This is a genomic window from Sphingobacterium sp. 2149, from assembly GCF_031455655.1.
Classification (GTDB): Bacteria; Bacteroidota; Bacteroidia; order Sphingobacteriales; family Sphingobacteriaceae; genus Sphingobacterium.
In genome coordinates this window covers 230,687-288,357 of sequence record NZ_JAVDTD010000005.1, presented here as the reverse complement: position 1 = coordinate 288,357, position 57,671 = coordinate 230,687, and the positions used below count along the sequence as shown (strand labels likewise).

The following is a 57,671-nucleotide window of genomic DNA, read 5'->3' as shown; positions in this document are numbered from 1 at the left end:
TATCGGGTCTTTTACTGTTTGCTTTAGTTTACTTTGGTTCTATGTTGGCTATCGATCACCTCGACCAAGATCCGGCGGTGGTAAAGGAAGCGAAGCCTTATTTGCTTATCCTTAGCTTATCGATGCTTCCACTGATGGTGTTCAGTACATTCAAGCAATTTGCCGAGGGATTAGGATTTACCAAGCAAGCCATGAATGTAACTATTTGGGGAAATGTACTGAATATTATTTTGGCAATCATCTTTGTCAAAGGGATGTTTGGCATCAGTCCAATGGGAGTCAAAGGGGTTGGATATAGTACATTGATTGACCGTGTGCTCATGATGACTGTCATGATGACCTATGTGTTACGATCGCAGAAATTCAAAGGGTATATCCAATATTTTAAAGTGACCCTGATCGATTGGGATCGACTGCTTAAAATATTGCGGATTGGAGCGCCAGTAGCGATGCAATATGTTTTTGAAATTGGGGCCTTTGCCGGGGCATCCCTCTTAGCCGGTACAATAAGTGCTACGGCGCAAGCTTCCCATCAGGTAGCCATACAACTGGCCGCCATGACGTATATGATGGCAAGCGGGATTGCTGCTGCTGCCACGATCAAGGTGGGGAATAGCTATGGGAATAGAAATCTTTTCCGTCTTGAACGGTTTGCGATTACTTCATACCAGTTGGTATTGATCTTTATGTTGATTACGGCTTCCTTGTTTGCATTGCTGAACAATTTTCTGCCTTATATTTTTACATCAGATCATGCCGTCGTTATTATTGCTTCTCAACTGTTGATCATAGCGGGACTTTTCCAATTGTTTGATGGCACACAAGTGGTCGGTCTTGGGGTATTACGGGGCATGGGTGATGTCAATATTCCCACCATTATTACATTTGTTGCGTATTGGATTATTGGTTTGCCAAGCGGCTATCTAATGGGGATAGTATTTAACTGGGGCATCCAGGGAATATGGTATGGGCTGACATTAGGCTTATTGACTTCTTCTCTTTTACTCTATCTGCGATTTCAACGGGTAATAAAGAAGAAGAAAATGCAGTTTGAACAAAGTTTGTTGAAATAGAAAAGTATATACTCATCAAAAAAAGGCTCTGTCAGTAACAACTGACAGAGCCTTTTCTATTGATCGATTTTGGATGTTAGATTACCCTATTCGTATCCCAATTTTCCAAATAATCTGCAACGCGTTTTAAGAATGTACCTCCAAGTGCTCCATCAATTGCGCGATGGTCATAGGAGAGGGATAGATACATCATATGTCTAATGCCAATCATATCGCCATATTCCGTTTCTATGACTGCTGGTTTTTTTGTTATTGAACCTACTGCCAAGATTGCAGCTTGCGGCTGATTAATGATGGGCGTACCCATTATATTACCGAAAGCGCCGATATTGGTGAATGTAAATGTTCCATCTTGTGTGTCGTCTGGTTTTAACTTATTTGCTCTCGACCGTTGTGCAAGGTCGTTTACACTTTTACTCAATCCGACTAAGCTCAATTGATCCGCATTTTTGATTACTGGTACGATAAGATTTCCATTAGGCAATGCGGCGGCCATACCGATATTGATGTTTTTCTTCTTAATGATATTGTAGCCATCGATCGAGATATTGACCAATGGGAAATCTTTAAGTGCCTTGCTGATAGCCTCAATGAATAAAGGGGTAAACGTAATATTTTCTCCCTCGCGCTTTTTATAGGCATCTTTAACTTTATTGCGCCACAAAACCAAATTCGTTACATCTGCTTCAACAAATGAACATACATGGGGGGAGATCTGCGTGCTTTTGACCATATGGTCTGCAATCATTCTTCGCATGCGATCCATTTCAATGATTTCATCATTGCCATTTGCAACGGTATGAACATGGGATGGAGCTGTTACGATTATTTTGGGCGATTCCGCACGTGTTTCAGCCTGATCGGTCTGAAGAGATTTTTCAGATTTGGATGACGAATCCCTATGCGCTACATACGTTAAAATATCCTCCTTCGTCACTCTTCCTTCTGCTCCAGTACCCTGTATACGGTCAAGTTCATCTTGAGACAATCCTTCGTGACGAGCAATATTCTTTACTAAAGGTGAATAGAAACGAAGCGTGCTCTCGTACTGAGCAGAAGAAGTGTCAACACCGACATTGGGCAATTGTTCGACACCTGGTATGTTCAAATCTAAACGCTCTTCGGAGCTTGTCGTTGAAGGAATTGTAATTTCTTGCTGAGGAGGCGTAGGTTCTTCCTCTTCGCCTTCAATTTCTATAATTGCAACGACTTCACCCACTTGGACGGTCTGGTCTACGGTATAACGTTGCTCTTTTAGAACGCCTTTTACGGGAGAAGGTACCTCTGAATCAACTTTGTCAGTTGCGATTTCCAATAAAGTGTCATCTTCATCAATCCGGTCACCAGGTTGTTTTAACCATTTTGTGATTGTTGCCTCGGATACACTTTCTCCCATTTTTGGGAGTAAGAGTTTATATAAAGCCATATTTTTTAGCAATCTCGTTATAGAAAAACGAAGTTAATTAAATTGTGGTTTACTTTCAACAATTTAAAATATTATTCCTTAAATAGCGGTTTTTTTAAAACATTATTTTATCCTATTGTGCTTCTTGTTCTTTTTCTTTTAATAACAATTGCCATAATAATAAAAGGGCATTCATTCGTGTACGTTCGATGTTGATGAGCCTGTCATTGTCAAATTGAAACTTTTTGGTTATAATTTCTTTTTTTCCGGCGACAGCCACCCAGATCGTTCCAATAGGTTTTTCAGCTGTGCCCCCACCTGGACCGGCTATTCCAGTCGTTGAGATGGCATAGTCCGAAGAGAACGCTGCTTTTGAGCCCGAGGCCATTTCGACTGCGGTCTGTTCACTTACGGCACCATATTGAGCCAATGTTTCTTCATTGACGTTGAGCAGTTGGTGTTTTAATCTGTTGGAATAGGGAATCGTGCCGCCAAGAAATACAGCACTACTTCCCGCTACTGAAGTGATCGAAGCGGCGAGGCTACCACCAGTACAACTTTCAGCCGTAGTCAGGGTACTGCCCCGATGAGTAAGCTCTTTAATCAGATGGGACTCTATGCCCGTATCATAATCTGCTACGATATACTGCTGTAGACGATGGATAAGTTTCTTTTTGAAAAGAGCAACCTGAAGCATAATATCAGACTTGTTTCTACTTTTTCCGGATAGTCTTAACCGGATAAATGCCAATGTCGGTAGATAGGCCAATTTTATGCTAGGTGGCAGTTCGCTTTCGATATCTTTTATTTCTTCTGCTAAATAGGATTCACCGATACCTCCCACCAAGATCGTTTCATGACAGATAAATAGGTCTGGATCTTGTGTTGCTAATAAAGGGAGTACGTGTTTTTCCATCAGAAATTTCATCTCAAAGGGAACGCCGGGCATAAATATAAACCGCTTTTCGCCTTGGTTTACCAGCATGCCGGGCGCAGTACCATAGTCATTAAATAAGACTTCACAATTTGCGAGTACATCGGCCTGCTGCAGATTGATGTCAAGCATTTTTAACTTACGCGATTCAAAGATGTTCGTCACATGACGAAGTACATTTTCGTCGCGAACCAAGGTCGTTTCAAAATATTTTGCAGCTGTTTTTTTCGTAACGTCATCTTTGGTTGGACCTAGACCTCCGGTGATTAAAATCAAATCTGCCCGGGAAGAGGCTTCTTTCAGCGTTTTTGAAATAGCTTCTTCTGTATCAGGGATCGATGTCATTTGAACGATATCCACTTCGAATCGGAGCAGTTGTTTGGCAATCCAGCCCGAATTGGTATCAATGATCTGACCGATGAGAATCTCATCGCCTATGGTAATAATCTCTGCTTTCATCTTGTTATAATTATGTAACACGTCGCCATAATGGATCATATACATATGGGTATAATGTTTGATCTTCCTAATCTTTCAGCGTTCAGTTTTCTTCCGCCAAGGCTTAAAAATAAAAAATCAACATCGGACGATTCAGGATATAAACTTACATAAAATTGTGATTCGGTGGGACGATTAATATGCATTTGATATGGGGAGTCGTATGCTATCGCAAAGGTAAAAGGCAGGGAGTAAAATACGACCTTTATGATATCGAAATCGTCATAGCTAAGAAAGCGAGAAAGTTTTTTCTGGCGAATAGGATTAGATATTTTCAAAAAAAAAGCAGCTATTTTAAAAATAACTGCCTCCTGAACTTGCTCTTTTTGTGAGCTTAAGATCTTGTAAGATGGAGGCCTTAGCCCGTATCGTCACATTATAACTTCGGTATCGCCCAAATGGCATCCAGCCGAACGACATATCCCAGCAATGCAGATCTCGATAGATATTGAAAGAGGTCATGACCACTTCCTTTTGTTTAAAATCGTATCCCGATTGAAAAGTAACTTTCCATTTTGGCGTAACGCTGAAGTCACCATGTAAGTTTAAGGTACTTGTAAATTGGCTCTCCATTCTCCGCGTGCTCGAGTTGAATGATTTGGACGTATTGAAACTGAACGATGCCGCAAGGTTCCAAGGAATATTAAAATCTACGAATGCATTTGGATCTGAGCTGATTCGAGCTAAGGCCTGTGCCTGTTCGGGAGTCATACCTGCGCCGGACATTTCTTTTCTTAACGAATCGATGTTATTATTACGTGATTTTGCAGCTTTGGGATTCAGGCTATAGTCAAAGGAAAGACCGAAATTTGTCAGACGCGCCAGGCTACCATCCTTTATGGCATATCGATTGACGCGAACACCATTTTCATTCACTGAATAGGGGTCAAAAGTACCGTTGAAGTTGACATTCATCTTTTGGTCGAAAAAAGCGGTACGGCCAGAGAAGGTGATAGGGGACAATTTAAGCGAATCGGCAACGAAGTTGTAATTTCCACTGAAGGTTAGACCCTGGAGAATAGGGATTTTCTTAAACCCTCCATCTGTGGTATCCGATTTACTTTTGACTTTAGCTTCGATGTTATTGTCGATGGAAAAACCTATACCTGCTGATTTCCCTGCGGAAGGGGAGCCATACACACCCTGACTAAAAATGGAGTATACATTTCTATTTCCATATTGGTCGTTATACTGCTGATAGAATCCATATTTTGGATCGGAAAAGTCGGGCCTATAGTTCAGGTTGATCGACGGTGTAACCACGTGTCGGATGGCCTGAATTTTACCGATCTTAGGATACATACCATAGATCTTGGTCGAAAGTCCGGTGGATACGGAGTAATCGTAAGCACGATTGAATCCCTGTACGGTGTCAATACGTTGTGTATAACCGGCAGCTGTATTATCAAAGCGTTGTCTGGTGCTTTGCAAATACCAGCGCTCTGTATAATTGACACTGGTGTTAAACTGAAAATATTTAAACGCGTTTAGCGACAAACTGATCGGGATGTTGTGCTGGAAACCATTTTGGAATTTTTTGAAGCCCCCTGGTTTAAATAACAATGTATCAATAGTACTGACCGAGTTCTGTGCCTGGAAACTATAACCTACATTGATACGCTGATACCATTTTTGTTCACCGACACGGTCCTTGCTGTCAAATGGATTGAAAGAAGAGACGTTTAAGCTGATGTTCGGTAAACTCATTTGTATACTACGTGTAGCCATATCCTGATTATGGGTTAAGCTGGCTGTCAGGTTTACCTTACCGTCTGCAAATACTTTCCCGTAACTGATGGACGATCCCATTCGGTTACGCGCAAGATTTTCATAGGTATTTAGTGTACTTCCAGTTCCTGTATTTTGAAAGAAAGAACTGGTACCAAAGTTTACACTGGCGGAGAAAGACGTTCCGGGATTGGCTTCTTGGCGCTGGGTGTGGTTCCAGGTGACGTTAAAATCTTTATTGGAACCATAATCTCGGGTTCCTTCGGTGCCTGTTTTGGTATTGGCATAACGGATATTAAAACCACCATTAAATTTATAATTGACGGTATAGCGTGTATTGATGGAGGCTTCCCACGAACCTTTTGAGTACAATGAACCTCGAATTTCACTATCCCAATAATCATTGAAGGCCAAATACCAGCCTAAATCCCGCATGGAAAACCCTCTAGTGTAATCTTCTCCAAAAGAAGGAAAGAGAAAGCCAGAAGCTCTTTTATCCGGTTTTGGAAAGAATGCGAAGGGAAATGCCACTGGCATTGGTACGCCCATAACCACTAGATAAGCTGGTCCTGAAATAATTTGGTTTTTAGTGACAATACCCTTGGTAATATGGATACCAAAATGGGTATGTGGGTAGGGCAGATTACAAGTACTGTAAAGCCCCTTATAGATAGACATTTCGTCGTAAATGTTCTTTCTAACAATATTGGCCTGGATATATCCACCATCCACCTCGGTCATAATACCATAGGTATTTCCTTCCTGTTTCTCGTAATCATAATAGAGTGAATCCACAGTTTTAGGTGATTCGCCATTTCCCATAATCACGATAGGACGTCCTACATATTTGCCGGTTTTGTCATAAATTCCGGAAGCAAAAATCTTTTTCTTGTTTCGGTCAAGACGGATATAATCAGCAGAGAGTTCAAAATCCTGATATTTAACCTTTGCACCCCGATAAAGGTGACTGATGTTTTTTGCAACTTCAGATTTTTGCGAATCCACAGCAATAATGCTGACTTCTGCCTGTAGGCCACTTCCTTTTTTCTTGGTGGTATCCCGGACAGATTTTGTCGTATCGCCCGCTTTAGTCTTACTGGTATCTTGCAACTTATTGGTCGCCGAAATAGGATTCTTACCTTGAAGTCCGTTCTGTTTTAATGGAATACTACTTTGAGCATGACTAGCAGTGCTCACCGCAAGAATGATAAATAGTGTTAAAATGTTGATTAACGACTTCAAAATTAAAGACAAATGTTATTTTTGTGAAATAATGTTAAACTTCGAGAGACAAAATTAGTCAAAAAAGCAATAGAAAATATGTTAAATATCGTTATCTATTCAACAAATAATATTGACTCATTTTGATTCGTTTATAGTAGAGCAAATAATTATTCAATGAAATCAGATTTAAGAATTAGAAAATGGTGTAGCGTCATGTTAGCTACTTTGGGATTTTTTTTATTGAATTCTTTCAAATTAAACAATGGGCAGCCCGAGCCTCCGGACTACCAAATAAGGACAATCGTAATTGATGCTGGCCATGGTGGTAAGGATACTGGCGCACAAGGAAGACGATCTTTGGAAAAAAATGTCGCTTTAGATGTCGCTTTAAAATTAGGAAAGCAGATTCAGAAAGATATTCCAGGTATTAAGATCATCTACACGAGAACGACCGATGAATTTGTGGAGCTTTATAAACGTATACGTTTAGCGAATGCTAATAAAGCAGATTTATTTATATCAATTCACTGTAATTCCAGTGGTTCGAGTGCACATGGTACCGAAACATTGGTTTCTGGTTCGCATCGTTTAGGCCAACAGGATGCTGCTGTTCGTGAAAATGCATCCTTATTATTGGAATCCAATTATAAAGAGAACTATCAGGGATTTGATCCTAAAGATCCCGAAAGTGCGATCATCTTCTCGTTGATGAAAAATCGATTTCGTGAAAAAAGTATACGTCTTGCGCAAATGATAGAGGGCGAGTACGTGAAAGCTGGCCGATACAGTAGAGGTTTCTGGGAGAAAGGGTTAGCTGTACTTGCGGAAGCGGGTATGCCAGCGGTATTGACCGAGATTGGATTTATTAGTAATAGAGAAGAGGAGAGCTACTTATTGTCTGATGCGGGACAACAAGAGATTGTTGATAATCTGGTTTCTGCTATAAAAATCTATAAAAATTCCGTAGAACGCTAAACAGATTTGCTTTTGTGCTGTTTTAAACTTAAATTAATGATCATTACTAAATAGATTATTTGTGAAAATATCAAACGAGACAAAGGTCGGCATATTAGCAACGGTTGCAATAGTTTTATTATTTATTGGTTATAGCTTTCTAAAAGGGAATGATGTTTTTAGTAGCGATAACACCTATTACACGACCTACGAGACTGTTGATGGATTAACTCCATCCAAGCCTGTTTTAGTGAATGGGTATCAAATCGGACGTGTATCGAAGATGATTCTTCAACCTGATGGCAAAATTAAAACTGAGTTTAAAATTCACGCTGATTACGCCGTGCCGAAAAACACAATTGCTAGAATTTCAAGTACAGATTTGTTGGGGAGTAAAGCGATTGTCTTTGAAATGGGCAACAGTAAGGAATTGGCAAAGGACGGCGATTTTTTAGCTTCGGGTGTCCAACCGAATATTATGGATAAGGTTGAGCCTATTCAAAAGAGGATCGAAACCATTACCATTAAACTGGATTCAACACTGTCCGTTGTGAATAATGTTTTAGATAAGCAGTTTCAGGACGACTTTAAAAACAGTATTCATAGTATATCTACCTCATTGAAAAATGTGGAAGGAATCACAAAAGATGTAGAAGGTCTAGTTGGAAACGAAAAGGGAAGACTCAATCGCATCATGGCCAACATGGAGTCAATTACATCCAACTTTTCACAAAATGGAGAGAAGATCAATTCGATTATGTCCAATTTAAATAATATAACAGACAAAGCGGCCAGATTGGATTTTGAACACACCATGAACAAAGTAAATACCGCCGTTAATGATTTTCAGGAGATTACCGGGAAGATTAACAGCGGTAAGGGCTCTATCGGATTATTGCTTAATGATGAAGCTTTATATAATAATCTGAATAACGCTTCAAAAGAAATGGATTATTTGATGAAGGATGTTAAAGAGAATCCTGGAAAATATATCAAGCTTTCTATTTTTGGAAAAAAGGGAGAAAAGTAGCGTTTAGAAAATACAATAGTCTTATAGAAAAAGCCTGCATATTGCAGGCTTTTTGTTTTCAGGAGGTTGACTTTTGGGATGTTAATCCGGCGGCCGGCTCAATGCCCCAAATTTGCTCCTTGCATTGTGTGCTTGCTGATCCACACTTTCTTGTTAACAAGCTTTCACCACGTTCTCCATTAAGACCGTTTTAACTCCATTTTTACAGAGGGTTAACACTGGGTTAATAGCGGTAAACCCCTGTAGACCCCCTGTTAACCCCTAGCTAAGGTACAAGGTGACATTAATCCATGGTTAATAGGACTAGATACGGTCAATTAGGAATCGAAACAAAAACGCCACGCATGGCGTGGCATTTTTGGTAACAAAATCAGAAGTTGATTGACGATTTCACTTTCCTACCTATAGCGTTTCTTTCAGCCAGTTAAAAAATTCGTTTTGCCAGACCTGTGCATTTTGCCCGGACAGTACCCAGTGATTTTCATCAGGAAGGTAGACTAGACGGCTCTTAATCTTTTTGAGCTGAGCTAATTGGAATGCCGCCAGCCCCTGTCCGATTGGAACACGGTAATCTCTTCCACCTTGAAAGATTAAAATCGGGGTGTGCCAATTATTTGCTTTTTCAATCGGATTGAACGCTGTGTAGGATTTTTCATTTTTGCTATCCCAGTATCCCCCCCCTAATTCATGGTTAGCAAAAAATAGTTCTTCTGTGGTTCCATACCAACTTCTCATATCGAACAAACCATTGTGGGCAATGAAGGTCTTGAAACGGTTTTGGTGTACGCCCGCTAATTGGTAAACAGAATAGCCACCATAACTGGCTCCAATAGCCGCACGACGTGCGGTATCCACGTAAGATTCTTTGGAGATATCGTCTATGGCTGCTAAGTAATCCCGGATAGGCTGACCGCCCCAGTCTTGAGAAATAGCCTCATTCCATTTTACACCCCAACCAGGCATCCCTCTACGGTTTGGCGCGATCACAATATAACCTTGCGATGCAATTAACTGTAGGTTCCAGCGGAATGAATAAAATTGAGTAAGGGCAGACTGAGGGCCACCTTCACAGTAAAGTATAGTTGGATATTTTTTTGCGGGGTTAAAGTTTGGGGGATAGATGACCCATGAAAACAGATCTGCTCCATCGGATGCCTTGGTGGTACGTTTCTCAATTTTGTTTTCGCTAATATTTGCATACTTAGCATCATTGACTTTGGTGATCGGAGTTAAGGACTTGCTTTTCAGATCAAAACTAAAGATTTCGGTTGCGCGCGTGAATCTTGTGGAGCTGACGATCAATTGATCCGCTACCTGACCTACAATACCAGTGATATCAAAGTCGCCGGCTGAAATTTGATGGATCTTAGGTAAGCCTTTCGTTTTAATATTTGTAGGGACTTCAAGTTCAAATAATTGTACGGTGCCTTTCGTAGCAGCGGTGAAATAGATTTTTCGATTGTCGTTGCTCCAAATAAAGCTATTGACTGTACCATCCCAATGCGCCGTTAAGTTAAGACGGATCGAACTGTTTTTATCGAATAAGATGATGTCATTTTTGTCCGACTCATAACCGTCGGTCTTCATGCTGAGCCAAGTGAGGTTTTTACCATCCGGAGAGTAAGCTGGGGCTGTATCATACCCATTCATTCCTTCTGTCAGGTTGAAAGTCGTTCCGCTGGCAATATCATAGCGATAAATATCGGTATTGGTACTGACGGCATAGTCTGTTCCGAATTTCTTTTTACAGACATACAGCACGGCCTTGCTATCTGGAGACCAGGCAAAATCTTCGGCGCCACCAAATGGTGCTTGCGGGCTATAGAAGGGTTGGTCCTTCAACAGGTCTACCGGCTCACCAACTTTACCATCAACAAAACTCGCTACAAAAGGATGACTGAACTTGCCATCATTGAAGGTGTCCCAATGTCTATAGTCTAAGTTGTCATAGATATAAGCGTCTGATTTTGGTAATTCGGGATATTTGTCTGTGCTGTGGTATTTTTTTACAAGAACGGACTGGCTGAAGAGTATTTGTTTTCCGTCGGGTGAAAACTTAACATTTTCCAATTCCATGTCACCAGACGTCAATTGTACTGCTTCTCCTTTTGACAGATTTTTTTTCCAGAGTTGACCTTTGGACAAGTAGATAACATCGCCATTTTTTTCGATTTGAACCACAGACTCGCCACCTTTCTGATCGGTGAACTGATTAACGGCTCCATTTGTAAGTGAAACCGTATATAGATTTTTTTCACTTGAATTACTTTCCAGGTTATAATTGGAAACACCATACACCAGTGTTTTGCCGTCTGCTGAAAGTCCCTCTGCTGATACACGTCCAAGTTCCCAAAGTGTAGTTGGATTCATGGGTTGTTTGGAGGTTTGGGCGTTGCTTAAATTGCATGTTATCATTGCTAATGCAAGTATTGTAAGTTTTTTCATATTGTTATGCTGAAAAATATCTTTGCAAGTTACAGATTTTGCCAATAAAACTTAAGGAAAGCAAAAAATAGCCATTAATCTGTATGTTAATGGCTATAAAGGGAAATTTTTATTTTTTTAGGAATACTTCGATAAGTACCCAGTATATTTTAAAATGTTGTCTATTGATCTGCATGGTCATTGTCAAATTGATACCAATTTATTTTTGTCGAAACACGCATGAGAATGGCCAGAATAATAAAGATTCCAATAGTTCCGGCGATTAACGAATAATCTCTAAGCTGCATCAATACATAAATAAAGAGATAAAATATGCCTAATATCGAACTGAGAAGCGCTGCGGTCTTCGCATCCTTGGTAATAGCTTTGATAAAACTGCCAATAAGTAAGACTGTCGCCATTGTTGCTGTCACATAAGCCAAATTAAAGCCGATATGTTCTGATAAGGCCAACAGCAAGGTGTAGAAAAGCACCATGGCTGCACCGATTAGTATGTATTGAATGATATGAACTCTTTTTTTCTTGATTACTTCCGTAAATAGGAGTGAAGTAAAGGTAAGGATGATGATCAAAATACCGTATTTGGCAACTCTGGTTGTCTTTTGATAGTTGTTGATGTCGGGTAAAAAATGAATGGTAATCATATCTGTATTGTCCAATAAATTGTTTGCGGAAGTGCCCGGCGGCGTGGTAGTTTGTGGCGTTGTTGGTTCGTTGGTATCGTTGGCGTTTTCTATGTTGGCGTCAAAGCGATAGATGTTGTGAGCGTCACCGACCCATTGTTGTGGAAGTTTGCGGCTGAAAGATGGAATTTCCCAGGATGCGGAAAAATTTGAAGCTTCCGTATTTCGCTTGCTTGGTAGAAACGCACCTGTAAAACTTGGATTAGCCCAGTTTCCTTTTGCTTGGATATTTGTTTGGTCGCTAAGGGGCAAAAAGTTGAGGGACTTCGATCCTTTTAAATCCAGTTTGATCTTGAAATGATTATTATCGTCCTGAGGGGTTAATGGTACAGCACAAACCAAATTTTGATTAAAAAGATTGAGATTATTGAAATCTGGATCGAAAACTATATCCTGGCCATCCCAGTTCAATGTTGGGCGCTTTCCGAGTCCTTTAAAATCTTGGATGCCAAAAATAAGCTTGCTGCCTTTCCAGTCAATATTTTCGACTGGAATCTCCAGTTTTTCTGGGTTTAATTTGCCAAAATTTCCTTCCACGGTAATGTTGCTGCTGTAAACTACAGAAGTATAAATTCCTCTTGAAAGATGTTGGGGAGAAATAGCTGTAACGATATTGGAAATTTTAGGTAAGACAAATATCCATTTAGTCTCTTCTCTCAGGTTAGATTTTTCAGTTTTTTCGGCCGATAAAGGGACCGTTTCGCGATAGGGGATGGCAAGTACTGGACTGGACACTACTTGGTCTTTTCCCCAATTGAGGGCGATGCCTCCGGACACTTCCTGTTCCCTTGATTTTCTTTCTTCAATTAAATCACGAATTAATGCAAGAGGGATAAGCAAGATTAAAGAAAGAAATAAGATGACGAATAGTTTTAGTACAGTGGAATTGCTGATTTTCTCAAACAATGAAGAGGGCTCCATTGGAGATGAATTGTTGTTGTCCATGGTTTTAGCTGTTTAGGTTTATTTGAATGTTTTCGCTATACAGTGCGATTTGAAGTTCGGTGAGCTGTAACTGTAACATGTCCTTAAATTCTAAATGATGAAATCGCTGAAGTGTTCGGCCTTTTTGAAAGTTCTTTTTGTAACAACTGAAGTATTCTGGGAACAGTATTCCGCCAATGAGGACCATCCCAAAAAGGTATAAACTGATCTTTCCATTACCCAATAACAAATACTGCATCGCAATTTCGTCTTGGATTTCTGTTCCAGTTTCGGTCAGAATGTGAAAAACGTCATGGTTTTCTAATTTAGGCATCACTTCGAAGCCTTTACTTTCGTAAAAAAGGCCAAGCGAGTGACCAATGCTTCCGACAGGATAATTTAGAAATTCTTCCTTGCGAATTCCCCAAGCCTTTTTATTCCATTTAAAGACTGTCGCATAGATTTTGGAGGACCAGTCGTAGAGGTGCAACATGAGTTTTAATCGGATTTTTTTCATATTTCTTTTTTTTAAAAGTACTTTGTTTTTCAAAGTGCATGGATAAAAAAATTATTTGTATTGTTGTTTTATTAAATTTTCTAGTGCAGCAAGGTGATTTTCAAATGCTTTTAGTCCTTTAGCAGTTCTTTTATATCGGGTATTTGGCTTTCGTTCGACAAAGCTTTTCTCGACAACAATATATTCTTCTTTTTCCAACGTTTTCAGATTGGAGGCAAGGTTACCATCCGTTACCTCCAACAATTCTTTCAATGAATTGAAATCGTACTCCTCATTTGCCGCGAGAATACTCATTATCTGGAGTCGTACTCTGTTTTCAAATATTTTGTCATATAGAGAAAGATCTAATTTCACGATTCGTATTTTTTGTAAACGATAAAACCATAGATGATGTGTAACACACCAAATCCCAATCCCCACAAAAGTAATCCTTTATCCGGAAAAGCTAGCACGATCAGGCCTAGGCAGATTTCTATTATGCCTAGTGCTTTTACTTCGGCAAATGTATAAATACTCCCTGCGGTCAGTGCTAGTCCATAAAATATGAGTAGCATAGCGGCAACCAGCTGGTAGTATCCTTGGATAAAAAACAGCGCCGATACGAAGCCACCTGCAAGTAATGGAATTGAAACTGTAAATAAAAGTGATTTGCTTGTCATGTTCCAAATGGACTGTTTATTTTTTCTCGCCTTTCTACGCGCCATGACAAAACCAGTCACTAAGGATAAGAATAAAATGGTCAGCGCAATGATCAAAAGCACTTGGGATCTTTCCAAATTATTGCCCCCTAATAGCACGGCACTTTGAGGTTGATATATAATATAGTATCCTAATAGTGTTCCCACGAGCGCATAGCAACCCATAAGGACGCCCGATAATCCGCTAATTGAAACAAATTTGGACGATTTTTCCATTAATGATCTGATCTGCCCAAGCTCTTTATATAAATCTTTCTGTTCCATAAAAGTACTTTGATAATCAAAGTAAATGAATAATAATGAATTATGCAAGAGCCTAGGCGAGTATTGAAAAAAAATAAAAAAAAGAGTAAAAAATACTTGCAGGATATATGTTTGGTTTCTATCTTTGTGGCATCAAAAGAAATCCTAATGCGGAAGTGGCGTAATTGGTAGCCGCACCAGACTTAGGATCTGGCGCCGCAAGGCGTGGGGGTTCGAGTCCCTTCTTCCGCACTTGATGTCCTCCCGAACTTAAAACCTCGGGAGGATTTTTTTATGAATGCGATATAGCTAAAAAGAGTATGAATATTTCACACGAGAATGTAGATGCAATCAATGCGGTAGTCAACGTCGCATTAGCACCTGAAGATTATAATCCTCAAGTCGACAAAGAGATTAAAGCGCAAGCTAAAAAAGCAAAATTGCCAGGGTTCCGTCCAGGTCAAGTTCCTGTTGGACATATCAGACGTACTTATGGTAAGTCTATTTTATTTGATGAGGTCAATAAATTAGTGAATGAAAAAATCACCAATTACATTACTGAAAATAAATTAGAAGTTTTAGGTCAGCCACTTCCTTTGGAAGATGACGCGCAGTACAGCTGGGATTATAAAGACAATTTCAACTTTAAATATGAAATTGGTCTTGCTCCGGCGTTTGAATTGCCTTTCACTGCTGAGACTGAATTTACTTCTTACGAGATCAAAGCTGATGAAGAAACATTGGCAGATCGTATCAAGAACTTGCGTCGTAGCTATGGAAAAATGACTAATCCAGAAGTATCTGAAGAAGGTGATGTATTGTATGCAACATTGAAGCAAGATAAAGAGGATGGTTTAGAGAAAACAACTTCTATACGTACTGATATCGTAGAAGATGCTAAGGTCAAAAAATCATTGGTTGGTCTTAAGAAGGACGATGTTGTTAAGATTGACGTTAAAAAAGCATTTAAAACTGAAGATTTAGCACGGATATTAGGTATTACCGAAGAGGAAGCAACCGCTTTAGATGTAACTAAATTTGAATTGACTGTTAAGAATATCAACCGTTTAGAGGAAGCTGATCTTAATCAAGAATTTTTCGATAAGTTATTCACTGAAGGTGAAGTGACGGAAGAAGCTCAATTCACAGAAAAAGTGAGAGAAGAAGTTGAAAACTTATTCAAACAAAATTCTGATCAAAAGTTACGTAATGACATGTATACTTTTGGTATGGAAAAGGTTGATGTAGCTTTCCCTGAAGAGTTCTTAAAAAGATGGTTGAAAGCAACTAATCCAAGTATTTCTGAAGAAGAATTAAACGAAGGATTTGCCGATTTCTTAAACAACTTGAAATGGACGATCATTGAAAATCGTGTGGTTACAGAAAACGGTCTTGAAGTTAAATATGATGAAGTGATCAATTTAGCGAAGGAACGCATCTATGCGCAAATCAAGATGTATAACATCAATGAAGAGCCTTCTGATGAGCAGTTGAACCAATTTGCAATTCAATTATTGCAAGACCGCGAACAAGGTAATCGTTTGTTTGAAGAAGCTAAAGCTTTGAAGGTATTTGATCACTTGAAGGGTTTAGTTAAATTGAATTCGGAAGAAATCGAATACAAAGAATTCGAGAAATTATCCTAAGCGATTTTTAAATAAAAAGGAAGTCCCTTCAATCTACTGAAGGGACTTTTTTTATTTTCATCGCAGCGTGGCCGCAGCTTTTACACTATTTTTTTGTTGTTCAGATCTTCCACAAATCGCCTGAGTCGGCAGTTATATGGAGCTGAAATACAAAAGCGCTGCTGTTGAAATCGACATGAATTCATGGAATGGGGACAATGCCGTTGGAACGGGAGTTGGGCTATTAGGAGATGAAAAGGGTCCGATTGAGATGGACGAGGTCTGTCTTAGCTTAAAGAGGTATTCCGGAATTGAAAGAGGTTTTCTTGAGTTTGAAGAGACCGGTTGAACTACCCAAAGAATTAGACGGAAAGGGTTAATTGACCTTGCCTTTATTTGTTTCAGCAGGAGTTGTCGTAATCGTTTTCTTGCCAAATGGAAATAGCCGTTTTAAGAACTCGGAGAAGCTGTTGAATTCCTGTCGATACAGTAATCCGAAAGCGCTTATATACTCGCCATCGTTGGGGCTAAGAAGAAAATTTCGGGTGTTTAATCTGTTTGAGGCCCTGAGGACTAAACGGCCATCTTTTCTTAAATAAAACATCGCTTCAGCATCTGTAGAGACCCGATCTGAAAAAACATTTAAATCCGTAAGGGCCTGACTTCTGCGATCCGAGATCCCTCCGGTCAAGACAAGTCTGTCATTAAATAAGCGTAGCGAGGCGGAAGCATCATTTAAAGACTTAATATTAATATCAAAGAAATTGATGTTGAGCGATTGGGCTATAATGTTGTTGATTTGGTTGAATGCTATCTCAGTTCCCGCAGATAACAAAGTATTGTTCACTTCTTTACCGAAGTCAGTTTGTGTGCCAGGGGTAAAACTCCTTCGAACGATCAGACTAAGTGCTTGTTGATTGACATTGTTGGCATCTGAAAAATAACCTTGCAACTCATCCTTAACGCCGGGGTTCTGTGGGAAATTGATATCGAAGGTGATCTCAGGCTGACTTAATTGACCTTTTAAGATCATGTCGGCCTGTGCCAATACGCGTTCGGGATTTTCTTCACGTCCGGCTGCATTATAAAGCGGTGCTAAGCTCGTTCTTTGTTGATAGATGGCGTTGATATTGATATTGGCTTCTGTGGGATTTCCAGCCCATCGCACTGTTCCTCCTTCTTTAAGATCAAAGATCTTATTGATATAATCTTGGGCGGTAAAATTAAATTTTCCACTGTTGATGATAAAATCCCCAAACATTTCAAAATCGCCCAAAGAGGATATTCGCATATTAAGATTGCTATTTCCCCGTCCCGATAATTCGCCCATACTGGAGAATAAATTGATCTCTGCATTGGGGTTGATTAGGAGATCCATATTCATGGTTAGACCGTTGAAATCTCGTTTTTTTGTGTTTTTCTTGATTTTTGTGGAGTCTTTCTCGATAAAGTAAATAAAGTCGGTGTCTGATATGGTGCTCGCGTTGTTGAAAGGGATATTGATAACAGTATTTTCTTCGGATTTAGCACGGATGTTGATATTCATTGCTGAGGTAAGTCCCTTAAACTTGAAATTGCCCGAGGCGTAAGCCGTTCCGTAATATATGTCATTGTCCTTAATTGTGGTATTTAATACTAAAAAATTCTTGGCTTCTGCAGTAATATCTATATCAGGGTCACTTAATTTGTTGAGGTCGACAACTCCATCAATGGTCGCTACATTGTTTTTTGGATCATATACTTTTAATCCTTTTAGAAAGATTCGATTGTTGGTAAGCTCAATTTTATCAGAAAGCCGATAGGGGGTTTTTAGATAATTGATAACCATCGAAGCATTTTCCAATTTGCCGTCGCCTGTAATTTTGGGATTTAGAATGTCACCTTCAATCGTAAGATCTGCGTTCACTTTTCCCTGAATATTGGATACTAAGTTTCGTAAAAATGGCTGGAAAATAAATACATCTGTATTTGCGAGTTTGGCTTTAAGATTAAGCTTATTATTTTCATTTAAGTGATTATAAGAACCTTTTAGCTGAATCAATTTATTACCTTCTTCGATCTTGCTATCTAGTTTTACGTGTTGATTTTCGGGGTCGTAATTAGCACTAAGCGCCAGTGAACCGATGGGAATATTGTTATAGAGGATAGGAGAAGTCTTTATATTGGCTACAACAAAGGGGGATTTAAACACAGCGTTAACTTCAATATTTCCGTTCATATTTCCGGAGAGATTGATGCCGTAAGGCTTGGTTATACCATTTAAGGAGGTGAGGTTAAAGTCCTGAAATTTGAGATTGATCTGATCACTTTCTTCATTGGAAAGTATACCGTCAATGTGGACCTTTTGGTTATCATGACTTAGCGTTAGTTTTTCAAAGTACCATTTTCCTTTCGATATTTTAAGCTGTGCATCATTATTGACTAGCCAGCTCTCTCTATTGATCAAGATATTCGACGGATAGAAATTGATATAGGCAGGTTTGGCATGAGCAAAACGGATGACTCCATTCAGATCTAGACTGTTGCTTGCCTCTAGTTCCGACATTTTGATGTTGAATTGTAAACTATCGTTTGCCAGCGTGTTTGAAATATTGACGTTTTTAATATAGGTACTGTCAGTAAAGTTAATTCGATCAATGGAGGTTTGCAGTTCCATATTTTTCAAATTGGCATTTTGATCGATAATCAGGTGAGTGAGTCGGATACCATTGTACTTCAATTCAGGCGCGTAAAAATTAAAATTAGCCGTTTGTTTTTCACTTTCAAATTTGGCGTTCAATGTTGCACCACTGTCCAGCGCAATATCTTTTTTAAAGAACGTTGCGATAGGCTTGAAATAAGTAATATTAATATTGAGGTCAAAGTCTTGGCGGTTAAACATGTCCTTCTCAAAACCAATAGCCGGGGCATAGCGCATCGCTAAAGCTTTAAAATAAGGAACTATCGTATTGAGGTCTATTCTTCCTTTGAGATCAATATGTCCGATAGCCGACTGCAAGGTTAACGAGCGTTCATTTTCATCTCCTTCTGCTAGAAAATTGATGTTTCGTATAACAAATTGCCCTTTCGAAGAACTGAAGCTTACACTGTCTGATTTAAACTCACCGGTAATATTATTGATATTGTCCCCAATTAAGCTGGTATGGAATTTTGTGTTCGTAATGTTGATGGAATCTCCTTGAAAGAAGTTGATTTTTTTTAGATTAGCTTGCTGAATATCAGCATCTAGATGATAATTGGGTTTGGCGGACCAATCAATATCTGTTGTAAACTTTAATTTTAAATTTGGATCGGATATACTTCCGGATCCGACGAAAAGTTTCTTTTCTGTTTTTCCCTCAATCTGTACATCTTGATAGCTGTAATTCTTAAAGTTGAAATTTGTCAAATTACCTTTTATCATCAAAGCTAGCATTTTGGGATCAGTACCTGCTCCGTCTATTTGTAGATTGAACCCTGTTGTTCCTAAATCTTTTACTTTTGTAATCGCTCCTACATCGAATTTTTTCGATTGGAAGCTACCTGCATATTTGGTTTCTTTCTGGATATCCAGCAATCCATCCGCTGTAACATCACCAATATCGGTCGTGAAAATTCCCTTTGTTTTAAATTTATTGTACAGTCCATGTAGACTTCCTTTGAAAGAAAATCTATTGAAAAGCTGAACAATTTCCGGGAGTTTAAAGTTTTTTAGATCTCCTAAATCGGCAATAACCCGATTTAAGTCTTGATATTCGGATGAAATTGCTACCTGTGGAATGATGAAATCTGTTTTATCGATGTCAGGTAGTCCAATAATTTGTAGATCACCTGCTAAGCTTGTCTTCTTACCGATTGTTAAATCGACCTGACTGGCGTTGATTGCCGATACCGTACCTTCCAAATTTGCTTTTTTAATATGGACATCAAATTGGACCTGGTGCATGGGGGAGGAGAAGAAAGCAATGTCTTCGGAATGAATACGTGAATCTCGCGCTCGAAGTTGTATGTGAACCTTATTGATGAAGTCTGAAAAGTCATCAAAGCTTTTATAACTAAGTTTGATATAATTCTTAAATGTAGAACGGTTGGTTGCCAACATCAGTTCACTGAGTTCAATAGCCGTATTGCTTATCGTTGTGCGTGCAAGAAGACCTTTAATAACCAATCCTTTCTTTTCATGCAGATTAAAGGTCTTAATATCTGCTGAAAATTGATTGGAATCCATTTTAATATTATCAAGATGAGCGTTTAATTTGGAGATTCCTAAATCTCCAAAATCAACCACTTTATTGTAATGCTTGCGTTTGTGGTCAGTGTAGTTGAACGCATTGTTTTTGATGATAACTTCTTTGATCGCAAAGATGAGTTTTTTTGAACTTTTCTTTTTTTCTTTTTCTGGTGGGTTGAAATACCGAATTAAGAATGAAATATTACTGCTATCCTGAAATTGTTCAAAGGAAGCTTCAGTATCTTCAATTGTTAACTTATTGATTACAATCTTGTTCGACTCAATGAACTCAGAGAGGTTGACATTAGCTTCTAGCTTGCCTGAATGTACTATTTTTTTTCCTTGCGGACTATAGAGTTGAAAATCTTCTACTACAATAGATTTGAAGGGCTTAAAATAGATGCTCTTGAGACTTATTTTGGTATTTAGTTCCTTTGATAAATAGTCTACAGCTTTTTGTGCAACATAGTTTTGTACGGGCTTCAACTGCAGGGACAATGCCAATGCAAGCAGTATAATGACTATACTACCCAGGACTATTGACACTATTTTAATTATTTTTTTGATACTTTTGTATTAAAATTTATTACCTCCAGCTATGGCTATTATTTTAGGGATCGAATCCTCTTGTGATGAAACCTCCGCTTCTATCTGTATAAACGGTGAAATTCGTTCAAATGTTATAGCAACTCAGGCAATCCACGCGAAATATGGTGGAGTAGTTCCCGAGTTGGCTTCTCGCGCTCATCAACAAAATATTATTCCAACAGTGGACGAAGCCATTCGCCAAGCAAAAGTAAGCAAAAATCAAATAGATGCAGTGAGTTTTACACGGGGGCCGGGATTATTAGGTGCACTTTTGGTAGGAACGTCTTTTGCTAAGTCATTTGCACTTGCGCAAAATATTCCTTTAATTGATATAAACCATATGCAGGCGCATATTTTAGCTCATTTTATTGAAGATCCGAAGCCAAACTTTCCTTTTTTATGTCTTACAGTTTCTGGTGGTCATACACAAATTGTATTGGTGAAAGATTATTTTGAAATGGAACTTTTGGGGGAGACATTGGATGACGCAGCGGGGGAGGCTTTTGATAAGACCGCTAAAATCTTAAATCTTCCTTATCCGGGTGGACCGCTTATAGATAAATATTCCAAAGATGGAAATCCGACCGCTTATAGGCTTCCTGAGCCACAAATCCCAGGTTTAAATTTCAGTTTTTCAGGATTGAAAACGGCAATACTCTATTTGGTTCAAGACCAATTGAAGCTGAATCCAGATTTTCTGACAGACAATATGGCCGACCTGTGTGCCAGTGTGCAATCGCGTATTGTATCTATTCTGTTGAATAAATTAAAGAAAGCGGCAAAGGAAACTGGCGTAATGGATATCGCTATCGCAGGTGGCGTTTCGGCTAATTCTGGTCTCCGACAGAGCTTGATTGAAATGGGTGATAAATACAACTGGAGGGTATTCATTCCAAAATTTGAATATTGTACGGATAATGCAGCAATGATTGCGATTGCGGGCTATCATAAATTTTTAAAGAAAGATTTTGTGGGTCAGGATGTGGCTCCTATGGCTAGAATGCATCTATAATCAAGTAGGGTGTTTCAAGTTTCCCACGGCAATTTCATTGTTCATGGGAAACTTAGTATAGTTACTATTTTATAATGGCGAACTATATCCATAGGCTTGTGCTGCCGAGTTAAATACGTTTTTCTTAGGCTGGTAGAAATTCAGTTCATAACCTTCAGCTCCCCAAAAGATACTGATAAAACTGATCCCTTGTGCTGATCGTAATACTGTTAGTATGTGAAAAGCATCGTTGTCAAATTGGCCGCCGTCATCAACACGCCAGGTACTGATGTCATCATACAAGGCTGGAAAATCCAAATTGATCAACTGCTCGTCCTTGGCGTACGAAAATACGGCTAAGGCAGAGTCTTGTTGATTTTCAAAAACCGTAAGATTAAACTCCGACTGATCGCTGAGTATCGCTATGGTTGTGCTTTTGTTAATCTTTCTGTTGTATTTTTTTTCAAGTTGCTCCCTAATATTTGTGGAAGTTTCTCTTTGAACTTGTGTAAACTTCTCGATTTTATACTGCTCTATAAAAGCCTTGTTGACCAGCATACCAAATTCACCGGATTTAACTGCAGCGCTAACTTTAAATAATGAACCTTCACTATTTGCAAAGTTCTGTGCGGTCTGTCTACCGTTGCTCCCCTTACTATCTGTTTTATTCTGAACAAACTCAAGGGGGCTGACTTGGTCTTCTACGATAACATAATTATATTTTTCGGGACTTTCCATTGCCTGATCCATCGGAAGAGCGATAAGTGAGTCCCTTTGCTGGTTTAAAAAACCAAAGTATGGTGAAATTGTTTCTTCCGTATTTTCATGCTTAATTGCAGTCTTGGATTGATGTTGATTGTTGCCACAAGCATATACTGTAAGTAGAAAAATAGCTAAAAAAAATGACTTCATAAGCATCTATATTTTTTTTTGTGAAATATAAGGCTTTCGTGCATCATAATGAAAAGATTTAAACTTTAATATTATGATGAACTCCAAATTGAATATTTACCGCAAAGAATGGCTGGATGTTATTTTTGCTGGTCGTAACAAAATGTACGGCGCTTACGAGTTGCGAAATCTCTCTGATAAAGCAACAAATTTGGGTTTGGGAATTGTGGTTTCTTTTGCAGTTTTGCTGATCGCAGGGTCCTATGCATATAATACATATTTTAAGCAAACTGTTCCCGCCGTGATTTATAAAGTACAAGATATTGGACCCGACATGCTGGAAGAAATTCAAAAGAAGGAAGAGGAGAAAGAAGAGGTTCCTGAAGAACCTGTCATGATGCAGGAGAAGGCCCCGCAGCAGGTTGCCCAAGATGTATCCAAATTTGATCTGGTTAGAATGCCTGATATAAAAGTGGCCAAAGCAAATCAAGTTACGGAAGAACTTGTGAGTCAGGATGAACTGAAGAATCCCAATACGATGACTTCAAGGATTACATTGAAGGCAAGTCCATCGGGTACATATATTGCGCGCGGTGAATTTGGTTCTTCGAAAAGAGATGGTGATATTACTGGCTCCGGGATTGGTTCGGTATCCGGCGGTGGAACCGATGGTGATGCTAACAATACATTTACATCGGTGGAGATTATGCCAATACCTGTAGGAGGGTTGCCCGCGTTTATGAAATGGATTGCCGAGAATTATAACTTTCCGCAACAGGCTTTAGATCAAGGGGTGTCTGGTGTCATAGAGGTTTCTTTTGTCGTTGAGAAAGATGGGTCATTGACAGATATTGCTGTCAAACGTGATATGAAATTTGGTACCGGGGAGGCTGCTATAAACTTATTGAAGAAAGCGAAAAAATGGAAACCTGGTGTACAGAATGGACTTAAAGTGCGTGTGGCATATACGTTACCGATCCGTTTAAGTGCTGTAAGCCAATAAGCTCTTCTTAACTTTATTTAACAAATCATCAATTAAACTTTTGATAGCCGATACGGCTCTTACTAATAAATAAGTTGAAAAAGAGTACTTATAAAAAAAATGATTGTTGGTTTTAAAAAAATAAAGAAATGAAAAAATTGATGTTAAGTTTGGCTTTATCTGGATTGATGTTAGCCGGTTTCGCTCAAGAAAAAAAAGATGTTAAACCAGAATTGAAAGAAATGCAAACTTCCATGCATAAACATAAAAGCGGAAGGATGCACGATGGTTTTAAAAATAAAACTCCTGAGGAAGTAGCTAAGATGAAAACTGATCGCATGGATCAAAAGCTGAAATTTACGGATAAACAGCGTAAAGATATCTATGCATTTCATTTGAAGCAAGCACAGGATCATCAAAAAATGGCCGCTGAACGAAAGGAACATCGTGCAAAAATGAAAAAGCAACGTGTGGCGGAACATGAAAAAATGATGGGAATGTTAACACCAGAGCAACAAAAAACGTTAAAGGATTCTTACGCTGAAAATCGAAAAATGCACAAAGAGCATTGGAAAAAAGACAGACAGCTCAAAAGAAAAGACGTTAAAAAAGGAGAACTGAATAAAACAAATGACGCCGACGTAAAAGCATCATAAACATTAAACAAGGATAGTTTTCATATTAAATATTGGTGAGTGTTAGTAGAGGAGGGAACCGTTGGTTCCCTCTTTCTTTTTTTTTATTCTTTATTTTTTTGTTGTTCTTTCCACTGTTTGGAGAATGATTTTTCTGACAACTTAGGTAATTCACGCTGATGCCCCCATGTTTTCTGAAAGAATTTTCGGATGAAAAAATTTTTGAATTTTCCACCGAAAAAATCGACCAATTTTCTCCGCATAATTCCATAAGTGAACCATTGCCAGGCTTTTTGTTCCGTTTTTGAAGCTAGACCTTGATCAACTGAATCTTTTCTGTTCACAAGAAGCATACGTTGTATGTCAATACCTACCGGACAGACCTCAGTACATTTTCCACAGAGTGTAGAGGCGTAGCTCAGGTGTTTAAATTCCTTCATCCCATTTAAATGAGGTGATATGAGTGATCCAATTGGGCCTTGATAAGTTGTTTCATAAGTATGGCCACCGATGTTCTGATAGATTGGGCATACATTCAAACAGGCACCGCAACGGATGCAATATAAGCCCTGACGCTGTTCTTTCTGAGCGAGAAGTTTGCTGCGGCCATTGTCTAGCAGAATGACGTACATCTCTTCGGGACCGTCGGATTCGTAAGCCTGTTTCGGCCCGGTAAGTAGTGTATTGTAAACCGTTAAATTCTGACCAGTACCGTGTGTAGATAAAAGCGGCCAAAAGATGTCTAAATCTTGTAGGTTGGGAATTATTTTTTCTATTCCAACTACAGCGATATGTGTTTTCGGGAACGTCGATGTCAATCGGGCATTTCCTTCATTTTCAGTAATCGCTAGGCTACCAGTTTCAGCGATCAGAAAATTGGCTCCTGTAATTCCGACTTCTGCTGATAAGTAGCGATCACGAAGTAGTTCACGCGCCTTCATTGTCAGTTGCTCTGCGGAAGCATCCAATGGAGTGTCAAATTTTTCATGGAAAAGCTTAGCAATATCTTCCAGGCTCAAGTGCATGGCTGGGGTAACAAAGTGATAGGGTTTTTGATCGAGCAGCTGTATAATATATTCGCCCAGATCGGTTTCTATTGCATCAATATTTTTGGAAGCCAGAAAATGGTTAAGCTCAATCTCTTCTGTTGTCATCGATTTAGACTTGACTACAGACTTTGCCTTTTTACGCTGAATGATCGCATAGATCTCTTCCAACGCTTCTGTGGCGTCGTTTGCCCAGATGACTTTTCCACCTCGGGCAGTGAAATTGGCTTCAAACTGCAACAGGTAGCGGTCGAGATTTTCCATGACCTTCCACTTAATCAAATTGGCTTTTATCTTGCTATTTTCAAGATCTGCAAATTTACTCTTGCCTTTTTCGAAAGCCATGCTGTATTTGTCGATATTGTAATTGATAATATCGCGGTGTTTGGTGTCAAATGCTTTTTGCGCACTTTCCTTTATAAATGCATTAGCGGTACTCTCTGCCATCTAATCTGCTGGTTTTTCACAAAAAAAAGTTGGTAAAAATTACCAACTTTTAAATATACTGTTAATAAATTGTTTCTCGAAAATCGAGGTAAAAATTTATGCTTTTATCGCAATATTTAAGCTGAGCTCGTCCAACTGTTCTTGGTGGATGGTTGACGGTGCATCAATCATAACATCTCTTCCTGAATTGTTTTTCGGGAAGGCGATGACATCGCGGATGGTATCTAAGCCTGCCAATAAAGATACTAGTCGGTCAAAGCCAAAAGCGAGTCCGCCGTGTGGGGGAGCGCCATATGTAAAGGCCTCCATCAGGAATCCGAACTGTTTTTTTGCTTCTTCGGAGCTGAACCCTAAATGTTTGAACATGAGTGATTGAAGTTCTCTGTCGTGGATACGGATTGATCCCCCACCGACTTCTACGCCATTTAATACAAAGTCATAGGCATTTGCTCTCACTTCTCCAGGATTGGTATCCAAAAGTGGAATATCTTCTGGTTTGGGTGAAGTGAACGGGTGGTGCATGGCGTGGTAACGACCGTTTTCTTCGTCCCATTCCAATAGCGGGAAGTCAACGACCCAAAGCGGTGCGTAGGTTTCTTTATTACGGAAACCCAATTGTGCAGCAACTTCAAGGCGTAGTTCATTGAGTTGTTTGCGCACTTTGTCTGTTCCACCAGCCATAATTAACAATAGGTCGCCAGGTTTCGCGTGGAACGCATCTGCAATTGCTGACAGCTGTTCTGGCGTGAAAAATTTATCCACAGAAGACTTTACTGAGCCATCTTCATTGACACGAGCATAGACCAATCCAGTTGCACCGATCTGTGGACGTTTGATGAATTCTGTCAGTGCATCCAATTGTTTCCTGGTGTAATGGGCACAGTTTTCAGCATTTATCCCTACCACTAATTCTGCGGCATCAAATACGGGGAAACCTTTTCCTTTGGCCACGTCGTTTAGTTCGACAAACTGCATTCCGAATCGGATGTCCGGTTTGTCGGATCCGTATAGACGCATGGCGTCTGCGTATGTCATGCGTGGAACGTTACCTAGATCAATACCTTTAATTGTTTTGAAGATATGTTTTGCAAGCCCTTCGAAGATATTTAAAACATCTTCTTGCTCTACAAAGGACATTTCGCAATCTATTTGCGTGAATTCTGGTTGGCGATCTGCACGTAGATCTTCATCGCGGAAGCATTTTACAATTTGAAAATAGCGGTCGAAACCTGAGACCATCAAGAGTTGCTTGAAGGTTTGAGGTGATTGTGGTAAGGCATAAAATTCTCCAGGATTCATCCGAGAAGGGACGACAAAGTCACGTGCTCCCTCGGGAGTTGATTTAATTAGATAAGGGGTCTCAACTTCCAGAAAATTTTGGGAGTCAAGATAACGGCGGATCTCTTGTGAAGTTTTATGGCGTAAAATAAGGTTTTCGCGTACTGGGTTACGGCGTAAATCCAGATATCTGAACTTCATTCGAATATCATCGCCACCATCTGTTTCATCTTCTATGGTAAAAGGAGGTAATTTAGCGGCATTTAGTATTTCAAGATTTAAAACCTTGATTTCAATATCTCCAGTGGGGATTTTAGCATTTTTATTCGAGCGTTCGATAACCTCTCCAGTTACCTTGATGACATATTCTCTTCCGAGTTCACGGGCACTGGCGCGTAAAGACGCATCATCATCTGCATTGAACGTTAATTGTGTGATACCATATCGGTCTCTAACATCGATGAAAGTCATACCGCCTAAATCGCGGGATTTTTGAACCCATCCACTTAGGGTAACCGTCTTCCCTAAGTCAGCTAGTGTTAATTCTCCACAAGTGTGTGTTCTGTGCATATCGTTATGAAAATTATATTTGACGCAAAATTATTGGTTTTACTCGACAATAACGAATTCTACTTTGGTTATTTGAACGACCTTCTCCCACTTTCTTCCACAATACTCTATGGTCTTTTTTATGGCTCCCACTTTATCCCCTTTTTACTAAAAAAGTGGTTGAAATTAAGTTGATAGGCCTAGAATTTTTACAATTCATTTCTAATTTTTTAGCGAAAAGTATGGAAAATAAACTGTTCTATCGCATGGGATTTTATAAGTTAATAGGGGTTTAACTGCTTGTAAATTAGGTTTTGCAGGATTTTTTATTCAAAGGAGATTTTGTTTGTTGTAGCTATTTATCGATGTGGAAAACTTTTTTATGTTATAAAGTGGGGGAAAGTGGGAGAAAGTGTATACTTTTACATTTAAATTAGAATAGGATAATTGACGATATGACTCAGTTAATCGGTGAATTTGAATGCAAGTTAGACGCCAAAGGAAGAATGGTGTTGCCAGCTGCGCTCAAGAGGCAAATGCCTCATGTAGAGCGGGATGGTCTTGTTGTGAATCGCGGTTTTGAGAAACATCTGGTTTTTTATCCACGGGAAGAATGGGATTTGATGACAGCTAAACTGGCGAAATTAAATCAATTCGATCCCAAGGTTCGTGCGTTTGTGCGTGCTTTTACACGCGGTGCAACCGAATTAACTTTGGATGCTGCAGGTCGTGTTTTGTTGCCGAAAAGCTTGTTGGAGTTTGCAGGTATACATGCCGAATTGGTTTTGGCCTGTCAGTTTAATAAGATTGAGGTTTGGTCTAAGGAAGGGTATGAGGAGTTGATGGGCGACGGTGGTGTGGAGGATATATCATCTTTAGCGGCAGAGGTAATGGGAGATATTAATTTTGGATTATAAGCGTATGGAAAATGTCTATCATGTTCCGGTCATGTTACAAGAATGCTTGGATGCGTTGGCGATTAAGCCGAATGGCGTCTATGTGGATGTGACTTTTGGTGGTGGTGGTCATTCTCGCGAGATTTTAAAGAGATTGGGACCAGAAGGGAAGCTGTTTGCTTTTGATCAGGATCCGGATGCATTGAAGAATGCAATCGACGATCCTCGCTTCACATTGATACATCAGAACTTTAGGTTTTTAAAGAATAGTCTTCGTTTGGAAGGTGTGCGTGCAGTAGATGGGATTTTGGCAGATTTAGGAGTTTCTTCACATCAATTTGATGCTGCGGACCGTGGTTTTTCTATTCGCTTTGATGCTGATCTGGATATGCGTATGGATCAGGTTGGTGATCTAGACGCGAAGTCACTCTTAGCCACCTATGCAGAGGAAGATCTCCATCGCATTTTTGGTATGTACGGAGAGATTATGAATGCTAAGTCGCTTGCGAAAACAATTGTTACGGCGCGTTTGGTTCAACCGATTCAAACTGTTTCAGAATTAAAAGAGGTGATTCAACGGATGGTTCCGAAAGGTAAAGAACATAAGTATCATGCGCAGGTGTTTCAGGCGCTTCGTATCGAGGTGAATCGTGAGTTGGATGCTTTACAGGAATTTTTGTTGCAGACGGTGGACGTGCTCAACGTGGGTGGGCGATTGGTTGTTATGTCCTATCATTCTTTGGAAGATCGTTTGGTTAAAAATTTTATGGCCAAAGGTAAGTTCAAAGGAGAGGTTGAGAAAGATTTTTTTGGAAATGAAATTAAGCCATTTCTTGTGGTTAGCCGTAAAGCGATTACGGCTTCTGCAGAGGAACTGGCTTTAAATAATAGATCGCGCAGTGCGAAACTGCGCATTGCTGAAAAGTTGGGTGTGTCTTAAAAATGGAGCGAGAGGATGAGCAGAAATACGATAAGACAGAAAGAGTTGAGTGAAGAAGTTCAAGAGGAACTGCAAGAAACTGTCGAAGAAAAGGCCGAACAAACAGAAGCGTTTATTAAAACGCTTTTTACCGTTGGAGACCTTTCGTTAAACAGAATATTGCATTACTTGCCATTTGGAGCATTTATAGCCTTTCTGATGCTATTGTATATTTCCAATCGTCATTTTGCCGAGCGAACTATTCGGAGTATCGATAAAGTGAGTAAAGAGGTGAAAGAATTGGGGTGGGATCATAAGTCTCTCTCTGCTGAACTGATGAAAATGTCTACACAAACAGAAATTGCTAAGCGTGTGGATTCTTTGGGTTTGAAAGAGCGAGTGGAGCCACCGATCAAGATCGAAGTTATAGAGAATAAAGAAGATAAATAGGAAGAGTTATGAGTATCAGAAATACGATTCTTGTTCGTGTCTACTTTGCTTTTGGGCTTATCGTGTTGCTTGCGTTTTTGGTGTTTGGAAAAATGGCAAAGTTGCAGTATGTCGATGGGCAGCATTGGAAAGCTTTAGCGGATAGCCTTTCTATTCAGGAACGGGAGGTGGAAGCTGCTCGTGGGAATATTTATTCGAATGACGGGAGTTTGCTGGCTACTTCAGTGCCTGAATATGAGCTTCGTTTTGATGCTATGGCTATTCCGGAAGAGGATGAAGAGTATTTCAACTTAAAAGTTGACTCCTTGGCGATTAAGCTTGCTGATTTCTTTAAAGATAAATCATCTCGGCAGTATTTGACATTATTAAAGCAAGCACGGAATAAAAAGCAGCGCTATTTGTTGCTTAAACGTAATGTGTCGCATCAGGATTTGAAACGTGTAAAGCAATTTCCTCTGCTTAAATCTGCTCGTGTCAATAAGGAGCGTTTTCCAAGTTGTTTGATTACAGATCGCCAAAACAAACGTATTTTGCCTTTTGTCAATCTTGCTGCAAGAACCATCGGCTATAAAAATGTGAAAGAAAATATTCATGTTGGACTGGAAGGTGCATATGGAGAATATATCGACGGAAAAAGTGGGAAAAGATTGATGCAGCGCATCGCAGGAGGTGTATGGATTCCTGTCAACAAAGATATCGAGGTTGCTCCAGTTGATGGGTCTGATATTATCTCTACCATTGATGTAAATATGCAGGATATGGCGCAAAGGGCGCTAGAGAAGCAGATGATTACGAGTAATGCGGATGAGGGCTGTGTTGTGATGATGGAGGTGAAAACAGGGGAGGTGCGTGCGGTGGCCAACTTTATGCGTGATAAGGATGGAGTCTATCGTGAAAAGTTCAATCTTGCCATTGCGCAGAGTGCGGATCCGGGGTCAACATTTAAGTTAGCTTCTTATTTAGCTTTGATTGATGATAAAAAAATAGACTCGAGCACAACTGTGAATATTGGTAATGGTAATTGGCCAATTTACAAACATACCATTCGGGATTCACATGCGCCCAAGAAGTCGATAATTTCGGCTAAAAGGGCTTTTGAGGAATCGTCGAATGTGGGCGTTACTAAATTTGTTTACCAAGCGTATAAAGATAATCCAGATCAATTTACCTCGAAGCTGCATTCTTTCGGTTTCGGGAAAACATTAGGTCTACAGATTCCGGGAGAAGGGGTACCTCTGGTAAAATCGTCGAAGAGCAAGAGCTGGAGTGGATTGTCTTTGGTACAGATGGCTTATGGCTATGAAATGAAGATTACCCCGTTGCAAACGTTGACGTTTTATAATGCTGTTGCGAATAACGGTAAATTGATAGCGCCACTCTTTGTTAAGGAAATTAGGCATTTGGGGAATACGATTCAAACGTTTAAGGCTAAGGTCCTCAACGAAAAGATAGCGTCAGACCATGCTTTATCAGAAGTGAGGGGAATGATGGAAGGGGTGATGATTGAAGGGACGGGTAAAAGCGTAGCTAGCCCGCTGTATAGTTCTGGTGGAAAAACTGGTACGGCCCAGATGGCAGATGGTTCGAGAGGATATGGTGCGAGACGCTACCAATCTTCCTTTGCAGGATATTTTCCAGCTGAGGATCCGAAATATTCCATCATTGTGGTGATCCGCAACCCGAGAAATGGATATTATGGCGGATCAGTTGCGGGGCCTGTCTTTAAAGAGCTTGCCGATATGGTGTACGCGAACGATATGGAGATGAAAGGAAAAAAGACGTTTAAAGCGGTCAATGTAGGTGGAAGAATGCCGTTGACTTTACAGGGGTCGAGAGAAGCGAGTAAAAAAGTGTACGATAGATTGGGGATTAATACGGTCAATTGGGATACAATTGCACGGGGAGAAGTGGATACGTCTACACGGGGAGTGCCGTTTGTAGATTTGAAATATAGAGAAGGAATCGTTCCGAATGTTGTTGGAATGGGATTGATGGATGCCTTATATGTGGTAGAAAATGCAGGCTTTAAAGCGCACGTGACTGGAAAAGGGAGAGTGGGGATGCAGTCACTCGTAGCTGGACAGAAACTGCCTTTTGGGACGGCGATAAATTTAGAACTTAAGTAATGATGGATTTAAAAAAAGTATTGCATGCCATCCCTGTTCAGCAGGTTGTGGGTAACCTTGAAGAGGTTGATGTGCACTCTTTGTGCTTTGATTCCAGAAAAGTAACGTTGGGAAGTCTGTTTATCGCTGTGAGAGGTGTGCAAACGGATGGTCATCTATTTGTAGAGAGGGCAATTACTTCGGGAGCAAGAGCAGTTATTGTAGAGCAGTTGCCAGAAGATATATTGGACTCTGTAGCGTATATTTTAGTCGCCGATTCTGCTTATGCACTAGGTGTAGTCGCAGCTAATTTTTACGGAAATCCTTCGGAAAAACTCAAGTTGGTCGGTGTCACAGGAACGAATGGTAAAACGACAGTTGCTACATTGTTGTTTCAGTTGTTTACTGAATTGGGGTACCATGTGGGACTGTTATCTACCGTGCAAAATCAGATCGGAACGAAGATTATACCGGCTACACATACGACCCCAGATCCTATTCAACTGAATCAGTTGCTGCATGATATGGTTAATGATGGCTGTGATTATGCCTTTATGGAAGTTAGCTCACACGCTGTAGTTCAGGAACGTATCGCAGGTTTAGTGTTTGCGGGTGCTATATTCACGAATATTACGCATGATCACCTGGATTTTCATGGAACGTTCGATAATTATATTAAGGCAAAAAAGAAGTTCTTTGACGATTTAGATGCAAATGCTTTTGCTTTGACCAATGCGGACGATCGAAACGGTCAGGTCATGCTTCAAAATACGGTGGCACATCGGAAAAGCTATGGCTTACGTTCGGGGGCAGATTTTAAAGCAAAGGTTATTGAAAGCCATTTCGATGGTATGCTGATGAGTGTTGACGGACAGGAAGTGTGGGTAAAATTGACCGGTGATTTTAATGCATACAATCTTTTGGCGGTATATACTGCTGCTATCTTACTTGAACAGGAAACTGTGAAAGTGTTGACTGCACTCAGCACGTTGAAAGGTGCAGAAGGAAGGTTTGAAACACTGAAATCGGCTACGGGCATTTTTGGAATTGTAGACTATGCACACACGCCTGATGCTGTGGAAAATGTACTCAAAACGATCAGCGCTCTGAGACGGCCAGAACAAAAAATCATTACAGTCTTAGGGTGTGGAGGCGATCGGGATAAGACCAAAAGGCCTGAAATGGCGGAGGCGGCCTTACGTTACAGTGATCGCTTTTTGATTACATCCGATAATCCGCGCACCGAGGATCCATACCAGATTATTAAAGATATTGAAGCGGGCGTGCTGGAGGATCAAAAGTCGAAGACGCTCTCAATAGCCGATCGTAAGGAAGCGATAAGGGTGGCTTATCAGCTGGCGAACCCGGGCGATATTATCCTGGTGGCGGGAAAAGGACATGAAAAGTATCAGGATATAAATGGTGTGAAGCATCATTTCGATGATAAGGAAGTTTTAGAGAATACATTTAACGAAAAATAGAAATATGTTGTACCATCTTTTTACGTGGCTTAGTGAATACATTCATATACCAGGAGGAGGTTTGTTTCAGTACATCTCCTTCCGTACATCTATGGCTGTCATTGTTTCATTGATCATTACCACGGTTTTTGGGGGGAAATTGATTCAATTCTTACACAATAAGCAAGTTGGAGAGACAATTCGTGATTTGGGACTGGAGGGAGAAAAAAAGAAAGCTGGTACACCGACTATGGGGGGAATTATTATTATCGCAGGTATTCTTATTCCCACTTTGTTATTTGCAAAATTGACGAATATCTATGTGATTATCATGATAGTAACTACATTATGGATGGGAGCAATTGGTTTTTTGGATGATTATATCAAGGTTTTTAGAAATAATAAAGAAGGTCTGGCTGGTAAGTTTAAGGTCGTTGGACAAGTTGGATTGGGAGCGATTATTGCTTGTACGATGTACTTTCATCCTGATATTGTTGTTCGAAAAGGGGTAGATAAACCTACGTCCACCAAACCCGTTGAGGTGGTTATCAACGAAGGCACTGGGGAGAAGACCTATGCAGAAAACGTTAAATCTTCGAAGACAAATATTCCGTTTTATAAAAACAACGAGTTTGATTATGCCAAAGTGTTTAAGATGTTTGGATTGCAAAGTGACTATTTAACTTTTTTTGTTTTTTTAGTTGTGGTAATCTTCATCGTAACGGCAGTATCAAACGGTGCAAATATCACGGATGGCATTGATGGTCTGGCCACGAGTACTTCAGCTATAATTGGTGTCACGCTAGCGATTCTAGCGTATGTGTCTGGTAACGTGATTTTTTCAGATTACCTCAATATTATGTATATCCCCAATTCGGGTGAGCTCGTCATTTTTGCTGGGGCATTCGTAGGGGCCTGTGTCGGATTCTTGTGGTATAATACGTACCCAGCTCAGGTTTTTATGGGGGATACAGGCAGTTTGGCGATCGGTGGTATTATTGCTGCTTTTGCTATCCTGATCCGGAAAGAATTGTTGATTCCGATTTTATGCGGTGTATTTCTTTTAGAGAATGTTTCGGTTATTCTTCAGGTGTCGTATTTCAAATACACAAAAAAGAAATATGGTGAGGGGAGAAGAATCTTCCTGATGTCGCCATTGCATCACCATTTTCAGAAGAAGGGCTATCACGAAGCGAAAATAGTAACACGTTTTGTCATTGTAGGAATTATATTGGCTATTCTTACTATCGTAACATTGAAAATTAGATAATGATGTCAAATATTGCAACAACATATTATCCTCAATCTGGAAGTTTGGTCATTTTAGGCGCAGGCGAAAGTGGCGTTGGAACGGCGATTCTCGGAAAAGAAAAGGGATTTGATGTATTTGTGTCAGATAAAGGGCTTATAGCGGATCATTATAAGGAACAGTTGAAAGCTGAGGGAATAGCATTTGAAGAAGGTAATCATGATGAGGAGCGTATATTGAAAGCTGCTTTAGTTGTGAAGAGTCCTGGTATTCCGGAGCATGTGCCTTTGGTGGTCGCATTGAAAGCAAAGAATACCCCTGTAATTGCTGAAATCGAGTTTGCAGCACAATATACAGATGCAAAGTTAATTTGTATTACTGGATCAAATGGGAAATCGACGACCACCATGTTAACCTATGAGATCCTTAAACGTGGGGGCTTAAATGTTGGATTGGCGGGTAACATCGGGAAAAGTTTTGCATTACAAGTAGCTAAAGAAAAGTTTGATTGCTATGTACTGGAAATATCGAGCTTTATGTTAGACGATATGTACCACTTTAGGGCCGATGTTGCTGTTATACTGAATATTACTCCTGATCATTTGGATCGATACGATCATAAAATGGAGAATTATGTGGATTCAAAATTCAGGATGATTCAAAATCAAACAGAGAAAGATTATTTTATATACTGTCTGGACGATCCGGAAACTATTAAAGGATTGGAAAGACATCATAGTAAAGGGACTTACTTACCTTTTACGCAAGAGCAACTTGTCGAATTGGGCGCTTATTTGAATGCCAATAAGACAATAATTATCAATACACCAAATAACGATACATTCACTATGAGAGCTGAGGAATTGTCATTGCAGGGGAAGCATAATATTTATAATAGCATGGCTTCCGGGCTAATCGCGAAAGTGCAGGAATTGAGAAATCAAGTGATGAAGGAGAGTATGGGATCGTATGTGAACATTCCACATCGGCTTGAGCATGTGGCCTGTATCGGCGGTATAAATTACATTAACGATTCAAAGGCAACGAATGTCAATTCAGTCTGGTATGCGCTGGAAAGTTTCTCTACACCAATCGTGTTGTTATTGGGTGGGGTAGATAAAGGAAATGATTACGGTATGCTCGCTGATTTGGTTAAAGACAAAGTACGCGCTATTGTTTGTTTGGGAAAAGATACAGCTGCGATTCATAAGGCATTTGAACATGATGTGGAGATTATTGTAAATAGTACATCCATGCAAGATGCGGTTGTGTTGTCTTCGCATTTAGCTCAAAAAGGGGATACGGTATTGCTATCTCCCGCATGTGCTAGTTTTGATTGGTTCAAGAACTATGAAGACCGTGGCGATAAATTTAAGGCTGCTGTCATGGAATTATAAAAGGTATAACCCAATAAAAGGAGGAAGTATATGCTACAGACTATAATGTCTAAATTGAAGGGTGATCGATGGATATGGATCATTGTGATTATCTTATCGGGATGGTCACTTTTGGCTGTATATAGTTCGGTGGGCACCTTGGCTTACAAAGAGGGAAAGGGTACCGAAATGTATTTGCTAAAGCACTTTTCTATCATCGCTGTTGGGTTTATTCTAATGTATCTTTCTCATAAGCTGGATTATAGGTATTATGCCGGGATATCAAAAATAATGATGGGTATTACGATCCCTTTATTGTTGTTTACGCTCTTATTTGGTAGTAAAGTTAATGAGGCCAGTCGTTGGTTGACCATTCCGGGTATAGGTTTAACCTTTCAAACTTCAGATTTGGCGAAGCTGTCACTCATCGTCTTTTTGGCAAGGATGTTATCGCGGAAACAGGAAGAGATCAAAGATGTAAAAAAATCATTCTTACCCATTATGGGATCTGTATGTGGCGTTTTTATTCTGATCGCTTTGGCTAATTTATCCACCGCATTGATGCTGTTTGGCGTGAGTGTTTTATTGCTCTTGATCGGTCGGATTAGTTTTAAGCAAATCGCCATTGTGTGTTGTGGTGGGGGAGTGCTTTTAATGATGGTGATCTTCTTTGGTCCCCGAAGGGCGACGTATATCAGCCGGGTAAAGTCATTTTTCCATACCGAGAAGGTTGATAAAACGGTATCCTTCCAGGATGATAAAAACTATCAGGCAAACAATGCAAAAATTGCGATAGCAACAGGGGGGCTTTTTGGAAAAGGGCCGGGAAATAGTGTACAGCGCAACGTGTTGCCACATCCTTATTCCGATTTTATTTATGCGATCATCATTGAGGAGTATGGGACTGTAGGAGGAGTAATCTTGCTATTTCTGTATTTGGCATTTATGTATCGATGTATCCGTATTGTAACGATGAGTCCTAAGGCGTTTGGTACCTTTCTAGCTGCTGGTTTAGGATTTAGTTTGACTATCCAAGCTTTAGCGAATATGGCTGTTGCTGTAGGTTTAGGTCCGGTTACAGGAGTTCCGCTTCCATTGGTTAGTATGGGAGGAACATCTATTTTATTTACGAGTGTGGCGCTGGGAATCATTCTCAGCGTGAGTAGAAATATTGAAGAGTTAAAAGGTAAAGAACAATTGGATGAAAGACCTAAGCCCAAAAAGGTGGTGGTAGGATCTATTCCAGCATTATAATAAATTGAGCATGGCGATTCGCGTAATTATTAGTGGAGGGGGGACCGGCGGACATATTTTTCCGGCGATTTCGATTGCAAATGCTTTGAAGGCAATGGATCCTTCAAATGAAATATTATTTGTGGGTGCTAATGGCCGGATGGAAATGGATAAAGTACCAGCTGCTGGATATCGTATTGTTGGACTTGATATCCAAGGGATCAATAGAAAGCAACTGTGGAAGAATATTTTTTTGCCGTTTAAGCTGATGAAAAGTTTGAATAAGGCGAAAAGTGTAATTAAAGAATTTAGACCTGATGTAGCTGTGGGCGTAGGAGGTTTTGCTTCGGGTCCATTGTTAATGATGGCTAATAAATTGGGTATACCAACAGTTGTGCAGGAACAAAATTCCTATGCAGGGGTGACCAATAAAAAAGTTGGAGCAAAAGCCGCAAAGATCTGTGTCGCTTATGAAGGGATGGAGCAGTTTTTTCCTGCTGACAAAGTATTGATCACGGGAAATCCGATAAGACGCGAGTCTATTGCGATAGCGGGTAAAAGGGAGGAGGCATTGGCCTTCTTTGAGTTGGATCCGCACAAGAAAACAGTTTTGGTACTCGGAGGTAGTCTGGGCGCTAAAACATTAAACGAAAGTGTGCTGGCCTATCTCAGTGAGTTAAAGAAACAAGAAGTTCAGCTGATCTGGCAATGTGGTAGTTTTTACGTAGAAAAGTTAATGGAGGAGCTTGCAGGGGGACTTCCAGAAAATGTTAGGATGATGGCTTTTCTCCAGCGCATGGATTATGCTTATGCTGCGGCTGATTTAATTATTAGTCGGGCCGGTGCAGGAACTATCTCGGAACTTTGTGTGGTCGGAAAACCTGTTATTCTTGTGCCGTCTCCCAATGTCGCTGAAGATCATCAGACTAAGAATGCGATGGCATTGGTCAATAAAGAAGCAGCACTTTTGGTTAAGGACAGTGAGGCAAAAAAGGATTTGATACCCGCTGCTTTAGATTTATTAAATGAAGCCGATCGTGTTGCGCGATTAAGTGAAAATATTAAAAAACTCGGTAAGTTGAATGCTGATGTACAGATTGCCGAGGAGGTGTATAAATTGATTAATAAAATATAGAGGAAGCGTATGAATCTAGATGCAATAAAACAAGTATACTTGATTGGAATAGGTGGGATAGGGATGAGTGGTCTTGCGCGCTATTTCAAGCATTTGGGCTGTGAGGTGAATGGCTATGATCGAACAGAAACCGAATTGACTAAAACATTGGTCAATGAAGGTATTGCGATATCATATCAAGATGATGTCGATACGATTGATACTATTTTTCATGCTCCTAAAACAGAGACATTGGTCATTTTTACACCGGCAATTCCGAAAGATTCGAAGATCAAGGCTTTTATGGAATCGCAGGGACACATTCTTTATAAGCGGTCTCAGGTGCTGGGGATCATCAGCGAAAGTCGATTTACGGTAGCCGTCGCCGGTACACATGGTAAGACGACTACCTCTACAATGGTGGCACACGTATTGAAGGATTCGGGTTACGATTGTTCTGCATTTTTAGGTGGGATCAGTTCTAACTATGGTACCAATGTGCTTTACGGTGATAACAATACAGTTGTGGTTGAGGCTGATGAATTTGATCGTTCATTTTTGACACTTCACCCCAATATCGCAATCGTAACTTCTTCTGATGCTGATCATTTGGACATTTATGGCGATCGGAGTCATTTGCTTGAATCGTTTCAATTGTTCTTGAATAAAGTCGTTGAAGGGGGAACACGTATTATAAAAAAAGGCCTCGAGTTTGCGGGGCAAATCAGTTATTCAGGCCATGAAGTCGCTGATGCATATGCTTCCAATGTGCATGTACGCGATGGAGAGTTCTTTTTTGACTACCAAGATACCAATGGACGGATAGATGATATTCATCTGGGTATCCCTGGTATCCACAATGTTGAAAATGCAGTAGCTGCGATTGCAGTAGCACGTTTACTTGGGATTGCAGACGGCGCTATTAAGAAAGCATTGACGACATTTAAAGGCGTGAAAAGAAGGTTTGAATATATTGTTCGTCGACCTGGAGCTGTGTATATTGATGACTATGCACATCATCCAGAAGAACTGCGTGCATTTTTGACTTCGATGCGAAAATTGTATCCGACTCAAACGTTAACTGTTGTCTTTCAGCCGCACTTATTTACGCGTACGCGCGATTTTGTCGACGGTTTTGCAGAGGTGTTATCCATGGCAGACAATCTGTTGTTAATGGAAATCTATCCAGCTCGGGAGCTTCCAATTGAAGGCATAAACTCCAGTTGGTTATTGGATAAAATTACGGCTGAGGAAAAGCGCATTGTGACTCCCGAAGAGGTCTTGGAATTTGCACGCAATGAAAAGCCAGAGCTGATTGTTACAGTGGGGGCGGGTGATATTGACAAATTGGTTAAACCGTTACAGACAATTTTGGAGCATGCTTAAAAGATTACGTGACATACAATGGAATCGTGTACTGTACTTTACGCTTTTTTTTATCGGTGTAATAGTCGTCGTCGTGATTATGAATATTGTGGGTAAACGTGATGAACAACAGCTTTGCAAAGATATAAAAATTGTTATTGAAGGAACCGAGGCGTTTATAGATCAGGCAGATATCTCCAAATTGATCGAACAGAACTACGGTAGTTTTGTTGGAAAGAAAGTAAATGGAATCCCTTTTCAGAAGGTTGAAAAAACCTTGCGTAAACTACCTTATGTTTCCAATGCCAGTATACATGCTGATATGGATGGTACGATTAGAATTAATATTAGTCAGCGCGAGGCTGTGATGCGGGTTATCAATAAAAATGGAAAAGAGTTTTATGTCGATCCTAATGGTTTAAAGATACCGACAACGTTGAAATATATCCCACACATTATGGTTGCTACCGGCAACATCGCTGAAGGATATAATGAAGCACTTGATACCATCTCAACCCCATTGGTTAAGGATTTGGTGAAGGTTGTTGAATTTATAAAAAACGATGAGTTATGGACTAATCAAGTGGTGCAGATATATGTTAATGGAGATAAGGATATTGAACTTGTACCACGCATAGGGACGCAACAGTTGATTGTTGGATCGGCAGATTCTTTAGCACAAAAATTTGAATTATTAAAGACCTTTTATACGCAGATCATGCCAAAGGTGGGTATAAACGCTTATGGTGTTGTCAACGTAAAATATAGCGGTCAGATTATCTGTGAAAAGCGTGGGAACTGGAGTTTTTCGGATGATCAAACAAAAAAAATAGCAAATAATACATTATAGTAATACAGCAACAATACAGGAAATTATGAACTCAAAGGCAGCAGAAATTGAAAGAGAAAACCCAATTATCGTGGGACTCGATATTGGTACTACCAAAATTTGTGTTACGGTTGGGAGACGTAGCTCAGGAAACAAAATTGAATTATTAGGTGTGGGGAAAGCTGATTCTGCTGGTGTAAGCCGTGGAGTGGTGGCTAATATCCAGAAAACTGTGGGAAGTATTTTAGAGGCTGTCGAGATAGCCGAAGCACAGTCTAATGTGGATATTAAAGTAGTGAATGTGGGAATTGCTGGCCAACACATCAAAAGTATTCAACACCGTGGAATATTTACCAAAACTGATGGTGATGATGAAATCGTTCGACGCGATATTGAACGATTGATTTCGGATATGTATAAACTGGTACTGCCTCCAGGAGAAGAAATTATACATGTTCTACCTCAAGAGTTTACGGTAGATAACGAACCCGGTATTCGCGAACCAATTGGCATGGCTGGTCGTCGTATTGAAGCGAATTTCCATATTATATCGGGTCGGGTAACTGATATTAAAAACATCAAAAAATGTATTGATAATTCCAATCTGGAAGTTGCAGAATTGATTCTCGAGCCTCTAGCGTCTTCTGAAGCTGTATTGGATGAAGACGAAAAAAATGCTGGTGTTGTATTAGTAGATATCGGTGGTGGAACCACAGATGTTGCCATCTTCCATGAGGGGATTATTCGTCATACTGCTGTAATTCCTTTAGGCGGTAATATTGTGACGGAAGATATTCGTCAGGGATGTTCTGTTTTGCGCTCGCAGGCTGAATTATTGAAAACTCGTTTCGGATCGGCTTTGGCTGATGAAAACAAAGAAAACGAAGTGATCTGTGTGCCAGGATTAAAAGGCCGTGAACCCAAAGAGATTTCGGTTAAAAATTTGGCTTATATTATTCAGGCTAGAATGGAGGAAATTATTGAACATGTATACTATGAAATCAAATCTTCCGGATACGAGAATAAACTGATTGGTGGTATTGTTATCACCGGTGGTGGTGCTCAATTAAAGCATTTAGTACAACTTGTTGAATATATTACCGGAATAGATTGTCGTATCGGATTTCCGAATGAATATCTTTCTAAGAATGAGGTTTTACCGAAACCGCTATTTGAAGAATTGAAAAGCCCGCTATATGCGACAAGTATCGGTTTGTTAATTAAAGGAATCCAATCCCATGAGGATGAAGAAGACAGCCGTAGAGAAATGCACGCCCCATCGAAAAAAGTGCAGACAGCTACTATGACGACAAAAGAGGTTTCAGAACAACAACAAAAAGAGCAAGGATTGCTATCATGGTTTAAACGTTTTATCAAAGATGGTAACGAAATCGATGATGCAACTTTTTTAGACAAAAAGTAAGTTTTCCACAATAGGCGAAGTTTTCCACAATTTAACAGATGTGGAAAACTTTTGTTGAAATTATATTATTATTACATTACATATAGTGGGTTTGGTTCATTTTGATATCATCTTCATTGTAAGTTAAATAGGGATAAGTTATGTCAATACAGTTTGAAATGTTAAAAGAACAATCTTCAATAATCAAGGTTATTGGGGTTGGTGGCGGTGGCGGCAATGCCGTAAACCACATGTATAAACAAGGAATTAGTGGTGTGGATTTTATCGTGTGTAATACTGATGCACAAGCATTAGAATTGAGCCCGATTCCAAATAAAGTTCAATTGGGGATAAGTCTAACCGAAGGTATGGGAGCTGGGGCAGATCCTGATGTCGGAGAAAATTCGGCGATCGAAAGTATTGAGGATATCAAGCGTATGCTTGGCACCAATACAAAGATGCTATTTATTACAGCTGGTATGGGTGGTGGTACCGGTACAGGTGCTAGTCCTGTGTTGGCCAAAGCAGCTAAAGAGTTGGGTATTTTAACTGTTGCTATCGTCACTACGCCATTTACTTTTGAAGGTAAACGTCGTCGTTCACAAGCTGAAGAAGGGTTGTCTGAGTTACGTAAATATGTAGACTCTTATCTTGTGATATCAAATGATCGCCTTCGTGAAATTTTTGGTAATTTAACAATGACTGCGGCTTTCGCGAAAGCTGATGATATTTTAACAACAGCTGCAAAAGGTATTGCCGAAATTATAACAATCCCTGGTTATGTAAACGTCGACTTTAAGGATGTGCGTACAGTAATGAACGACAGTGGTGTTGCCATCATGGGTAATGCTGTTGCCGAGGGTGAAGATCGTGCATTGCGTGCAGTGGAAGGTGCTTTAGCTTCGCCATTGTTGAAAGATAATGAGATTGAAGGTGCTCGCTATATTTTATTGAACATTACTTCCGGAACGAAAGAAGTAACGATGGATGAGGTTGCGATCATTACGGATTACATTCAGGAAAAAGCTGGTTTGTCAGCTGATTTAATCTGGGGTAACTGTATTGATGAGAACTTTGAAGACGAATTGTCAGTAACAATTATTGCCACTGGTTTTCAAACGTCTGAAGAACGTGATAAAGAACGTGAAAATACAAAGGTGTCCATGCCCTTAACTGCTGAACCGGCTAATTCTTTTATAAAACCTGTGTCTCAGGTGGCACCAAAAGAAGTTCCAGCTACGAATAGTTTCGTAACTCCGGTTCAACGTGTGGATACACCAGCACCTTCTACAAATACTTCTACTCCAAATAATTTGCAATCTGACTTGTTCACTTCGCCAAGAAATGCGGCACAACAACAGGTCGCTGTTGAGGAGCCTCAGGTTATACGTCATGATTTAGGGTTTGATGGTACTTATGAAGAGGAACCTTCATTTGGTGACAGTGATTTTCAATTGAAAACTTCGCCATCTGTGTTTCAATTCCAGATGCCAACAGTTTTTGATTCCTACACAGCTCCTTCTGCATCTGCATATGAAGAGAAACCTACTTTTTCATCAAGTACAACAAATGAGCAAGTAGAAGTTCCACAGGTGGAAGAAGAACAGGTTTCTTTTGAAGATCAGCTTGTTCGTACTAAAGAGCGCATCTTACGTCTTAAGGAATTGAGCATGAAACTAAAATCTTCCAATGGTCTACATGAGTTGGAAAATGAGCCTGCTTATAAGCGGAAACAAATGTCATTGGAAGATACACCGCACTCTTCACAATCACAAGTGTCTCGTTTTACACTTTCCTTTGAAGACGGAAATACTGAAATTAGACCGAACAATTCTTTTCTACATGATAATGTAGACTAATTGATTCACTATAAAATAACAAAAAGCCATCCAATCGGATGGCTTTTTTAGTATCTTTAAATACCGAAATAAGACAATTATACAAGCTATGACGACAAAATTAAATAACCCTGTATGGGTAATGAGTTCTGCATTTGATAAATTATCCTTACCAGAGTTGATTCAGACGACCAAAAGAATCGGAGCAGGGGGGATAGACCTTTGTGTGTTTAGAAAGGACGGTACCCGGGAAGATCATACTGCAACGCATTTAGACTATGACGATTTTACGCCTGCAAAAGCAAGGGAGATTATTGAGTTGTTCAATCAGGTTGACTTAAAACTTTCGCTTGGTGCTTTTGAAAATATGATTGGTGGGGATCCTGAGCAGCGGGTGAAGAATCAAAATCATTTATTAAAATTAATTCGTATTGCCCATCTGCTTGGCGGCGACGAAAATAATATCAAAGTGGGAACATTTGTGGGCTACAATCATGAATTGGGTAATCAAATTGATGGATTTCAAAAGAATCTTGAAGAATACAAGCGTGTATTTGCTCCCATTGTTGACTATGCAGAGAGTTTGGGCGTAACCATTCTTTATGAAAATTGCCCAATGGAGGGTTGGCGATCGTCACGTTATAGCTCAACCTATAACAATCTTCCAGCAGTGCTTGCTGCTCGTAAATTAATGTACGCGATGATACCGAGTAAGGCACATGGCGAGATCTATGATCCTTCACATGATGTCTGGCAAAACACAGATCCGATTGAGGTAATCCGTAATACGGATATTGCGCGTCTGCAGCGTATCCATGTGAAGACAACACGTAATTTACAAACGGCCGCACGTATTGATTGGGGCGGGATGTATCCAATGCAACATGTTGATATAGAATTGGCTAAAAAAGCCAATGTAAGTATTCCAGGGCACGACTGGGATAGACATCACTACGAAGCGATGTTGCCTGGCTTTGGCGGTTCTGACAGTATGGATTGGCGAGGATTTGTTGACCTACTACAAGAACGTGGTTTCAGCGGTCCGTTTGAGATAGAAAATGAAGCTAAGAATTCGAAAGATACAGGTGATTTCTCAGCTGCGGTTCAAGGATTCACTACTTGCCTCAATTTCTTAGCACCGATGTTATGGGATTTAGAAGCAGAAGTGGGGTACTCTTACAAGAAATGTGAGCCTTTAAAAGATTTAAATGTAAAAGATATTCCGGTTGTTACGATGGATAAGTTGAGCTGATATATTAAAAAAGCACTCCAACAACCTTATTAATTGTTGGAGTGTATTCTAAAAAGTTCGATCAATTCAGGGATATTGGAAACATTAAGTTTTTCGAATATTCTGCTTTTATAAGTGCTTACGGTTGATGGACTTAACTCCAATAATCCAGATACCTCAATGATGCCAAGTCCTTTGATTAGTTGCTTAGCAACATCCACCTCTCTATTTGACAAACGTGCCAAAGGGTTTAATTTCGTCAGTTCAGATTTACTTTGCGTCAGTTTCTGAATATATAGATCCTGTACGTTGCTCGACATATACTTGCCTCTATCCTGAATAGCCAAAATGGCATTCGAAAGTTCAGCCATTGCGGTTGTTTTATTGAGATAGCCTACCGCCCCAGCTTCAATATAGCGTAACGCATATAGCGATTCGTCATAAGACGAAAAAATTAAAATCTTGATGCTTGGACGAATTTGAAGGATTTCCTCAACAACGCGTATATTATTTCCTCCAGGCATGTTAATATCCAGCAATAATAGGTCGAAATCTTCTACCTTTATCTTTTCGAGAACCTCGTCAAAGGTTTCAGCTTGGAATATTTCTGCTTTCTGAAGAGTTTCTTTAATAATAACGGAGGCTCCTAACCGTACAATGCCATGGTCGTCTGCTATAAGAATCTTTTTCATAGATTTGCTATCTGATGCTGGGCTTTAATTACCGTATGAAATAATGTACGAACAATATACAATATATCTTGATATTTTACTAGTTAACGTGCAAATATAAGAAATTAAGTTAATAAAAATTAGCTAGCAGCAAGTTGAGCGTATTTTTGTGAATAAGGATATAAACTCAATTAATACGGGGTAATATTAGTTTAACGATAAAAAATTAGCATATTTTAATTAGATTTATGTGGCAATTACTAGCTTTGTTAATATTTATACACTAAAAAATTTAAATATGGGATTTCTAAAAGAGTTTAAAGAGTTTGCAATGCGCGGCAGTGTAGTCGATTTGGCTGTCGGTGTTATTATAGGTGGAGCTTTTGGTAAGATCGTTACCTCATTGGTCGACGATATCATCATGCCACCGATAGGGTATTTAACAGGTGGTGTTGATTTTTCATCTAAAAAATTGATTTTGAAGGCCGCTGATGAGGCTACAAAACAAGCAGAGGTATCTATTAATTACGGAAATTTTATCAACGTAGTTATTCAATTTTTAATTGTAGCATTCTGTATTTTTTGTGTTATTAAGGCTTTAAATTCGTTAAAACGTAAGGAAGAAGCAAAGCCTGCGGCACCAGCGGCGCCAACTAAGGAAGAAACACTGCTGACAGAGATCAGAGATATTCTAAAAAATAAATAGTGTCAGGTATTCTAAAAAGCAGCGCATTCGGACCGTGGTGTTTTTTTATTTTGTGAAACATTGAAAGTTGTTTTTTTTAGCTGTAGCTGAATAGATTAGCCTGCTTACTGCATATTAACTTTAAATGTTCTGAATATTGTTTGTTTTTGTCTAAAATAAACTTTACTTTTGCATTCCTCTTGGGGAGTTTTGTATTAATTGAAGTAAGAACAAATTAGCATAATAGCGTCATGAAAAGAACATTTCAGCCATCGCAAAGAAAAAGAAGAAACAAACACGGTTTTAGAGAGCGTATGAGCTCTGCAAACGGTAGAAGAGTATTAGCTTCACGTAGAGCCAAAGGTAGAAAACGTCTTACAGTGTCTGACGAATACCGTCACAAAGGTTAATCTTTGACCAAGATCGGTGGCTACTTATAAGAGCTTTTTCTAAATAAGATTAAGTCATCGTATGAAAAATACATTTACAAAAGAAGAACGGTTATGTGCGAAAAGGCGTATTGATACGCTTTTTAAAAGCGGTTCTTCTTTTGTTTTGTATCCCTTTAGAGTTGTTTTTATTTTTGATAAAAACAATATAGCTGACCATGCCCCTTCTTGTCAGTCTATAATTTCTGTATCCAAACGTAGGTTTAAAAGAGCAGTTGACCGCAATTCAATTAAGCGGATGATGCGTGAAAGTTACCGTTTGCAAAAATCGAATGATTTGATTCCATTTTTGTTGAAACATAATGTAACTTTGTATTTAGCTATTCAATATGTGGGCAAGCAGATCTTAGCATATGATGTGTTTCGTGTCGCAATGAATAAAATGCTGAAAAAATTGCAGGATGAATGTGCTGAAGCTTATTTGGAAAAAGGGGATTAGCCCTCTGTTTAGTTTTATTTTCTTAATTATTATTCGTTTCTACCAAGTTTTTATTTCGCCATTTTTAGGCGCCAGTTGTCGATATACGCCTACCTGTTCTCAGTACGGTAAGGAAGCTATTATAAAATACGGTCCTTTTAAAGGTGGTTGGATGGCTTTGAAACGAATAGCACGTTGCAACCCCTGGGGTGGTCACGGGCATGATCCTGTACCTTGATTTCTATAAAGACGATGAATAATTTAATTTTACAGATAGATACATCAACCACTGTATGTTCGGTTGCCCTGAGTGAAAACGGTCAAACATTACACGTTATCAATCTCGATGAACCAAATGCACACGCAGCCAAACTAACTATTTTGATCGAGGAAATTCTCAAACAAACAGGTCGAAAGATGCAGGATTTGAGCGCGGTGGCGGTGAGTATGGGACCGGGTTCTTATACTGGACTGCGTATAGGAGTGTCTACCGCCAAGGGGCTCTGCTATGCCTTAGATATTCCGTTAATTGCTATTAATACATTGGAGGCTTTATTTCTCGGGTATAAAAGTCAATTTGGTGTTACAGTAGGTGAGGCCTATCTTCCGATGCTCGATGCACGCCGTATGGAAGTCTATACAGCTGTTTACAATCACGATGCTGCCTTGGTAAGGGCAACCTCAGCGGAGATTATAGATATAGAATATTTCAATGGATTGTTGTTAGACTACGATCGTGTCCAATTGTTTGGTTCGGGAGCTGATAAATTCGAAACTTTGTTCAGTTCAACGGAGCGAGTCAATATCTTGAGTGGTTTCAAAGATTCTGCGGCTTTTTTATCACCATTGGCATTTGAAAAATTTGAACGAAAGCTATTTGAGGATGTTGCTTATTTTGAGCCATTCTATCTTAAAGATTTTGTAGTGACTACTGCAAAGAAAAAGGTTGGCTTATCATAACCAACCTTTTCTTTTGAACCAGAGATAAATCGCAAGGGATATGGCGATCATGATCGCTATGGCGACCGGATATCCATAGTACCATTCGAGTTCGGGCATATTCTTGAAATTCATGCCATAAATTCCTGCAACAAAAGTAATGGGCATAAAAAATACCGAGAAAATTGTGAGGATGCGCATGATTTCGTTGGTGTGATTGGACGAGATATTGAAATAAACATTCAGTAGCTGAGCTACATTTTCAGATAAGTTTTCATATAATGTCGCTGTTCGAATCTGTAGATCTTTAAGATCCCGTGTGTATACATCCTTTTTTGAAGATGAATGAAAATGCTCAACAACCTCTTTGTAGAGAAAGATCACTTTACGTGCGACATCAATCTGTCTTTTGATAAAATAAAGATTTTTCAGTACTGGCTGTTGTCTCATACGTTTCAGGAATATCAATTCTTCGTATGCATCGATGCGTGTTGAAAGTTGCTCCAGGGTTTGGCTAAAGGTAAATACAGCCGCCGTCGTGATAAATACGGCCAGTTTACGGCTGTTTTTTGTTTTGATGGATGTGAATTCAATATTCTTGAGCTTTTCTAGAAATTCGATGCGACGTTTGTGTACAGTAACGACAAAATCACTTCCGTAGAAGATGGTGAGGCGGTCGGTGATTTCTCCGATACTGTCTGAATTCTCTTTGAAATTGTCTGACATGACGCGGAGGATCACAAAGGTATAATTCTCAAATTCTTCAATTTTAGGCAGATGTTCTGGTTCTTTGGAGTCCTTAATCGAAGCTTCATTTAAATTAAAACGCTGTTTAATAAAAGTGAAGTCTTCTGACGTTGGCTCAGCTATATCTATCCATTCGTAGTTTGCGATTTCTTTTTCAACAATCGTTCTGATCATACATCTAATTTTATGAAAGGCAAGATAAGAAAGAAAATAAAAAAAGCCATCAACTCAGTTGATGGCTTCCTAAATTAGTGTAATCTTCTATTTTTTAGAAGATTTATATTCTTCGTTTAATTGTTTGATTACTTCATTGGTGATTTCCAAAGAAGGATCAGCATATAAGACTGTCGGATTAGTTTTTGAATAGGTCAATACTAACTTATATCCATTTTCTGCCGCATGTTTTTTTAGGAATTCGGTTATTTTGTTATAAACATTGTTGAATTCTTCAGACTCGTCTTTTGCTATCGAGGAAGACGCTGTCTGGTCCAAGCGTGCAAGCTCATCTTGTTTTCGTGCTAATTTTTGTTCCGTAGCCTGTCGATCAGCAGCCGACATTGTCGCTGCATTTTTTTGGTATTCGGCAACTTCACGTTGGAATGCAGTACTTTTGGATTGCAGGTCTGTTTGTGCTTTCTTTACTTTATTTTCAAGCTTTGATTTAATATCCTTAAAATATTGGTATTTTTCTGAAAGAGAATCGGAGTTTAAATAGACAATTTTATCTTTGCTACTTCCCTGATTTTCCTTGTTTACCGTATTGGAATCATTTTTTGCAGGCTCGCTTGCTGTTTTTGTACCTTGGTTACACGATGCAATCGATCCAGCCAACAAAAGGGCAAAGGACACTTTCGATACAATTGAAGATATAGTATTCATTTTTTTGTTTTTTTGCAAATTATTACTGAAAACAAACCTACCACAAAAAAATCGAAATTCTAGTTTTTAGAGTAAAAAAGTAAAATTATCCTATGTTCTGACAATTCCAGCTATCGGCTCGATACTTGTTTGTGGGCTTGATAAATCGGGCAAAATTTCGTATTTTTGAATATTACATTTAAGAGGTTTTCAATGAGCGAAGAAAATAAAAATGCATCCACCTATTCCGCCGATAATATCCAGGTATTAGAGGGTTTAGAGGCGGTTCGTAAGCGTCCATCCATGTATATTGGTGATACCGGTGTAAAAGGACTACACCATTTGGTATACGAGGTAGTTGACAATTCAATCGATGAAGCTGTTGCAGGGTATTGTACAGACATTTTTGTAACTATCCATAAAGATAATTCGATTTCTGTTCGGGATAACGGTCGTGGTATTCCTACAGGAATCAACAAAAAGGAAAATAAATCAGCCTTGGAGCTTGTGATGACAGTATTACATGCTGGGGGTAAATTTGATAAAGATACATATAAGGTTTCTGGGGGTTTGCATGGTGTAGGTGTGTCCTGTGTGAATGCATTATCTACTCTTCTGAAGGCCGAGGTTCATCGTGACGGGAAGATTTATCAGCAGGAATATCAAATTGGTAAGCCTTTGTATGATGTGAAAGAAGTTGGTGTATCAGATAAGACCGGTACAATTGTAACATTTCATCCAGACCCTACTATTTTCACGCAGACTACAGTTTATAATTACGATACTTTGGCAAATCGTCTTCGTGAGCTTGCATTTTTAAATAAAGGGGTGAGTTTGACGTTGAATGATGAACGCGAGACGAATGAGGACGGTTCTGAGAAAAAGGAAACATTCCATTCTGAAGGTGGACTTAAGGAGTTTGTTAAGTTTTTGGATGGAAACCGTCAGGCGTTAATTCCTGACCCGATTTATGTGGAAGGTATCAAGCAAGGTATCCCTGTTGAACTAGCTTTACAATATAATGATACGTATTCTGAAAATGTGCATTCTTATGTGAATAACATTAATACCATTGAAGGTGGTTCACACGTTGCTGGTTTCCGTCGTGGTTTGACACGTACATTGAAGGCTTACGCGGACAAGTCAGGTTTGCTTAAGAATTTGAAAGTTGAAATTACGGGTGATGACTTCCGTGAAGGATTGACGGCTGTAATTTCAGTGAAAGTTGCAGAACCTCAATTTGAAGGACAGACAAAAACTAAACTAGGTAATTCCGAGGTAATGGGGGCTGTAGATGTCGCTGTTGGGGAGATCTTGGGTGTTTATCTGGAAGAGAACCCACGTGAAGCGAAAGCTATCGTTCAAAAGGTAGTCATAGCTGCTCAAGCGCGTGCTGCTGCGCGTAAAGCCCGTGATTTGGTACAACGTAAAACCGTAATGGGTGGCTCTGGACTTCCGGGTAAATTGGCCGACTGCCAAGATAACGATCCAACGAAATGTGAGATCTATTTTGTCGAGGGTGATTCTGCGGGTGGTACAGCTAAGTCTGGCCGTGATAGAAAACATCAGGCAATCATGCCGCTACGTGGTAAGATCCTTAACGTTGAGAAAGCAATGGAACATAAGATCTACGAAAATGAAGAGATCAAAAATATGTTTACGGCTTTGGGTGTGAGTGTAGGTACTGCCGAGGATGCTAAAGCATTGAATATCGAAAAATTACGTTACCACCGTATCATCATCATGACGGATGCCGATGTGGATGGGTCCCACATTACAACATTAATCTTGACATTCTATTTCAGATATATGAAAGAATTGATTGAAAGAGGATATGTGTATATTGCAACGCCGCCGCTATATCTTGTCAAAAAAGGAAAGGAACACGAATATGCTTGGAATGAAGATCAACGTATCAATGCTATTCAGCGTTTGAAGGGAACTGGTAAAGAGGATAGTGTGCACGTACAGCGTTACAAAGGTCTTGGTGAGATGAATGCTGAACAGCTGTGGGATACGACCATGAATCCTGAAACGCGTACCTTGAGACAAGTAACTATTGAGAATGCAGCGGAATGTGACCGTATTTTCTCCATGTTAATGGGAGACGAAGTTGCTCCGCGTCGTGAATTTATTGAAAAAAATGCACGTTATGCTAAAATTGATATTTAATGTGAGTTTAGCTTAAAGGAATTGTACATAAATGAATAGAAAAAGCCTGATGAAATTTCTCATCGGGCTTTTTTTATTCATTTATATTTCCTATTTTCATGCTAATGAGTCTTTTTTCTGCCGGGATAAAAGGTTCATCGCCTAACATCTAGCCAATATTAATTAAAACCTATTATGACATATTGTAGCAAAATTTTGCTCTTTATAGGTTGTTTTATTGGAACCTGTATGGCGCAGACAAATGAAAAAATCGATCTCCAAGATTTATTTGAAAGCTTATCCGAAAATCTTCCCGAGGATGCTGATTTGAGCGAACTGAATGAAAAGTGGTATCATTATCTCAAACACCCCATCGACCTCAACAAAACTGATGGTAGCGAACTCGCTGAATTACAATTTCTAAATCCTTTATTAATTGAGCATCTATTGGCGCATAGGGCTATTTCGGGAAATTTTATCCATGTATTGGAATTACAGGCCATCGAAGGATTTAATGAAAGAATAGTCTATCTATTGTTACCTTTTGTAAAAGTAGGCTCTGAATCACCATTAAACGTCCTCAAATTAAGAAAATTTAAGCAAGAAATTATGTTTCGGTATGCTCGGACACTCGAGAAAGCGAAGGGCTATCGTATCACTGATACAACGAGATCCAGGTATCTCGGCGATGCTAATCGCTATGCGCTAAGGTACAGAGCCCAATTGAACGATAGAATCCAACTCGCCATTAATATGGAAAAAGATGCCGGGGAACCCTTTTTTAAAGATCGGCAAAAAATGGGATTTGATTTCTATAGTATGAGTTTGTCCATAAAGAACTTTAGTCGGTTCAGGAATATCGTGATCGGCGACTATGCTTTGCAATTTGGCCAGGGGCTCAGTATGTGGAATGGTTTGAGTTTTGGAAAAGGAGGATTGGTACAGAATGCCGCAAGACAAGGGATTGGTGTAAAATCCTACACTTCGTTAAATGAGATTAATTTTATGCGTGGTATTGCGGGAACTTTACAGATTAAACATATCGAAATTACACCCTATTTTTCTTATCGATCGATTGACGGAAATGTTGACCGTACAACTTTTCCGGCAACGATTTCAACGATTGCAAGTACTGGTTTACACCGTACTCCAACCGAACAGAAATATCGTGGTGCCGCGTCTCAAATGGCGTATGGATTGAATTTATTGTGGCGCTATAAACGGCTCAAAGCAGGTATTCATTTTAACCAGACCCAGTTGGATGTCTTTAAAATCAAAGGAAAGGGAATACGACAACAAGCTGATTTTGAAGGTGACTTTCTGCGAAACATAAGTTTGTATACAAACTATACCATTCGGAATATCTATTTGTTCGGTGAATATGCCAACAGCATGGATGGTGGTTCGGCTTTATTAGCAGGGTCCATAATAAGTTTACATCCACGATTATCTTCGGTCCTTTTACTTCGCGACTACAAGAAGAATTTTCATACTTTTTATGGACAGGGGTTTGGTGAATCGGGGGATACGTCGAATGAGCAGGGAGGATATTTGGGATTAACGTACCAGCTTGGAAGAAAATTACTCTGGTCTAATTATGCTGATGTCTTCCGTTTTCCGGGAGCAAAGTATCAGGCTGATACACTATCTACAGGAGCTGATTTCTTCAGTCAGCTAAGTTACATGTGGTATAAAAAGGGGCAACTTTCCTTGCGTTATCGCAACCGATTAAAACAAGTTAACTACACCGGAGAGGGACAGACCGAGCATGGGCTTGTGAATACAGTTAAGCAGCAATTAAGGGTAGAATTTCATTATCGTCTTAACTCACGATGGACTGTTCGTTCCCGCGTAGAAGCTAATATGTTCCAAAAAGAGTATCAGGAAAGCAGTGTCGGATATATGCTTTTTCAGGATGTATTCTGGAAGTCGGCAGCCGGAAAGTTCCAGTCTAATATGCGGGTCGCATATTTTGACGCAGCGAGCTATGATAATAGAATCTATGCTTATGAGCAAGATGTACTGTACGCAGCCGGTTTCGGCATGTACAATACAAAGGGATGGAGAACTTATCTTAATATAAACTATCGCTTAAGCCGCCATCTTCAGGTATGGGCCAAATATGCATTATACTATTATCCGGGGAGAGAGGTTATCGGAACAGGATTGGATCAGATCGATGGTAATAGGAAATCTGACGTTAGGTTACAATTGAGGTGGCAATTATGAAAGAGTTAAGTTTTCTCCAAAGACTAGAGCGCATTCCTATTCTTAAGATTGCCACCCTATATATTTTGACGCTTCTTTTGGCTCCTACACTGCCAATTTCTCGCCCGATATTTCAACATGTACTGCAAGCATTGATAGTAATGACGCTGCTAACCATGTGTTGCTATTTTTTCAGGGGTAAAATTCGTAAATACGGTTATACCTGCGGCTATTACTTATCTATTATATTATTTGGAATTTATCAATTTTGGCGCAATGAACCACAAGTTGTCATTAATCACTTCTCTCATCTAGAAGCGGATAGTTATGTAGTGAAAATAATGGAGGAACCTAAGATAAAGCAACATATTATCCGTTTTTCTGCAGAAGTGATCGGTGTTCATAGGCAAGGTAAGTTTGTACCAAGTTCCGGCCGATTGATGATAACCCTAAAATTGAGTACGAAAAATTTCCTTCAGTTTGGTGACTTCTTATGGTTAAAAGGGGATGTGAAAAGAATAGCTCCGCCGCGTAATCCGATGGAGTTTGACTATAGGGAGTATTTGAGCAAGTACTTAATACATCATGAAGTTTTTGTGAAATCTGGCTACTATAGGTTGATCAGTCGGCAAGAAACAAGAGGCTTTTCAGTGTTTGGACTCGCTTTGCAAGCGAGGAGATATTTTTTAGTTAAGCTCCGCAGCCATCTTAAAGGGGATGAAAATTTTGCGATTGCATCGGCGTTGTTATACGGTTTTCGAAGCGAGATCAGTAATGATAATATGGAGGCTTTCACCAATACAGGAACTGTGCATATCTTAAGTGTATCGGGGATGCATGTTGCCGTTCTATTTGGTTTTTTATCTCTTATTATCAGACAAATTGCATGGCCACTTTACCTGAAGTGGCTACCATTAATTTTATTATGGGGCACGATCTGGATATATGCATTTATAGCTGGGCTTGATGCGCCGATTACACGCGCAGCTATCATGATTAGTTTTGTCCTATGTGCACAATATTTTAAACGAAGTTTTTCAAGCTTGAATTCGCTTATTATTGCTGCTGTATTGATTCTATTGTTTGCGCCCCGGGCTATTAATGACGTTGGTTTCCAATTGTCTTTTTTAGCCGTTTTGGGTATGATAATATGTGCCCCGCTGGTGAATGCACTTCTGCCGGTCAAAAGTTCTATACTCCGATTTTTAAGAGATATATTAACGGTTTCTATTGCCGCACAGATTCTGACAACACCGCTGAGTCTTTATTATTTTGGACAGTTTCCTACTTATTTTCTGATTGCCAACTTACTTGTCGATATTCCTTCCACCCTAGTGATGTATGCTGGTTTTGTTATGACCATTAACCCTGTCGACTGGCTTAATGAGATTTTGGGTTTTCTTCTAGAACATCTCATTGATTTTATACTATGCTGTCTGAAATTTATTGATCATTTACCTTTTTCGACTATAAAAATAGCCCCTATGGAAATCAGTATTTTATTTTTGGCCTATTTTTCAGTTTTCTCTTTTTTATATACTTTTCAGTGGAAAGATAAGAGGTACGTATGGCTCGGGCTATATTGTGGAATTGGAATGTTGCTAATCAATGGGAAAAAATGGTTAGCAAGTAATGATTCAGAACGGTTTCGTATTTACAATACGAAGCATGAATTGACGATGGGGTATTTCAAAGCTGGTCGCGGAATTGTTTATAGCACTTTTGATTCCTTGCAGGCCAAAGGGTTACAATATGCTTGTGGAAGGGAAATTGCATTGTTATCGGCAGGTGAAGTTCAGTTTGTGCCATTAAATGGACGGGATCGAAAGAATTATTTTGTGACGCTTCCTTTAGGTAGAGTCGCTATTTTGTCTCATCCGAAAGGAACGATGTCACCTGCTGATCTGGTCATTATCAGAAAAAACTTTTTATATGGTTTACCAGATGTATTAAAGCAAATCAAACCAAAATTTGTTGTACTGGATGGATCCAACTCAATGGAGAAGTGTCTGCTTATGCAACACATGTTGGATAGTTTGGGGATACAAAATTATCTCATGAAAGATAATTTTGCGTATGTTTGGAATAAGGAGAACTTATGACGCAAGATAGTATATCAATCTTAAGGCAATACTGGGGATTTGACTCATTTAGACCCCTGCAGGAAGAAATTATTCAATCTGTCATTTCTGGTAAAGATACCTTGGCTTTATTGCCGACAGGTGGGGGGAAATCGATTTGTTTTCAAGTACCTGCATTGATGCTAGAAGGAATTTGTATCGTGGTTACACCGCTCATTGCGTTGATGAAAGACCAAGTTGAACATTTGAAAAGAAATGGAATTCAAGCGGTCGCAATTTATGCTGGTATGAAGAAGAGAGAGGTGGATATCACACTGGATAATTGCGTGTATGGGAAAATAAAATTTCTCTATCTCTCTCCCGAAAGGTTGTACAATGATATCGTAAGAGAACGTATACGATTTATGAATGTCAATCTATTTGCCATAGATGAAGCACATTGCATTTCTCAATGGGGTTATGATTTTAGACCGCCTTATTTAGAATTAGCTAAATTACGCGAACTACATCCTAAAGTTCCATTTTTGGCTCTTACGGCCACCGCAACGGCCCGTGTGATAACCGATATTCAGCAGAAACTTGGTTTTTTGAAGGAAAATGTATTTGTCAAAAGCTTTCTTCGGGATAATCTGGCTTATATGGCTATTGAAGAGGAGGATAAGATGGGGCGTATGGTACGCATCATCCATAAATTGGGCGGATGTGGTATTGTTTATGTAAGAAACCGGCGCGAAACACAAGAAGTAGCCCGTATTTTGGTCAATAATGGGATTTCTGCGGATTATTACCATGCAGGGCTTTCTGGGCAAGAGCGGGATCAGAAGCAGCATGGGTGGATGACAAATGTTGTTCGTGTTATTGTTGCTACAAATGCCTTTGGAATGGGGATCGATAAGCCTGATGTGCGCTTTGTGATTCATCTGGATCTGCCCGATTCACTGGAGGCCTATTATCAAGAAGCCGGTAGGGCAGGGAGGGATGGAAAAAAAGCTTATCCTGTTATTCTTTATCAAAAAACAGATGAGCAGAAACTACTGGATAATCTGCAGGCTAGTTTTCCAGATATTTCCTTTATTCAACAAACCTATCACTACCTTTGTAATCATTTTCAGATCCCTTATGGTTCTGGAGAAGGGGTGACAGTGGATTTTGATGTCGTTACATTTGCTAAAAAATATCAGCTACCCTTAGTGCCAGTGATGAGTGCACTAAAATTTCTAGAGCGGGATACCTGGCTGGTCTTGTCGGAGGCTGTTACAATCCCTTCACGTTTTAAATTTGAGATTGACAGTGCTGAGTTATATAAATTTCAGGTTCAGTACGCAAAATATGATAAGCTCGTCAAGGCTATTTTACGTAGCTATGGCGGCGTATTTGAGAATTTCATATTAATCAATGA

General features: G+C 39.5%; 46 protein-coding genes and 1 tRNA gene (2 of these 47 running past the window's edge). 32 read left to right on the top strand and 15 right to left on the bottom strand.

From position 1 onward, the window contains the following. Positions 1-1,073, top strand: the 3' portion of a protein-coding gene (locus J2X77_RS09590) for an MATE family efflux transporter (RefSeq protein WP_209576702.1). Its footprint begins 304 nt before the window's first position; only the last 1,073 of its 1,377 coding nucleotides appear in the window; its start codon lies off the left edge, out of view; it ends in the stop codon at positions 1,071-1,073. A 76-nt stretch (positions 1,074-1,149) separates the two neighbouring features. Here the strand turns inward: J2X77_RS09590 and J2X77_RS09585 are convergent, their stop codons facing one another. From J2X77_RS09585 to J2X77_RS09575, 3 genes are all read right to left on the bottom strand, one after another. Then, positions 1,150-2,499: a dihydrolipoamide acetyltransferase family protein gene (locus J2X77_RS09585; RefSeq protein WP_209576700.1), complete on the bottom strand. Its 1,350-nt coding sequence runs from the start codon at positions 2,497-2,499 to the stop codon at positions 1,150-1,152. Between the two features lie 112 nt (positions 2,500-2,611). Then, on the bottom strand, positions 2,612-3,871 hold the full coding sequence (locus J2X77_RS09580; protein ID WP_209576698.1) for a competence/damage-inducible protein A: 1,260 nt from the start codon (positions 3,869-3,871) through the stop codon (positions 2,612-2,614). 333 nt (positions 3,872-4,204) lie between these two features. Continuing rightward, positions 4,205-6,880: a putative LPS assembly protein LptD gene (locus tag J2X77_RS09575; RefSeq protein ID WP_293884380.1), complete on the bottom strand. Its 2,676-nt coding sequence runs from the start codon at positions 6,878-6,880 to the stop codon at positions 4,205-4,207. Positions 6,881-7,036: 156 nt separating this feature from the next. On the opposite strand from J2X77_RS09575, the gene J2X77_RS09570 reads away from it, so the two are divergent. Then, on the top strand, positions 7,037-7,837 hold the full coding sequence (locus J2X77_RS09570) for an N-acetylmuramoyl-L-alanine amidase (RefSeq protein ID WP_293884378.1): 801 nt from the start codon (positions 7,037-7,039) through the stop codon (positions 7,835-7,837). Positions 7,838-7,898: 61 nt separating this feature from the next. Beyond that, complete coding sequence (locus J2X77_RS09565) at positions 7,899-8,846, top strand: MlaD family protein (RefSeq protein WP_209576696.1); 948 nt, start codon at positions 7,899-7,901, stop codon at positions 8,844-8,846. Positions 8,847-9,248: 402 nt separating this feature from the next. Here the strand turns inward: J2X77_RS09565 and J2X77_RS09560 are convergent, their stop codons facing one another. The 5 genes from J2X77_RS09560 to J2X77_RS09540 all read right to left on the bottom strand — a co-directional run bounded on the left by J2X77_RS09560 (position 9,249) and on the right by J2X77_RS09540 (position 14,377). After that, positions 9,249-11,291, bottom strand: coding sequence for a S9 family peptidase (locus J2X77_RS09560; protein ID WP_209576694.1), 2,043 nt, complete (start codon positions 11,289-11,291; stop codon positions 9,249-9,251). 161 nt (positions 11,292-11,452) lie between these two features. Beyond that, entirely contained in the window at positions 11,453-12,919 is a 1,467-nt protein-coding gene (gene creD / locus J2X77_RS09555) for a cell envelope integrity protein CreD (protein ID WP_310080495.1), read from the bottom strand. A 4-nt stretch (positions 12,920-12,923) separates the two neighbouring features. Further along, positions 12,924-13,415: a hypothetical protein gene (locus J2X77_RS09550; protein WP_209576692.1), complete on the bottom strand. Its 492-nt coding sequence runs from the start codon at positions 13,413-13,415 to the stop codon at positions 12,924-12,926. Positions 13,416-13,466: 51 nt separating this feature from the next. Further along, positions 13,467-13,769 (bottom strand): transcriptional regulator, encoded by a 303-nt coding sequence (locus J2X77_RS09545; RefSeq protein ID WP_209576691.1) that lies wholly within the window; start codon positions 13,767-13,769, stop codon positions 13,467-13,469. Continuing rightward, positions 13,766-14,377 carry a hypothetical protein gene (locus J2X77_RS09540; RefSeq protein ID WP_209576689.1) on the bottom strand — a complete coding sequence of 204 codons (612 nt, stop codon included), beginning with the start codon at positions 14,375-14,377 and terminating at the stop codon, positions 13,766-13,768. Before J2X77_RS09540 ends, J2X77_RS09545 begins: the two co-directional genes overlap by 4 nt. 149 nt (positions 14,378-14,526) lie before the next feature. Between J2X77_RS09540 and J2X77_RS09535 the strand changes: the two genes are divergently transcribed. The 3 genes from J2X77_RS09535 (at position 14,527) to J2X77_RS09525 (ending at position 16,330) form a co-directional block, all read left to right on the top strand. Beyond that, a tRNA-Leu gene (locus tag J2X77_RS09535) sits at positions 14,527-14,608 on the top strand. A 68-nt stretch (positions 14,609-14,676) separates the two neighbouring features. Beyond that, positions 14,677-16,002, top strand: a complete 1,326-nt coding sequence (locus J2X77_RS09530; protein WP_209576687.1) for a trigger factor — start codon at positions 14,677-14,679, stop codon at positions 16,000-16,002. Between the two features lie 136 nt (positions 16,003-16,138). Then, entirely contained in the window at positions 16,139-16,330 is a 192-nt protein-coding gene (locus J2X77_RS09525; RefSeq protein ID WP_209576685.1) for a hypothetical protein, read from the top strand. A gap of 27 nt (positions 16,331-16,357) precedes the next feature. Here J2X77_RS09525 and J2X77_RS09520 read toward each other — a convergent pair whose 3' ends face one another. Next, the gene (locus J2X77_RS09520; RefSeq protein WP_209576682.1) at positions 16,358-20,737 is read right to left on the bottom strand and encodes a translocation/assembly module TamB domain-containing protein; all 4,380 of its coding nucleotides are present in this window, start codon (positions 20,735-20,737) and stop codon (positions 16,358-16,360) included. 52 nt (positions 20,738-20,789) lie between these two features. Here J2X77_RS09520 and tsaD point away from each other — a divergent pair, with 52 nt between their 5' ends. Then, complete coding sequence (gene tsaD, locus J2X77_RS09515; protein ID WP_209576680.1) at positions 20,790-21,791, top strand: tRNA (adenosine(37)-N6)-threonylcarbamoyltransferase complex transferase subunit TsaD; 1,002 nt, start codon at positions 20,790-20,792, stop codon at positions 21,789-21,791. A 69-nt stretch (positions 21,792-21,860) separates the two neighbouring features. On the opposite strand, the gene J2X77_RS09510 is transcribed toward tsaD, so the two are convergent. Beyond that, positions 21,861-22,682: a hypothetical protein gene (locus J2X77_RS09510; protein ID WP_209576678.1), complete on the bottom strand. Its 822-nt coding sequence runs from the start codon at positions 22,680-22,682 to the stop codon at positions 21,861-21,863. 73 nt (positions 22,683-22,755) lie between these two features. Here J2X77_RS09510 and J2X77_RS09505 point away from each other — a divergent pair, with 73 nt between their 5' ends. Together J2X77_RS09505 and J2X77_RS09500 are read left to right on the top strand one after the other, a co-directional pair. Further along, positions 22,756-23,664 carry an energy transducer TonB gene (locus tag J2X77_RS09505; RefSeq protein WP_209576677.1) on the top strand — a complete coding sequence of 303 codons (909 nt, stop codon included), beginning with the start codon at positions 22,756-22,758 and terminating at the stop codon, positions 23,662-23,664. A gap of 128 nt (positions 23,665-23,792) precedes the next feature. Beyond that, entirely contained in the window at positions 23,793-24,299 is a 507-nt protein-coding gene (locus tag J2X77_RS09500; protein ID WP_209576675.1) for a hypothetical protein, read from the top strand. An 83-nt stretch (positions 24,300-24,382) separates the two neighbouring features. On the opposite strand, the gene J2X77_RS09495 is transcribed toward J2X77_RS09500, so the two are convergent. After that, on the bottom strand, positions 24,383-25,771 hold the full coding sequence (locus J2X77_RS09495) for a LutB/LldF family L-lactate oxidation iron-sulfur protein (protein WP_209576673.1): 1,389 nt from the start codon (positions 25,769-25,771) through the stop codon (positions 24,383-24,385). Positions 25,772-25,867: 96 nt separating this feature from the next. Further along, positions 25,868-27,619 (bottom strand): aspartate--tRNA ligase, encoded by a 1,752-nt coding sequence (gene aspS, locus J2X77_RS09490; protein WP_209576670.1) that lies wholly within the window; start codon positions 27,617-27,619, stop codon positions 25,868-25,870. A gap of 434 nt (positions 27,620-28,053) precedes the next feature. Between aspS and mraZ the strand changes: the two genes are divergently transcribed. The 14 genes from mraZ to J2X77_RS09420 all read left to right on the top strand — a co-directional run bounded on the left by mraZ (position 28,054) and on the right by J2X77_RS09420 (position 45,086). Beyond that, the gene (gene mraZ, locus J2X77_RS09485) at positions 28,054-28,515 is read left to right on the top strand and encodes a division/cell wall cluster transcriptional repressor MraZ (protein WP_209576668.1); all 462 of its coding nucleotides are present in this window, start codon (positions 28,054-28,056) and stop codon (positions 28,513-28,515) included. Between the two features lie 4 nt (positions 28,516-28,519). Then, positions 28,520-29,434 (top strand): 16S rRNA (cytosine(1402)-N(4))-methyltransferase RsmH, encoded by a 915-nt coding sequence (gene rsmH / locus J2X77_RS09480; RefSeq protein WP_209576666.1) that lies wholly within the window; start codon positions 28,520-28,522, stop codon positions 29,432-29,434. A gap of 15 nt (positions 29,435-29,449) precedes the next feature. After that, positions 29,450-29,863 carry an FtsL-like putative cell division protein gene (locus tag J2X77_RS09475; protein ID WP_209576664.1) on the top strand — a complete coding sequence of 138 codons (414 nt, stop codon included), beginning with the start codon at positions 29,450-29,452 and terminating at the stop codon, positions 29,861-29,863. A gap of 8 nt (positions 29,864-29,871) precedes the next feature. After that, positions 29,872-31,989 (top strand): penicillin-binding protein, encoded by a 2,118-nt coding sequence (locus tag J2X77_RS09470; RefSeq protein ID WP_209576662.1) that lies wholly within the window; start codon positions 29,872-29,874, stop codon positions 31,987-31,989. Beyond that, positions 31,989-33,449: a UDP-N-acetylmuramoyl-L-alanyl-D-glutamate--2,6-diaminopimelate ligase gene (locus J2X77_RS09465; protein WP_209576660.1), complete on the top strand. Its 1,461-nt coding sequence runs from the start codon at positions 31,989-31,991 to the stop codon at positions 33,447-33,449. The genes J2X77_RS09470 and J2X77_RS09465 overlap by 1 nt, the downstream gene beginning before the upstream one ends. Positions 33,450-33,453: 4 nt before the next feature. Beyond that, complete coding sequence (gene mraY, locus J2X77_RS09460) at positions 33,454-34,698, top strand: phospho-N-acetylmuramoyl-pentapeptide-transferase (protein WP_209576658.1); 1,245 nt, start codon at positions 33,454-33,456, stop codon at positions 34,696-34,698. 2 nt (positions 34,699-34,700) lie between these two features. Further along, the gene (gene murD / locus J2X77_RS09455) at positions 34,701-36,074 is read left to right on the top strand and encodes a UDP-N-acetylmuramoyl-L-alanine--D-glutamate ligase (protein ID WP_209576832.1); all 1,374 of its coding nucleotides are present in this window, start codon (positions 34,701-34,703) and stop codon (positions 36,072-36,074) included. 30 nt (positions 36,075-36,104) lie between these two features. Continuing rightward, positions 36,105-37,307, top strand: coding sequence for an FtsW/RodA/SpoVE family cell cycle protein (locus J2X77_RS09450; RefSeq protein WP_209576655.1), 1,203 nt, complete (start codon positions 36,105-36,107; stop codon positions 37,305-37,307). A gap of 10 nt (positions 37,308-37,317) precedes the next feature. Then, on the top strand, positions 37,318-38,421 hold the full coding sequence (gene murG, locus J2X77_RS09445; RefSeq protein ID WP_209576653.1) for an undecaprenyldiphospho-muramoylpentapeptide beta-N-acetylglucosaminyltransferase: 1,104 nt from the start codon (positions 37,318-37,320) through the stop codon (positions 38,419-38,421). Between the two features lie 9 nt (positions 38,422-38,430). Next, entirely contained in the window at positions 38,431-39,786 is a 1,356-nt protein-coding gene (murC, locus tag J2X77_RS09440; protein WP_209576650.1) for a UDP-N-acetylmuramate--L-alanine ligase, read from the top strand. After that, a complete protein-coding gene (locus J2X77_RS09435) occupies positions 39,779-40,615 on the top strand; it encodes a cell division protein FtsQ/DivIB (protein ID WP_209576648.1) in 837 nt (278 codons plus the stop codon). Before murC ends, J2X77_RS09435 begins: the two co-directional genes overlap by 8 nt. A 25-nt stretch (positions 40,616-40,640) precedes the next feature. Continuing rightward, positions 40,641-42,017 (top strand): cell division protein FtsA, encoded by a 1,377-nt coding sequence (ftsA, locus tag J2X77_RS09430; RefSeq protein ID WP_209576646.1) that lies wholly within the window; start codon positions 40,641-40,643, stop codon positions 42,015-42,017. A 140-nt stretch (positions 42,018-42,157) separates the two neighbouring features. Beyond that, complete coding sequence (gene ftsZ, locus J2X77_RS09425; RefSeq protein WP_310080485.1) at positions 42,158-43,855, top strand: cell division protein FtsZ; 1,698 nt, start codon at positions 42,158-42,160, stop codon at positions 43,853-43,855. An 88-nt stretch (positions 43,856-43,943) separates the two neighbouring features. Next, positions 43,944-45,086 (top strand): sugar phosphate isomerase/epimerase, encoded by a 1,143-nt coding sequence (locus J2X77_RS09420; protein WP_310080483.1) that lies wholly within the window; start codon positions 43,944-43,946, stop codon positions 45,084-45,086. Positions 45,087-45,115: 29 nt separating this feature from the next. On the opposite strand, the gene J2X77_RS09415 is transcribed toward J2X77_RS09420, so the two are convergent. After that, complete coding sequence (locus J2X77_RS09415; RefSeq protein WP_310080481.1) at positions 45,116-45,757, bottom strand: response regulator transcription factor; 642 nt, start codon at positions 45,755-45,757, stop codon at positions 45,116-45,118. Positions 45,758-46,034: 277 nt separating this feature from the next. Between J2X77_RS09415 and mscL the strand changes: the two genes are divergently transcribed. The 5 genes from mscL to tsaB all read left to right on the top strand — a co-directional run bounded on the left by mscL (position 46,035) and on the right by tsaB (position 48,248). Continuing rightward, positions 46,035-46,442, top strand: a complete 408-nt coding sequence (gene mscL / locus J2X77_RS09410) for a large-conductance mechanosensitive channel protein MscL (protein ID WP_209576639.1) — start codon at positions 46,035-46,037, stop codon at positions 46,440-46,442. 230 nt (positions 46,443-46,672) lie between these two features. Further along, the gene (gene rpmH, locus J2X77_RS09405; protein WP_075991291.1) at positions 46,673-46,831 is read left to right on the top strand and encodes a 50S ribosomal protein L34; all 159 of its coding nucleotides are present in this window, start codon (positions 46,673-46,675) and stop codon (positions 46,829-46,831) included. Positions 46,832-46,892: 61 nt separating this feature from the next. After that, positions 46,893-47,309, top strand: coding sequence for a ribonuclease P protein component (locus J2X77_RS09400; protein WP_209576637.1), 417 nt, complete (start codon positions 46,893-46,895; stop codon positions 47,307-47,309). Next, positions 47,272-47,526 carry a membrane protein insertion efficiency factor YidD gene (gene yidD, locus J2X77_RS09395; protein WP_209576635.1) on the top strand — a complete coding sequence of 85 codons (255 nt, stop codon included), beginning with the start codon at positions 47,272-47,274 and terminating at the stop codon, positions 47,524-47,526. Before J2X77_RS09400 ends, yidD begins: the two co-directional genes overlap by 38 nt. Positions 47,527-47,540: 14 nt before the next feature. After that, positions 47,541-48,248 carry a tRNA (adenosine(37)-N6)-threonylcarbamoyltransferase complex dimerization subunit type 1 TsaB gene (gene tsaB, locus J2X77_RS09390; RefSeq protein ID WP_209576633.1) on the top strand — a complete coding sequence of 236 codons (708 nt, stop codon included), beginning with the start codon at positions 47,541-47,543 and terminating at the stop codon, positions 48,246-48,248. Here tsaB and J2X77_RS09385 read toward each other — a convergent pair. Beyond that, positions 48,243-49,148 carry a CorA family divalent cation transporter gene (locus J2X77_RS09385; RefSeq protein WP_293884315.1) on the bottom strand — a complete coding sequence of 302 codons (906 nt, stop codon included), beginning with the start codon at positions 49,146-49,148 and terminating at the stop codon, positions 48,243-48,245. The two genes, tsaB and J2X77_RS09385, sit on opposite strands and share 6 nt — an antisense overlap. A gap of 87 nt (positions 49,149-49,235) precedes the next feature. Continuing rightward, positions 49,236-49,853, bottom strand: coding sequence for an OmpH family outer membrane protein (locus J2X77_RS09380; RefSeq protein WP_209576628.1), 618 nt, complete (start codon positions 49,851-49,853; stop codon positions 49,236-49,238). 192 nt (positions 49,854-50,045) lie between these two features. Here J2X77_RS09380 and gyrB point away from each other — a divergent pair, with 192 nt between their 5' ends. From gyrB to J2X77_RS09360, 4 genes are all read left to right on the top strand, one after another. Further along, the gene (gene gyrB / locus J2X77_RS09375) at positions 50,046-52,004 is read left to right on the top strand and encodes a DNA topoisomerase (ATP-hydrolyzing) subunit B (RefSeq protein WP_209576626.1); all 1,959 of its coding nucleotides are present in this window, start codon (positions 50,046-50,048) and stop codon (positions 52,002-52,004) included. 228 nt (positions 52,005-52,232) lie between these two features. Next, a complete protein-coding gene (locus tag J2X77_RS09370; RefSeq protein ID WP_209576624.1) occupies positions 52,233-54,212 on the top strand; it encodes a helix-hairpin-helix domain-containing protein in 1,980 nt (659 codons plus the stop codon). Continuing rightward, a complete protein-coding gene (locus J2X77_RS09365; RefSeq protein WP_209576621.1) occupies positions 54,209-56,293 on the top strand; it encodes a ComEC/Rec2 family competence protein in 2,085 nt (694 codons plus the stop codon). The genes J2X77_RS09370 and J2X77_RS09365 overlap by 4 nt, the downstream gene beginning before the upstream one ends. Beyond that, positions 56,290-57,671, top strand: partial view of an ATP-dependent DNA helicase RecQ gene (locus tag J2X77_RS09360; RefSeq protein ID WP_209576619.1) — the 5' portion only. It continues 520 nt past the right edge of the window; only the first 1,382 of its 1,902 coding nucleotides appear in the window; it begins with the start codon at positions 56,290-56,292; its stop codon lies off the right edge, out of view. Before J2X77_RS09365 ends, J2X77_RS09360 begins: the two co-directional genes overlap by 4 nt.

Coding starts and splice junctions, on each gene's coding strand:
- J2X77_RS09585 (WP_209576700.1), bottom strand. CDS start 2,499: ATGGCTTTATATAAACTCTTACTCCCAAAAATGGGAGAAAGTGTATCC.
- J2X77_RS09580 (WP_209576698.1), bottom strand. CDS start 3,871: ATGAAAGCAGAGATTATTACCATAGGCGATGAGATTCTCATCGGTCAG.
- J2X77_RS09570 (WP_293884378.1), top strand. CDS start 7,037: ATGAAATCAGATTTAAGAATTAGAAAATGGTGTAGCGTCATGTTAGCT.
- J2X77_RS09560 (WP_209576694.1), bottom strand. CDS start 11,291: ATGAAAAAACTTACAATACTTGCATTAGCAATGATAACATGCAATTTA.
- creD (WP_310080495.1), bottom strand. CDS start 12,919: ATGGACAACAACAATTCATCTCCAATGGAGCCCTCTTCATTGTTTGAG.
- J2X77_RS09550 (WP_209576692.1), bottom strand. CDS start 13,415: ATGAAAAAAATCCGATTAAAACTCATGTTGCACCTCTACGACTGGTCC.
- J2X77_RS09540 (WP_209576689.1), bottom strand. CDS start 14,377: ATGGAACAGAAAGATTTATATAAAGAGCTTGGGCAGATCAGATCATTA.
- J2X77_RS09530 (WP_209576687.1), top strand. CDS start 14,677: ATGAATATTTCACACGAGAATGTAGATGCAATCAATGCGGTAGTCAAC.
- J2X77_RS09525 (WP_209576685.1), top strand. CDS start 16,139: ATGGAGCTGAAATACAAAAGCGCTGCTGTTGAAATCGACATGAATTCA.
- tsaD (WP_209576680.1), top strand. CDS start 20,790: ATGGCTATTATTTTAGGGATCGAATCCTCTTGTGATGAAACCTCCGCT.
- J2X77_RS09510 (WP_209576678.1), bottom strand. CDS start 22,682: ATGAAGTCATTTTTTTTAGCTATTTTTCTACTTACAGTATATGCTTGT.
- J2X77_RS09505 (WP_209576677.1), top strand. CDS start 22,756: ATGATGAACTCCAAATTGAATATTTACCGCAAAGAATGGCTGGATGTT.
- J2X77_RS09500 (WP_209576675.1), top strand. CDS start 23,793: ATGAAAAAATTGATGTTAAGTTTGGCTTTATCTGGATTGATGTTAGCC.
- J2X77_RS09495 (WP_209576673.1), bottom strand. CDS start 25,771: ATGGCAGAGAGTACCGCTAATGCATTTATAAAGGAAAGTGCGCAAAAA.
- aspS (WP_209576670.1), bottom strand. CDS start 27,619: ATGCACAGAACACACACTTGTGGAGAATTAACACTAGCTGACTTAGGG.
- mraZ (WP_209576668.1), top strand. CDS start 28,054: ATGACTCAGTTAATCGGTGAATTTGAATGCAAGTTAGACGCCAAAGGA.
- rsmH (WP_209576666.1), top strand. CDS start 28,520: ATGGAAAATGTCTATCATGTTCCGGTCATGTTACAAGAATGCTTGGAT.
- J2X77_RS09475 (WP_209576664.1), top strand. CDS start 29,450: ATGAGCAGAAATACGATAAGACAGAAAGAGTTGAGTGAAGAAGTTCAA.
- J2X77_RS09470 (WP_209576662.1), top strand. CDS start 29,872: ATGAGTATCAGAAATACGATTCTTGTTCGTGTCTACTTTGCTTTTGGG.
- J2X77_RS09465 (WP_209576660.1), top strand. CDS start 31,989: ATGATGGATTTAAAAAAAGTATTGCATGCCATCCCTGTTCAGCAGGTT.
- mraY (WP_209576658.1), top strand. CDS start 33,454: ATGTTGTACCATCTTTTTACGTGGCTTAGTGAATACATTCATATACCA.
- murD (WP_209576832.1), top strand. CDS start 34,701: ATGTCAAATATTGCAACAACATATTATCCTCAATCTGGAAGTTTGGTC.
- J2X77_RS09450 (WP_209576655.1), top strand. CDS start 36,105: ATGCTACAGACTATAATGTCTAAATTGAAGGGTGATCGATGGATATGG.
- murG (WP_209576653.1), top strand. CDS start 37,318: ATGGCGATTCGCGTAATTATTAGTGGAGGGGGGACCGGCGGACATATT.
- murC (WP_209576650.1), top strand. CDS start 38,431: ATGAATCTAGATGCAATAAAACAAGTATACTTGATTGGAATAGGTGGG.
- J2X77_RS09435 (WP_209576648.1), top strand. CDS start 39,779: ATGCTTAAAAGATTACGTGACATACAATGGAATCGTGTACTGTACTTT.
- ftsA (WP_209576646.1), top strand. CDS start 40,641: ATGAACTCAAAGGCAGCAGAAATTGAAAGAGAAAACCCAATTATCGTG.
- ftsZ (WP_310080485.1), top strand. CDS start 42,158: ATGTCAATACAGTTTGAAATGTTAAAAGAACAATCTTCAATAATCAAG.
- J2X77_RS09420 (WP_310080483.1), top strand. CDS start 43,944: ATGACGACAAAATTAAATAACCCTGTATGGGTAATGAGTTCTGCATTT.
- J2X77_RS09415 (WP_310080481.1), bottom strand. CDS start 45,757: ATGAAAAAGATTCTTATAGCAGACGACCATGGCATTGTACGGTTAGGA.
- mscL (WP_209576639.1), top strand. CDS start 46,035: ATGGGATTTCTAAAAGAGTTTAAAGAGTTTGCAATGCGCGGCAGTGTA.
- rpmH (WP_075991291.1), top strand. CDS start 46,673: ATGAAAAGAACATTTCAGCCATCGCAAAGAAAAAGAAGAAACAAACAC.
- J2X77_RS09400 (WP_209576637.1), top strand. CDS start 46,893: ATGAAAAATACATTTACAAAAGAAGAACGGTTATGTGCGAAAAGGCGT.
- yidD (WP_209576635.1), top strand. CDS start 47,272: ATGAATGTGCTGAAGCTTATTTGGAAAAAGGGGATTAGCCCTCTGTTT.
- tsaB (WP_209576633.1), top strand. CDS start 47,541: ATGAATAATTTAATTTTACAGATAGATACATCAACCACTGTATGTTCG.
- J2X77_RS09385 (WP_293884315.1), bottom strand. CDS start 49,148: ATGATCAGAACGATTGTTGAAAAAGAAATCGCAAACTACGAATGGATA.
- J2X77_RS09380 (WP_209576628.1), bottom strand. CDS start 49,853: ATGAATACTATATCTTCAATTGTATCGAAAGTGTCCTTTGCCCTTTTG.
- gyrB (WP_209576626.1), top strand. CDS start 50,046: ATGAGCGAAGAAAATAAAAATGCATCCACCTATTCCGCCGATAATATC.
- J2X77_RS09370 (WP_209576624.1), top strand. CDS start 52,233: ATGGCGCAGACAAATGAAAAAATCGATCTCCAAGATTTATTTGAAAGC.
- J2X77_RS09365 (WP_209576621.1), top strand. CDS start 54,209: ATGAAAGAGTTAAGTTTTCTCCAAAGACTAGAGCGCATTCCTATTCTT.